This is a genomic window from Salinicola lusitanus (assembly GCF_003206045.1).
GTDB classification, from domain to species: Bacteria; Pseudomonadota; Gammaproteobacteria; order Pseudomonadales; family Halomonadaceae; genus Salinicola; species Salinicola lusitanus.
Map to the genome: position 1 here is coordinate 57,672 of NZ_PZJM01000004.1, position 55,822 is coordinate 113,493.

Below are 55,822 nucleotides of genomic sequence, written 5' to 3' on the forward strand. Positions count from 1 at the left end.
ATCAGCTTGTTGACGTGCTCGAAGCCCAGCATCTCGTAGAGGGCGTCGTAGAGCGGGCGCAGATAGGGATCGATCTTCTGGGCCAGGTCGCCGGGCAGGAAGCCGAGCTTCTCGCCGGCCTCGACGGCCGGGCGTACCAGCAGGATGCGCCTCACTTCCTGGCGGTTCAGCGCTTCGACCGCCGCCGCGACCGCGAGATAGGTCTTGCCAGTGCCTGCCGGGCCGATGCCGAAATTGATGTCGTGGCGGCGAATGCTGGCGACATAACCCTGCTGGTTGAAGCCGCGCGGCTTGATCAGCGTCCGCGGCGTGCGAATCAGCAGGCCGCCGGCTTCGATATCGCCGGTCTCCTCCTCCATCGCCTCGATGCCCGATTCCTGCAGGTAGAGGTGGACCGTGTCCGGCGTCAGCTCGTCGGCTTCGGTCTCGCGATAGAGATGCTCGAGCACGTTCGCCGCCGCCTTGACGCCGGCATCCGGGCCGGCGAGCTGAAAGACGTTGCCGCGATTGCGCAGGGTCACGCCCATGCGCGCTTCGACGAGCTTCAGGTGCTCATCGCGCTGGCCACAGAGATTGGCCAGACGCATGGGGTCGTTGGGTTCGAGTGTCAGGGACACGATGCGGTTGTCGGACTGCTGGTCTTGGGTCAACGCAAAGAGATCCGTTGGAGTGGGAAAGTGTCGTCAGCTTACTGCGCCGCTTCCGGTCGGGGCAATGATCGTGATCAAGTCGGTTCGATATCGCTCGGCCGGGATGATCCGGAGCGACGAGCGATGCGAGAACGGCGGCCGGGTCGAGGAAAGGCGGGGCAGCCGCGCCTTCCCTCCCGTCGGGTCAATGTCGCTGAGGGGAAGCCAGCTCGCCGCGCAGCGAGTTGGGCAGTGCTTCGGTAATGGTGACATCGACGAAGTAGCCGATCAGCGAGGTCGGATCCTCGGCCCGGAAATTGACGACGCGGTTGTTCTCGGTCCGTCCCGACAGTTGCCCGGGGTCCTTGGGCGAGAAGCCGGTCACCAGAATCCGCTCGCGGTTGCCGACCATGCGCCGGCTGATCTGCTGGGTCTGCTGGTTGAGCCGGTCTTGCAGGATCGCCAGGCGCTGCTTCTTGGTCTCCTGCGTCGTCTCGTCCGGCAGGCTGGAGGCGGGCGTACCGGGACGTTTCGAGTAGATGAAGCTGAACGACGCATCGAAGCCGATCCGATGGATCAGGTCCATGGTGTCCTCGAAGTCGGCGTCGGTCTCGCCGGGGAAGCCGATGATGAAGTCCGAGGAGAAGCTGATGTCCGGGCGCAGGGCGCGAATGCGCTCGAGCTTGTCGATGTACATGTCTCGGCCGTGCCCGCGCTTCATCGCGGCCAGGATACGATCCGAGCCCGACTGCACCGGCAGATGGAGGTGGCTGACCAGCTCCGGGATCTCGCCGTAGGCCTCGATCAGGCTGTCGGAGAATTCGACCGGGTGCGAGGTGGTGAAGCGGATGCGGTCGATACCGTCCACCGCCGCCACGCAGGCGATCAGTTCCGCCAGATCGATCTCGTCGCCACTCGCGTCGAGTCCGCGGTAGGCATTGACGTTCTGGCCCAGCAGGTTGATTTCGCGAACGCCCTGGTCGGCGAGATGCACGACCTCTTCCATCACCGACTCGAAGGGGCGCGAGACCTCTTCGCCCCGGGTGTAGGGGACGACGCAGAAGGTGCAGTACTTGGAGCAGCCTTCCATGATCGAGACGAAGGCGGTGGCGCCGTCGGATTTCGGCTTGGGCAGGTGGTCGAACTTCTCGATCTCGGGGAAGGTGACGTCCACCGTCTGGATCGGCGTCGCGCTCTTGCTGCGCGCGTCGAGCATCGTCGGCAGCCGGTGCAGGGTCTGGGGGCCGAACACCATGTCGACATGCGGTGCGCGCTTGCGGATGTTCTCGCCTTCCTGGCTGGCCACGCAGCCACCCACGCCGATGACCAGGTCCGGATTCGCGGCCTTCAGCTTTTTCCAGCGCCCGAGCTGGTGAAACACCTTCTCCTGGGCCTTTTCGCGAATCGAACAGGTGTTGAGCAGGATGACGTCGGCCTCGCCCTCCTTGTCGGTGAGTTCCAGACGATGAGATTCGCCGAGCAGGTCCGCGATCCGGGCGGAGTCGTACTCGTTCATCTGACAGCCGTGGGTCTTGATGAACAGCTTCTTCGTCATAGGTTGCGTTGCTGCGGCCATGCGCGCGTCACCGATGCCCCGTGGAGGATGAGAAAAATAAGTCGCCGGAACCGGCTGCCGGCGTGGAGTCGCTGCCGGGCCGTGCTTCCTCGAGAACGCGGCATTATACGGGCGATGGAGCGATACAGCCAACCCGTGTCGCTCGCATGGTGTAGCGGCTGTGGTACCCTTGCGCCTATTTGCGACGCCATGGTCCGGGAACGAATGCTCGTGAGCGTGGCCGATGTTATCGAGAGAGCCGTTCGTCTATGCCCAGCAAGCCGATCTATCGGGTAGTGTTTCACAATCAGGGTGAGGTGTGGGAACTCTACGCCAGGGAGATCTTCCAAAGCGATCTGTGGGGATTCATCGAGGTCGAGTCTTTCGTGTTCGAGGATCAGTCCAAGGTAGTGGTCGATCCCGGCGCGGAAAAACTGCGCCGAACCTTCGATGGCGTCAATCGCAGCTACATACCCTACAGTGCGATCGTGCGTATCGACGAGGTGGAGCGAGGAGGCGTGGCCAAGGCGGTCAAGGCCGAAGGCAACGTGACCGAGTTTCCCCGGCCCATGGCCTGGCCGCCCAGGGACGATGGTTGAGACGGCAACTCGAAACCTCATGAATTGGTTAGTTTTTCATCAGTTTGTCGCGAATGCCGGGGTAGCCGGCGAATGGCGCCACTGTTACGCAAGTTGTCCAAATGGTTATCCACAGAAAGTGTGGATGACTGAATCACCGCCCTCGCAGGACGCGAGGTGTGGTCTCATCGTCGCCCGATTCATCGTTGCGTGAAGAGATGCCCAACCGTTATCGATTAGCCACTTAAGATCACGACGATATGTTGAAAATCCGAAATCTAGTCATGGGCTGTGCCTTGAGCGCCGCCCTGTTCTCCGCTTCCGCCATGGCGCAGGATGGCCATTGGGTCAGCGATTCCCTGACCACTTTCGTGCGCAGCGGCCCGACCGACGGCTATCGTATCGTCGGGACGCTCACCAGTGGCGATCCCGTGACGGTGCTGCAGACCCAGGGGGACTACACCCAGGTCCGCGGGCCGGATGGCGACGAGGTGTGGGTACAGTCCCAGTTCATCCAGGATCAGCCCAGCGCCCAGCAGCAACTGCCGGCGCTGCAGAAGAAGGTCGATCAGTTGACCACGCGTCTCGACGGCATCGACGACGAGTGGAACCAGCGGGTCGCCGATATGCGCAACGACCTGAAGGACCGCCAGGCGCAGGTCGATGAGCTTCAGGCTACCAACAACCAGCTCAACCAGGCCTACTCCCAGGCGGAAAGCAAGATGCGCGAGATGCAGGCGCGTCTGGATACCCAGGAGGAGGATCTGCTGATGCGCTACTTCATGTACGGTGGCGGTGTCGCCGGGGCGGGCCTGATTCTGGGGTTGATCGTCCCGCATCTGCCGCGCCGCCGTCGCAAGCGCGACCGCTGGTTCTGAGTTTCCGAAGGGGAACGGCATGAGCGGGGCGGACTGGCTGGAGCGCTGGCGCCAGGGACGCATCGGATTCCATCTCCAGGCGCCGCACCCGGCACTGGAGGGGTTCTGGGGTCGGCTCGAGTTGCGTGCCGGCGCCAAGGTGCTGGTGCCGCTGTGCGGCAAGAGTCAGGACATGCGCTGGCTGGTCGAGCGCGGCTATCCGGTGCTGGGAATCGAGCTGTCGCCGCTGGCCATCGAACAGTTCGTGGCGGAAGAGCCGTGCAGCGCGGGGAAGAGGCGGACGGCGCTACGCTATCGCCAATCCGGCTTCGAGTGTACCCGCCTGGGGCGTATCGAGCTGTGGTGTGGCGATTTCTTCCATTTCCAGGTGGAGCAGGCCGCCGAGCTCGCCGGTTTCTACGACCGGGCCGCGCTGATCGCGCTGCCACCCGCCACGCGTCAACGCTACGCGCACCATCTGGCGCAGCTGTTGCTGCCAGGCACGCGCGGGCTGCTGATCACCCTGACCCATGACGATCCCGACCGCGGCCCGCCATTCAGCGTGACCCACGCCGAGGTCGAGGCGTTGATGGCGCCGAACTTCGAGTTGGTGCTCTGCGATGTCGCCACCGCCGCCGATGGTCTGGTCGAGAGCGTCTGGCAACTGACCCGACGCGGCCCTGTCCGTCAGGCGCATTCCAACCGCTCCCGCGACGAACACCCGTAAACGACGAACCGCCTGCCACGTTACCGTGACAGGCGGTTCGTCGTTCCGGCCGCCGCTGAGGCGCTCTCCCGGGGAGGGTCAGCGGGCCAACAGGTTGGCCAGCTGCTGGTCGCGGAACGTCCGGTCCAGGGCATTGCTCAACAGCTCGCTGACCATGCGATTGTTGGTATCCCAGTCCGGCTTGAGCGCGTAGCTCTGTGAGCGCTTGGCGGTGTAGCGACCGGTGTAGGTGTTGCCACCGTTATCGACTTCCGCCTGGATGATCGCCTGCAACTGGGAGGCGCCCAGCAGCGGCTGCTCGGCAGTGCCGCGAGCGTAATTCAGCTCCGACAGGGTCAGTGTCAGGGCGGGGCCGCCGCTGTTCTGGCTGGTCGGATTGAATCCCATGCTGCGCAGGGCGTTCTCGGCCTGAGCGCGAATCTTGGGAATCACGTCGTGGGCTTCGACGGTGATCGTCGAGGTCGCCGAGGCCGTTCCCGAACGGGTGCCGATGACGCTACTGTCTCGTCCGTCGACCACTTCCAGGGCGACCGACTGCCCGTTGCCGGTATGCGGGAAGTCTCCGCTCACCTTGGGATTCACGGACAGGATCTGGGGACTCTGCGCGCACGCCGTCAGCAGGCCGAGCAACAGCATGGTGGCCGTGCACTTGAGTGCAAACCATTGACGCATAACGGTGAACCTCTCGAATCATGGGAACGGACAGGCCCATTATAGACACCGCTCGTCCGTTTCCGGAACGCCAGTGGACGCATCTCGGCTCGCCGGTCCGATTCAGGAAGTCGCCAGCGGTGCCAGGGTCTGCGGTCGTGGCGTATCGAAGCGATGCAGGCGGCTGGGCTGGGCGAAAAGGCGTTTGCCTCGTTTCACGTCCAGGCGCTCGAACTCGGCGTGACTAATGGTGGCCAGCCAGGGTTCGCCGAGCCAGTCGGCCTCCAGCTCAAGACGGACTTCCGCGCCGACCGGAACGACAGCCGTGACGCTGACCGGAAGGTGCGCGCAGGCATCGGGCTGCTCTCCCAGCCGGATCTCGTGAGGTCGGAGCAGCAGTTCCTGGCGGCCATTCTCGACGCCGGGTACCGCAACGCGAGCGTCGCCGCAGGTCAGGACTTCGGCTTCGACATCGCCTTCGAGCCGGTTGACGTCGCCCAGGAACTCGAACACGAACTGGTTGGCGGGGTGGCGATAGAGGGTATCCGGCGTGGCGATCTGCTCGACCCGACCGTTGCTCATCACCACCACCCGATCCGACAGCTCCAGCGCCTCTTCCTGATCGTGGGTCACGAACAGGCTGGTGAAGTGGAGTTCTTCATGGAGGTGACGCAGCCAACGGCGTAGCTCCTGGCGGACCTTGGCGTCCAGTGCGCCAAAGGGTTCGTCGAGCAGCAGCACGTCGGGTTTCAGCGCCAGGGCGCGGGCCAGCGAGACGCGCTGTTGCTGGCCGCCGGAAAGCTGCGCCGGGAAGCGCCGGGCGAAGTCCTGCAGCCGGACCATTTCCAGCAGCTGCATGACCCGGCTACGGATCTCGCCGCTGGAGGGGCGCCGGGATCGCGGCATGGCGGTGAGACCGAAGGCGACGTTGTCGAATACGGTCATGTGGCGAAACAGCGCATAGTGCTGAAAGACGAAGCCGATGCGCCGGTCGCGCACGTGAACCCGAGTCACGTCACGGTCGCCGAAGTGGATCGAGCCGCCGTCGGCCTGTTCCAGGCCGGCGACGATGCGCAGCAGCGTGGTCTTGCCGGAACCGGAGGGGCCGAGCAGCCCGATCAACTCGCCATCGTGGATGTCGAGATCGATGGGTTCCAGGGCGCGGGTTTGCCCGTAGCGCTTGTCGATCTGTGAGATGCGAATACTCATGTCGCGGTCTCCCGGCGCGCGGCGCGCCATTCGAGTGCGGCCTTGGCGGCCAGCGTCAGTAGTGCCAGCAATGCCAGCAGCGATGCGCTGGTGAAGGCACCGACGGTGTTGTAATCCTGGTAGAGCTGTTCGACCTGTAGCGGCAGGGTGTTGGTCTGGCCACGGATCGCCCCGGCGACCACCGACACCGCGCCGAACTCGCCGACGGCGCGGGCGTTGGTCAGGATCACGCCATAGAGCAGGGCGTGGCGGATGTTCGGTAGCGTGACGCGACGGAAGATCGTCCAGCCGGAAGCGCCGAGTGTGACGGCGGCTTCTTCCTCGCGCGACCCCTGCGTCTGCATCAGCGGGATCAGTTCGCGAGCGACGAACGGGCAGGTGACGAACAGCGTCACCAGCACGATGCCCGGCCAGGCGAACATGATCTGGATGTCGTGGGCGTCGAGCCAGCCGCCAAGCCAGCCGTTGCGGCCATAGAGCAGCAGGTAGACGAGACCCGCGACCACCGGCGAGACCGCGAACGGGATGTCGATCAGCGTCTGCAGCAGGCGCCGGCCGGGAAAGTCGAAGCGCGTCACCAGCCAGGCCAGAAACACCCCGAAGACCAGGTTGACCGGTACCGTGATCGCCGCGACCAGCAGCGTGAGGCCGATGGCGGAGAGGGTGTAGACACTGCTCAGATTCTGCCAGTAGACGTCGATGCCGCTCATCAGCGCCTGGGCGAAGATCGCCACCAGCGGCAGCAGCAGGAACAGCGCGGTCAACGTCAGCGCCGTGCCGATCAGCAGGCGGCGGACACGCGGTGCATCACCGATACGAATCATCAGCCGCGCCCTCCATGCAGTCGCTTGATGAAGCGGCCCTGCCACAGGTTGATCGCCAGCAGCAGCGCCAGCGAAGTGGCCAGCACGATCGACGCCACCGCCGAGGCACCGGCGTAGTCGTACTCCTGCAGCTTGACGAAGACCATCAGCGAGGTGATCTCGGTTTCGTAGGGCTTGCCGCCGGCGATGAAGATCACCGCGCCGAATTCCCCCAACGAGCGCACGAAGGCGAGCCCGGTGCCGGTGACCAGCGCCGGCCACAGGTAGGGCAGGATGACGCGCCGAAAGGCGTGCCCATCGCTGGCGCCGAGCGTCATCGCGGCCTCGTCCACCTCGGCGGGAAGATCCTCCAGTACCGGCTGCACGGTGCGTACCACGAAGGGAATGCTGGTGAACGCCATCGCCAGGGCGATGCCGATCCAGGTGTAGGAGACCGAGATCCCCCACGGTTCCAGCAGCCGCCCGATCCAGCCGTTACTGGAGTAGAGCGTTGCCAGGGTGATGCCGGCCACCGCCGTGGGCAGCGCGAACGGCAGGTCCATCAGCGCGTCGACCAGGCGTTTGCCGGGAAATTCGTAGCGCACCAGCACCCACGCCATCAGCAAGCCGAACGCCGCGTTGAACAGCGCCGCGACGCCGGCGCCGAACAGCGTGACGGCGTAGCTCGCCAGCAGCCTCGGGTCGGTGATCAGGAACCAGTACTGCGACCAGCTCAGCTGCGAAAGCTGCCCCACCAGACTGGTCAGGGGCAGCAGCAGGACCAGCGAAACGAAGGTCAGCGAGATGCCGAGGGAGAGCCCGAAGCCGGGGAGCACCCGGCGTTCGCGGCGCCGCATGAGGGCCTGGGCGATCATCGGCGTTGGAGTTGATCCAGTTCACCGCCGCTCGAGAAGTGCGTCTGCATCGCCTCGGGCCAGCTGCCGAAGACGTCTTCGACGCGCAGCAGTTCGGTTTCCGGGAACTGGTCGCTGAACTCGGCGGCGACCTTCTCGTCGTTGACGCGGTAGTTGAATCCGGCCAGCAGGCGCTGCGCCTCCTCGGTGTAGAGGTAATCGAGATAGCCCTTGGCCAGATCTTCATTGCCGTTGCGCTGGGCGTACTCGTCGACCACCGCCACCGGGAATTCGGCCAGGATGCTGACGGGGGGCACCACCACCTCGTAGTCGTCCTTGCCGTACTCGTTGCGGATGTTGTTGACCTCGGACTCGAAGGTGATCAGGACGTCGCCGATTCCGCGCTCGACGAAGGTCGTCGTGGCGCCGCGGCCGCCGGTGTCGAACACCTCGACGTTGCCGAGGAACGTCTTCATGTAATCCTCGATCTTGGCCTCGTCGCCATCGAAGGCCTGGTCGGCATAGCCCCAGGCCGCCAGGTAGGTATAGCGACCGTTGCCCGAGGTCTTGGGGTTGGGGAACACCAGCGAGACGTCATCACGGGCGAGATCGTCCCAGTTCTCGATCTGCTTGGGGTTGCCCTTGCGCACCAGGAACGCGGTGGTGGAGTAGTAGGGCGAGGCGTTGTTCGGATAGCGATCCTGCCAATCCTTGGCGACCAGGCCTGCGTCGGCGAGCACGTTGACATCGGTGACCTGGTTGAACGTCACCACATCGGCGCGCAGCCCCTGCATGATCGAACGGGCCTGGGTCGAGGAGCCGCCATGGGACTGCTTGACGCCGACGGTTTCGTCGTGCTGCTCCTGCCACCAGTCGATGAACTTCGGATTGATCGCGGCGAACAGCTCGCGGGCGATGTCATAGGAGGAGTTGAGCAGTTCGCGCGGCTGATCCTGGGCCTGGGCCGGCGACAGGGCACCCAGCGTCAAGGCCAGGCCGAGGGTGGATGCCGCGAAGAGTGAGCGAGGTCTGGAGAGCCCGAGCATAATCTGTTCCCTACGGATTATTAGCGATGCCGGCAAGGCTAGATAAATCCTAATGGAATGACAATTCGTTTACTTAGATCAATTTTTTATAACTTTGCGCGGTAACTCTATAAGCTCCCGCGGGGGCGAATCGACGACCCGTCGCTTACCACGGGTGGCGGCACCACGCTCATCCCCGGCCGGATGGCTGACCCAAGCGTCGCAAACCGATCAGCCCCAGCAGCGGACCGGGCAGCAGCCACCACGCGATCGTCGCATCCAGCGCAGGGAGCCAAGGTACCAGCAGGCCGATCGAGAGGGCGGAGATGGCGAAGCCGATGGCGTTCTGGAGCGTCAACGCGCTACCGACCAGTGCGGGCGGGCAGGCGTTGGCGGAGAGGGCGGAAAACTGCGGGGAGTCGATCACCGCGAGCAGGCTCCACGCCGCCAGGTACACGCTCAGAGCGCCGAAACCGAGATGGGGCGCCAGCCACGGATATAGCGCGCAACCCACCGCCGAGCCGGCCAGCCCCAGGGTCGCGACCCGACGGCTGCCGAGGCGCTGGCTCAACCAGCCGCCCAGCCAGCAGCCGGGGGCGCCGACGGCGATCAGGGCGAACGCCAACAGCGACAGTGCCCGCGGGGAGAGCTCGGGGTTCGCCGCCACCAGTAGCAGCGGAATCAGCGTCCAGAGCGTGTAGAGCTCCCACATGTGCCCGAAGTAGGCGCTGGCGGCGCGGCGGAAATCGGCGATGCCGAAGGCGGCCAGTCCGGCCAGGCGCGATCTCGGCGGTGGGGCACTCCGTCCGTGGGGAGCAGCATCGCCCAACTGCCAGACGATGGCCGCCGCCAGCAGCGCGAGCAGGGAGGCGAACCACAGCGTCGCCCGCCAGCTGCCTCCCCACTCGATCCCGGCCAGCAGATGGGGCATCGCGGTGCCCAGGACCAGCATGCCGACCAGCCACGCCAGCCCGAGCCCGGCTCGCCCTGGCGCCCAGCCCACCATCAGTTTCATCCCGATGGGGTAGATGCCGGCCAACGCCAGCCCGGTCACCACGCGCAACCCCACGGCTGGCCAGAGCCCGCCCGCGTAAGGCAGCAGCGCATTGGAGAGCGCGCCGATCAGGCACGACAGCGCGAACAGGCGGCTGGCGGGGGCGCGGTCGGCAAGCCCGCTCAGGCCGATCCCGAGCGTACCGGCCAGGAAACCGATCTGGACCGCGCCGGTCAGCCAGCCCAGGTCGGCCGGCGCGAGATTCCAGGCGGTCTGAAGGTCGCCGATCACGGCGTTGGGCGTGAACCACAGGGCGGTACCGAACCACTCGGCAATGGCAATCAGGACGATGGGCATCGGGAAGGCCTGTCGTAGCGGCTAGTCGCTGCCTTGAGGGTCATTGGAGGCACGGTCATCTCCGGCACTGTCATCAACCGCATCGCCACCGTCATCAGCCGTCTCCCCGTCAACCCCGTCGTCATCGGCTTTGGCCTTCTGGCCGTAGACGACGGCCCCGGGAATCACGAATTGGCGCATGCCGGTATCGATCTGGTAGTGATCGCCGATCTTTCTGGCGATGTAATCCGCGCCGGCATTACTGCCATTACCGCTGTCACCGCCATGATTGATTGCGGTCACCATGCCGGTCTCGAACAGGATATGCAGCGAGCCTTTCGAGCCCTGGCCTGGAGGCATGGCGATCCAGATGCCGGCATTGCCAGGACCGTCGCGAATCACGCCGAAAGGGCAGCGCTGGGCGGGTTGGCCCGGTTCCAGCACGCAGTCGACCGTACCCGTGGCGTCGAAGTCGTGGTCGCTGCTGTTCAGGCCTTCAAGTTCGGTGCCGCCTCTCGAGGAGCTCGACGCCGATGGCTGGCTTCCTTCGACCAGGAATCGCCCGGCGGCCCAGCCGCGGAGCCCCGAACCCGCGGCGCGAACGTGGCACCAGCGATCGGCGCCGCTCAGACGGCAGCCAAGATTCTCTAGGGTTTCGCCATTGGCCAACTGGCCGGCAATGGCGTACTGCCGGCCAGGACCCGAGCGGACGTTGAGCCGGGTCGTCGCGTCTTCCAGCTCCACCTGCCAGTATTTCGGCCCGTCCATTGCCTCGGGTCGGTGGGTTCCTGCGGGCTTGGCGCTGTCCCTGTTCGCCTCGGCCGTCGGGGCCTCGCCCGCTTCGCCGACATCGATGGTCAGCGTGTAGCTCGCCTGTTCGTCACGCCGTGCGGCCGCGCGGACCAGGAACACCTGAACGAGATAGTCGCCGGTTTCCGGCAGGGCGACATCCGCGACGTTGCCCGCCATCATCCCCGCGAACAGGAACTCGCCGCCGTCGTTCGACTTGATATTGAAGTAGACGCTGTCGCGGGAGGCATCCAGGTCCACGGACAGGATCTGGCCCTGCTTTGCGGCGACGCGATACTCGGCGGTCTGGTCGCCGCTTAGCCGAGCCTCGATCACGCGTTCGGGTTCGCTGGCGGCGAGCGTGATGCGCTCGCCGATCGTCGATTGGGCGGCGGCGCCGAGTGGCATGACGACGAGCGCCAGCAGGCAGAGGATGTGCCGAGCGGGCGCGGTCACCATGACCACCGCCCGGCGTCATCCGCTCGGTGCTGTACGGAGCCGATCCGGGACTTGGTATCTCTCATGACTCAAATGCCCATCGCCGACGAGGTCGAGCGTCGCGGGTCGGCTCCGCCGGTGAAGGTGCCGTCGTCCTCGATCAGGATCGACTGTGCCGCGCCCATCGCCTCCTGCTGGCTGACCTTGTGGCCCATGGCCTCGAGCAGCGCGATGGTATCCGGGCTGATGCCGTCCTCGATGCGGATCTCGTCCGGCAACCACTGGTCGTGGATCCGGGGTGCGCTGACCGCGCTCTGAATGTTCATGCCATGGTCGATCACGTTCATCACCACCTGCAGCGTGGTGGTGATGATGCGCGAGCCCCCCGGGCTGCCCGTCACCAGGAAGTTCTTGCCGTCCTTCTTGACGATGGTCGGCGTCATCGAGGAGAGCATTCGCTTTTCCGGTTCGATCTTGTTGGCTTCCCCACCGATCAGCCCGTAGGCGTTGGGGGTGCCGGGCTTGGCGGAGAAGTCGTCCATCTCGTTGTTGAGCAGGAAGCCGGCGCCGTCGACGACGATGCCCGAGCCGTAGCTGAAGTTGATGGTGTAGGTGTTGGAGACGGCGAGGCCGCTGTCGTCGGCGATCGAGAAGTGGGTGGTCTCGTTGGACTCGTACGGCAGCGGATCTCCCGCGGCGATCTCGCTGCTGGGCGTGGCCCGGTCGAGGTCGATCTGGTTGCGCAGTTCCTCGGCGTAGGCCTTGGATGTGATGCCTTCGAGCGGGACATCGACGAAATCGGTGTCGCCCAGGTATTCGGCGCGGTCGGCGTAGGCGCGCTTCATCGCCTCGCTCATGACGTGGATCGTGCGCGCCGAGTTGAAGCCCATGGCGTGAATGTCGTAGCCCTCGAGGATATTGAGCATCTGCACGATATGCGCGCCGCCGGAGGAGGGAGGGCTCATCGCATAGACGTCGTAGCCGCGGTAGTTGCCGTGGACGGGTTCGCGAATCGTCGGCTGGTAGTCGGCGAGATCCCGTGCCGTCATCAGGCCGCCGTGATTCTGCATCTCGGCGGTGATCAGGCGTGCCGTCTCGCCCTCGTAGAACTCCCGCGGACCGTTCTCGGCGATACGCTTGAGCGTCGCGGCAAGATCGGGCTGGCGAAACCGCTCGCCGGGACGATAGAGCGAGCCGTCCGGCTTGTAGAACACCTTGCGCGTCGACTCCCACTGTTTTAGTCGATCCTGGGACTGCTCGAGCCCCTCGGCGAAGCGTGGCGGGATGATGAACCCTTCCTCCGCCAGCTGGATCGCGGGCGCCAGCGCCTCGGCAAGCGTCATCGTGCCGTACTGGTCCAGCGCCATCGCCAGGCCGGCCACGGTGCCGGGCACGCCGGAGGCGTTGTGGGTATAGCGCGAGAGTTCGGAGACGGCCTCGCCCTGTTCGTTCTGGAACATGGTCTCGTAGGCCGCGGCGGGCGCCTTCTCGCGGTAGTCGATGGCGATGACCTTGTCGCTCTTTTCGTCGGAGATCAGCATGAATCCGCCGCCGCCGATATTGCCCGATCGGGGCTGGGTCACTGCCAGCGCGAAACCGGCGGTGACGGCGGCATCGACCGCGTTGCCGCCATCCTCGAGAACCTCGTGAGCGATCTGTGAGGCGAGGTAGTGACTGGTGGCGACCATCCCGTGCTCGCCGACCTGGGGATGGAAACGCTCGCCCTCGAGAATGGCGGCCTGACCCAGCGAGGCCACCGAGTAGGCGAAGGTCAGACAGAAGACGCAGAGTCCGGCGACCCGGCGAGGATAGTTCTTGGCGGGGGTGAGTCTCGGCATGCGGTTACCCTCGAAATGCGATTGTTGTCATGGCTGAGCTGAATCGTGAAACCTGTTGAGCGCTCGATTAACGCCTTGGGCAGTATAGAAATTTTTCGTCATGAATGTGGTTTTCGGGTATTTGATTCCCGTGCTAAGCAGTTTTAGGTGTGATAATTTGTCGCATGTCATTCAGAGGAATTAACAAATAACTGGCAGTTATGAACTGCCCGAACAGCGGCGCCTGACCGCCGTTGGTCGATAACAAGGCTCGGAGCCAACGAGCCGAACGCTGTGCTTCACCCGGACTGTGAAGGAGATAACCATGAGCTCAGAGCTCAAGAACGCGTCGCGTCGGGGGTTCATCAAGGGATCGCTGATGATGATTCCAGCGGTGACCGTCGGCAGTGGCGTATCGCTGACCGCCGCGGCCGCGGAGCCCCCCGCCAATCTCGACGCCTATCAGCCGACGTTTTTCGATGCCGACGAGTGGCGATTCATTCTGGCCGCCTGCGATCGCCTGATCCCCAGCGATGGCGAAGGTCCGGGGGCGCTCGAGACCAATGTGCCGATCTTCATCGACCAGCAGATGGAGGGCAAATTCGGCCATGCGACGGACTGGTACATGAAAGGGCCGTTTCACCCGGACGTTTCGCCGCTGTTCGGCTATCAGTCGCCACTGGCGCCGCGGGACGTCTATCGCAAGGGGATCGCGGCAACGGGGCGCCATTGCCAGGACAACCACGGCAAGGGGTTCGCAGCGCTCGACGCCGACACCCAGACCCAGATACTGACGCAGTTGGAGAAAGGGGAGATCGAGTTCGACGATGTCTCTTCCGGGCAGTTCTTCGCGTTTCTGCTGCAGAACACCAAGGAAGGCTATTTCGCCGACCCGATCCATGGGGGCAACAAGCACATGGCGTCGTGGAAGTTCATCGGCTTCCCCGGCGCGCGTGCCTCATACCTGGAGTGGGTCGAACAACACAACAAGGCTTATCCGCTCGGTCCGGTCAGCCTTACCGGAGAGAGGGGATAGATTGTGGCCAAGACCAACCCGCATGTGGATGTCGTACTGATCGGCCTCGGCTGGACCAATTCGATCATGGGCATGGAGATGACCGATGAAGGTCTCAGCGTTCTCGCGCTGGAGCGCGGCCCGGATCAGGATACCGTGCCCGATTTCGCCTATCCCAAGATGGCCGATGAGCTGACCTACGGCGTTCGCTATCAACTGATGCAGCGCCCGGCCAAGAGCACGCTCACCGTCCGCCATGGGGTCCGGGATCTGGCGGTGCCGTATCGTAGCCTGGGATCGTTTCTGCCGGGCAACGGCGTCGGCGGTGCCGGGACGCACTGGAACGGGCATACCTGGCGTCCGCAGCCGCAGGAGCTGCGGTTGAAGAGCTACGTCGAGGAGACGTTCGGCTCGGATACCATTCCCGAAGAGATGGCCATCCAGGACTTCGGGATCAGTTACGACGAGCTCGAGCCGCATTTCGACTTCTTCGAGAAAGTCGCCGGCATCGCCGGCAAGGCCGGCAATCTCAACGGCGAGATCCAGGAGGGTGGCAACCCCTTCGAAGGCTGGCGCTCCGACGAGTATCCCATGCCGCCGATGAAGCGGACCCTCAACGACACCCTGTTCCGCGACATGGCTGCCGAGCAGGGGCTGCACCCGTTCCCGATGCCCGCGGCCAACGCCTCCGAGGCGTACACCAACCCCTACGGCATGCAGCTGGCACCGTGCAACTACTGCGGGTTCTGCGAGCGCTACGGCTGCCTCAACTACTCCAAGTCGTCGCCGCAGACCTGCGTGTTGGGTGCGCTCAAGCAGCGCAAGAACTTCGCCTATCGTGCCAACTGCGAGGTGATGAAGGTCAATCTCGCCAGTGACGGCAAGACCGCCACCGGTGTCACCTACATCGACGAGAACGGCGACGAGGTGATCCAGCCGGCCGATCTGGTGATCATGGGCGCCTATTCGCTGCACAACGTGCATCTGCTGCTGCTCTCCGGCATCGGCAAGCCCTACGACCCCATCAGCGGCGAAGGGGTGGTCGGCAAGAACTACGCCTACCAGATGAACGGCGGCGCCACGCTCTACTTCAAGGACAAGGAGTTCAACCCGTTCATCGGCGCGGGGGCCAACGCCGAGGTGCTCAACGACTTCGGCGTCGAGCAGATCGATTTCGGCCAGGCGGGGTTCATCGGCGGATCCTACTTCAGCGCGGCCATGACCAACGGCCAGCCGATTCGCAACATGCCGTTGCCCAAGGGCGCTCCCAACTGGGGCGCGCAATGGAAGCAGGCGGTCCAGGAGACCTACGGTCATACCATGACCATCGGCTCCCACGGCAGCAACATGTCCTATCGCGACTGCTACCTGGATCTCGATCCGACCTACACCGACGATCACGGTCGCCCGCTGATGCGCATGACCTTCAACTGGAAGGACAATGACGTGCGCATGACCCAGTTCATGAAGCAGAAGATCGATATCCTCTCCAAGGCCCTGAAGCCGGACGACTACAAGCTGTCGTTCAAGGATTTCGACTCTCAGTACGACGTCCGGCCTTACCAGACCACCCACAACGTGGGGGGCGCGATCATGGGGACCGACCCGACATCCAGCGTGCTCAACCGCTATCTGCAGACCTGGGACGTTCACAACGTCTTCGTGATGGGTGCCAGTGCCTTCCCGCAGAACATCCAGTACAACCCGACCGGGCTGGTCGGCGGGCTGACGTACTGGGCGGCCAAGGCGATCCGCGAGCAGTACCTGCCCAATCCCGGACCACTGGTTCAAGCCTGAGGAGTGCGATCATGATTCATCGATACTGGATGCCCGCACTCATCGGTTGCGGTGTGCTGGGAACGGCGACGGTCGCCATGGCGGCACAGCAGAGCGAGGTCGAGCGTGGGGCGTATCTCGCGCGAGCGGGTGACTGCGTGGCCTGCCACACGGCGCCGGAAGGCAAGCCCTTTGCCGGCGGGCTGAAGATCGAGAGCCCGTTCGGGACGATCGTCTCGACCAATATCACCCCCGACCCGGAAGCGGGCATCGGCAACTATTCGCGGGACGAGTTTGCCGCCGCGCTGCGCGAGGGCAAGCGCGCCGATGGCGCCAACCTGTATCCGGCGATGCCGTATCCCTCCTACGCCAAGTTGACCGACGACGATATCGACGCTCTCTATGCCTACTTCATGCAGGGGGTCGAACCTGTCGCCGAGAAGGCGCCGGAGAGCGATGTCAGCTTCCCGTTCAACCAGCGCTGGGGCATCAGTCTGTGGAACTGGATGTTCGCCGACGCCGACACCTTCGAGCCCAAATCAGGTCAGAGTGAGCAGCTCGCGCGCGGCGCCTATCTGGTCCAGGGGCTGGGGCACTGCGGCAGTTGCCATACGCCTCGCGGCCTGCTGTTCCAGGAGAAGGCGCTGGATGACAGCGACGATGCCTATCTGACCGGCGAGACGCTGGAGGGGTGGTGGGCCCCCAACCTGCGTGGCGGTGGCGGTGACGAAAATGGCGGACGAGGGCTGCAGAACTGGAGCGCCGACGACATCGTCGCCTACCTCGCCACCGGGCGTAACGATCACAGCGCGGTGACCGGCGAGATGACCTCGGTCGTCGCCAACAGCACGTCGCATCTGAGCGACGAGGATCTGCATGCGATGGCGGCCTATCTCAAGTCTCTGCCGCGTGCCGCCGACGGTGAGAAGTCGACCCGCAGTGAGACGACGCCGGAACAGACCGAGAAGATGCTCACCGCCGCCGATGTCGAGGGCAAGCCGGGTGCGCGGCTCTATCTGGATAACTGCAACGCCTGTCACTTCGCCAACGGTCAGGGCGCGCCACAGGTCTTCCCCTCGCTGGTGGACAACGAACTGGTCAACGCCGACGATCCCACCGGGCTCGTTCATGTCATCCTGGCCGGGGCGCGTCTGCCATCGACGCCTGACAAACCGGAAGCGCTGGCGATGCCGGACTTCGGCTGGCGGCTCTCCGACGAGGAGGCCGCGCAGCTGGCGACCTTCGTTCGTGGCGCCTGGGGCAACCACGGCGGCGAGGTGACCGCCGATCAGGTCGCGGAGGTCCGCAAGTCGTTGCCAGAGGATCGCCAGAGCAGCAAGCCCGACTTCGTGGATTGAATCCTCGCCGACAGCTCGATCGAGCCGCCTCGCTGGTGTCGCCAGCGAGGCGGTTTTGCGTCCCGCCCGCCAAACGTCGAGATACGTGCGCTAGAATGGGCGGCAGAAGCCAGCCAGCACAAGGATCCCCCGTTCATGCGCGATTTCAAGATTGCCCCCTCGATTCTCTCCGCCAACTTCGCCTGCCTGGGGCAGGAAGTCGATGACGTGCTGGCGTCGGGGGCCGACATCATTCATTTCGATGTGATGGATAACCACTACGTGCCCAACCTGACGATGGGGCCGATGGTGTGTGAGGCGTTGCGCAAGCACGGCATCACCGCGCCAATCGACTGCCATCTGATGGTCAAGCCGGTGGACCGGCTGATCGGCGACTTCATCGACGCCGGTGCCAGCTACGTGACCTTCCACCCCGAGGCTTCCGAGCACATCGACCGCTCGCTGCAGCTCATCCGCAGCCACGGCTGCAAGGCGGGGCTGGTGTTCAATCCGGCCACGCCGCTCTCCTACCTGGACTACGTGATGGACAAGGTCGACATGATCCTCATCATGAGCGTCAACCCCGGCTTCGGCGGCCAGTCCTTCATCCCCGCCGCGCTGGACAAGCTCAGGGAGGCGCGCCGGCGTATCGACGCCAGCGGATTGCCGATCCGGCTGGAGGTCGATGGTGGCGTGGGGCCGGACAACATTGCCGAGATCGCCGGGGCAGGGGCCGACACCTTCGTTTCCGGCTCGGCGATCTTCAAGGCCCGCAGCCTCGATGATGCCCATCGCTACGACGGCGTGATCGGCAGGATGCGCTCGGCGCTGGCCGGGCACTGAGCACCAGTGTCGATGTCAGCCGACCCGGCAACGGACGCGCCGTCACGACAGTGGTATCTCTATCTCGTCGAGATGGCCAACGGCTCGCTCTATACCGGCATCACCACCGATATCGAGCGGCGTTTCGCCCAGCACGTCAACGGCAAGGGCGCACGTGCGCTGCGTGGCAAGGGGCCATTGACCCTGCGCCACGCCCAGGCGGTCGGCAGTCACGGTGACGCGCTCAGGCTCGAGGCGGCGATCAAGCGACTCAGCGCCGCCGGCAAACGGCGCTGGCTCGAGCGTCAGGTGTTGTCATCATCTTGTCATCGAAACGTCATCTCCGTGGATCCGCCCACCCCGTAGAATCCGAGACACTATCCGGCGACTCAGGGAAATGTCTCGATCATGAAAGTGGTGGCCCTGCATAATTTCAAAGGCGGCGTCGGCAAGAGCTCGGCCGCCGTCAATCTGGCCCGGGAAGCCAACCGCGACGGTCTGCCGGTTCTGTTGTGGGACCTCGATGCGCAGGGTGCCGCCACCTGGATACTCGGCGGGGAAAACGGCATGAGCCGCAAGGTCGGCAAGCTGCTGGCGGGGAAATCCCCGCTGGGCGAGCAGGTCCAGCACACGCCGTGGGAGCGGTTCGATCTGTTGCCGGCGGATATTCGGCTGCGTGATCTCGATCGCCTGCTCGATGACAACGCCGATGGCGGCAAGCACCTCAAGCGGCTGATCGCGCCGTTCAGCGAGGAGTATGCGCTGATGGTGCTGGACTGCCCGCCCGGGCTTTCCACGCTGGCTGAACAACTCATCCGTGCCGCCGATCGCATCCTGGTGCCGACCATTCCCAGCCCGCTGTCGGTTCAGGCCTTCTCGCGCATGGTCGATCATCTCGACCTCAAGAAACGCCAGCGCCAGCGGCTCACGCCGTTCTTCAACCTGGTCGACCGACGTCGGACGCTGCACCGCGAGTGGCTTGAGGCACCGCCGGCCGCCATCGGGGCGCCGATGCAAACCTGGATTCCCTACGCCAGCGACGTCGAACGCATGAGCCTGGAGTGCAGTCCGCTGGCCGACCTGGCGCCACGCAGTCGCGCCACCCACGCCTACCGTCGTCTCTGGCAGGAGCTCAAGGCGGGGCTGGGAGAGTAATAGGCTGCAAGACTTCGAACGGCAGTGACAGGTCTGTATACTTAGCCAGTGTTTTGAGTCCGACACTGGGGACGCCATGGCGCTGCCGACGCTCGAAGACCCGCTCTACTATCTCGCCAATTTCCGCCGCGTGCTCGACTGGCTGACGTCGCGTTACGCCGACGTGCTGAGTGTCGACGAAGCCGCTTTCATCGATGATTTCGAACGCCTGCCCCAGCCTTCCCAGGCGCTGCTGGTCAGGATGATCATGCGTCGGGGCGTCGATTTCCGCGCCAGCCGCCTCGACTATGCCGAGATCGGCGATACGCCGGCGGCGGCCGGGCCGCTGATCGCGGCCGGCTGGATCGAGGAGGGCGCGCCGCTGTCGCCGGAGGTGCTGTTCGCGCTGACGACCCGGCCGGAGATCGCTGCGCACCTGGGCGGCTGGCTGGCGAGCCTCGGTGTCTCCCGGAGCGCCGCCAAGGGGGCATGGCTGACGGCGCTGCAGGCGGCGTCTCCCGAGCCTCGCCCCCTGGCCGAGTGGGCCCCCGAGCTCGAGGACCGTCACTACCGGCTGGGCGTCGATGCGATGTGCGAGCGTTTCCGGTTGATGTTCTTCGGCAATCTGCGCCAGCAGTGGTCGGAGTTCGTGCTGGCGGAGCTCGGCGTCTACCGTTTCGAGACCGTCGAGCTGGAGGCAACCTCGCGGGCGTTTTCCCGACGCCAGGAACTGGAGGCCTATCATCACCTGCACCGCTGCCGGGAACGCTTCGAGGCCGATGAGGCGATGGCGTCGCTGCTCACCGATATTCCACGCGAGCCGTTTGCCAATGAGTGGCTGGAACGGCGCCGGGGGCGGTTGATCTACAAGCTGGCCTACCGCCTCGAGCGCCAGGGTGAGCTCGACCAGGCGCTGAGTCTCTACCGGGAAAGTTCGGCACCGGAGGCGCGGCTTCGCCAGGTTCGGGTGCTGGAGGCGCAGCAGGCGACGGCAGCGGCGCTGGCGCTGGCGGAACGGGCGGCAGCCGACCCCGTCAGCGCGGCGGAGCATCAGGCGCTGGAACGGGTGCTGCCCCGGCTTCGTCGCAAGCTCGGTCAGGCGCCGGGGCGCCGGCCGGAAGCGGCAGATCCGCCACGTCTGGACCTGGTGCTACCTCGCGCCGCCAGCGTCGAGCGGGCGGTGGCCCGGCATCTCTGCCGTGACGAGGCGCCGGTCTGCTACGTCGAGAACGCGCTCGTCAATGGCCTGTTCGGACTGCTCTGCTGGGAAGCGATCTTCGCGCCACTGCCAGGGGCCTTCTTCCATCCGTTTCACTCGGGGCCGGTGGATCTGTTCGAGGCGGATTTCCAGGCGCGCCGGCGCGACCGGTTCGACGACTGCCTGGCAGCGCTCGAGACGGGCGACCACGCCGCGATCATCCGTCGACGCTACCGCGAGAAGTGGGGGACCCAGTCGCCCTTCGTGTTCTGGGAGGCGCTCGACGAGCACCTGCTGGAGCTGGCCCTCCAGTGCATCCCGGCGCGCCACCTGCGGCTCTGGTTCGAGCGGCTGCTCGGCGACGTCCGTGCCAACCGCGCCGGGATGCCGGACCTGATCCAGTTCTGGCCGCAGGGCGGGGATCCCTCCCAGGCGACGCAGGACGCCACCGCGCCGGCTTATCGCATGATCGAAGTGAAGGGGCCCGGCGATCGCCTGCAGGACAACCAGAAGCGCTGGCTGGAGTTCTGCGCCCGACACGACATGCCGGTCAGTGTCTGCTACGTCAGTTGGGACCCCGAGGGCGATATCGAGGCACCCGGCCTGCCCGGTTCCGATACGGCCGTCGCCGGGGGCGACTCTTGAGCTATCGGATCGCCGTTCGGGCGCTGTGCGAGTTCGCGGCCAAGCGAGGCGACCTCGATCTGCGCTTCACGCCGTCGCCTTCGGCACAGGAGGGGATCGCCGGCCATCAGCTCGTCGCGGAGCGCCGCGGGGAGCGTTACGAGCGCGAGATTGCCTTGGCCGGCAGCTATCATCACCTCGAGGTGCGCGGGCGTGCCGATGGCTACGATCCCGACGCCAACCGGCTGGAGGAGATCAAGACCCATCGCGGTGACCTCGCCCGTCAGCCGGCCAATCAGCGCGCGCTGCACTGGGCCCAGGCCAAGACCTATGGACACCTGCTGTGTGCCGAGCGCGGGCTGGATCAACTCACGGTGACGCTGGTCTATTTCGACATCGTCAGCCAGCGCGAGACGGCCCTGAGCGAACCATGCTCCGCCGGGGCCCTGCGGGCCGAGTTCGAGACCCACTGCCAGGCTTTCCTGGCCTGGGCGCAGCAGGAGCTGGCGCACCGCCGCCGCCGGGACGACGCCCTGAGGTCGCTCCGCTTTCCTCATGCCGGTTTCCGCCAGGGCCAGCGGCCGTTGGCCGAATCCGTCTACAAGGCCATTCATACCGGCCGCTGGCTGATGCTGCAGGCGCCCACCGGCATCGGCAAGACCCTGGGGACACTGTTCCCGCTGCTCAAGGCGATGCCCGGCGAGCCGTTGGACAAGGTCTTCTTCCTGACGGCGCGCAATACCGGGCAGCGACTCGCCCTCGAGGCATTGCAAACGCTGGGCGCGGACCACCGTCGCCACGGCGCAGCCGGGCCGAGTGTCGCCGCGGCCGCCGAGAGCGGGGCGCTGCACCTGCGGGTGCTGACGCTGACGTCTCGTGACAAGAGTTGTGAGCATCCCGACAAGGCCTGTCACGGCGACGCCTGCCCGCTGGCCGCCGGTTTCTACGATCGCCTGCCCGCGGCCCGCGCAGCGGCGGTCGAGCGCGGCTGGCTCGATCGTGCCGGGCTGCGGGATACCGCGCTCGCCCACGACATCTGCCCCTATTACCTCGGTCAGGAGATGGCGCGCTGGGCCGATGTCGTGGTCGGCGACGTCAACTACTGGTTCGATTTCCACGCCATGCTCTATGCCCTGAGCCAGCAGCAGCAGTGGCGGGTGGGCGTGCTCGTCGACGAGGCCCACAATCTGGTCGCGCGCGGGCGCGGCATGTACAGCGCGACGCTGGATCACGGCGCCTTCAGGCGCCTGAAGCCGACGTTGCCGGCGCCGCTCAAGCGGCCGTTCTCGCGGGTGGCCACCATCTGGCAGGCGCTGGCGGACGAGAGCGACGCCGACTACCGGGTGATCGAGACGCTACCCGGCAAGCTGATCGGGGCGCTGCAGCAAGCGGTGTCGCAGGTCGTCGAGTATCAGAGCGAGCAGCCGATCGCGCTCGACAGCGAGCTGCAGCGATTCGCCTTCGATGCCCAGCATTTCTGCCGGGTCGCCGATGTCTTCGGCGCGCATTCGATCTGCGACGTGACCCGTCAGGCGCCCCGTGGGCGCCAGCGACGCGCAAGGGCGGAGGTGACGTTACGCAATGTGGTGCCGGCACCGTTTTTGGCGCCGCGATTCGCCGCGGCCCATGGCGGTACCCTGTTCTCCGCCACGCTGGCGCCGGAAGCCTACTATCGCGATCTGCTCGGCGTGGCACCGGATGCTCCGTGGCTATCGCTGGGTTCGCCGTTTCACGACTCCCAGCTCGAGGTGCAGATCGCCGCCCGCCTATCGACCCGTTACGCTGACCGGGAGTCATCCCTGACCCCGCTGGCGGACCGTATCGCCGCCCAGTTCCGTCAACGACGCGGCAACTACCTGGCATTCTTCTCGAGCTTCGCCTATCTCGAGCGGGTCGCCGATCGCGTGGCGGAGCGCCATCCCGACTTGCCGCTGTGGCGGCAGGCCGCGCGGATGGATGACGCCGATCGCGAGGCGTTTCTGGCACGTTTCGAGAGCGGCGGAGTGGGGGTGGGGTTCGCGGTGCTCGGCGGGATCTTCGGCGAGGGCATCGATCTACCCGGCGATCGCCTGATCGGCGCCTTCGTCGCGACCCTGGGACTGCCCCAGGTCAACCCGGTCAACGAGCAGATGAGAGCGCGCCTGCAGGCACTCTACGGTCGTGGCTACGACTACGCCTACTTCTTCCCCGGCATGCAGAAGGTGGTGCAGGCCGCCGGACGCGTGATTCGCTCGCCCCAGGACGAGGGCGTGATCCACCTCCTGGACGACCGCTTCGCCCGGCGCGAGGCCCGAGCCCTGCTGCCGGACTGGTGGCCGCCGGCCAGCCTCGGCTAGTCGCCGAGTCGGGCGGACTGCACGGCGGTACACTTGATTTCGACCAGTAGCCCGGGCTGAGCGAGATCGGCGACCCCGATGACCGTCCAGGCGCAGGTGCCCCGGGGGAATGCCGCGTCTTTCACTTTTCGGAACACTTCCATGTGGCGATGCAGGTCCACGTGGTAGGTCGTCATGTCGACGATGTCGTCGAACGTACAGCCGCCGGCGGCGAGGACACTGCGTAGATTCTCCCAGCACGCCTGGAACTGGGCTTCAGGGTCCGAGATAACCTCCAGCGCCGGCGTTCGTCCGACTTGGCCGGCGCAGTAGAGGGTGCGACCGACGCGTATGGCCGGCGCGTAGCCCGCCCGCTCTGCCAATCGCTCCATGCCCGGCGGGATGATGATCTCCCGGTCGGCGGTCGATTCGACTTCAGGCATCTCGGTCATGGGTCAACGCCTCGAACACTCTTGCCACGGCTTCGGCGCCGGGGTCGACGATGCCCCTGAGCGCGCTTTCCGGCACATAGGCGGAGCGACCGGCGTTGGCGCGAACGAGCTGGGCGGTAGCCTGGGCGCCATCGCGAGCGGCCTGCGCTGCCTGGGACAGCGTCTCCCCCCGCTGCAGCGATTCGATGGCGGGCACCAGGGCGTCGAGCATGGTGCGATCGCCGGGCCTGGCGCCGCCGTAGGCCTGCATCTTCTCGACACCGGCGGCCAGTGCCTCCTGCAGATCGCCGCGCTGGTCCAGCGAAGCCGCCGCTGCAGTGAACAGGATCGACAGCAGGACGCCGCTGGAACCACCCATGTCGCGGGAAAGGAGCTGGCCGATGCCGGCGAACATCAATGGCAGGGCTTCGGTGTTGAGCCGCCGGGCCGATAACGCCTTGGCGATCGACTCGGCGCCGCTCTCCATGCTGGCGCCGGCGTCGCCGTCGCCGCTCTTGGCATCCAGCGCATCGAGTTCCGCGCGTGATTGGCGCAGGGTCGCGATGACTCGCTCCAGAAGGGCGGAAGTGGCGGGATCCTGCGGGGCATCGTCGGCCAACGCCTCATGATCCTGTCGGGTATCCGGCGAAAAGCGGGCGGGAAGCCGGGCGGCGTGCAGCCCTGGCCAGGCCGGCGCCGTCGTCGGAGCCGTCAGTGCCTCCACCACCTCGTCGTCGGCCGGCAGCAGCGTGAGCGAGAAGCCGTGCATGTCCAGCGAGGTCATCAGCGGTGCCGGGCCGATCAGATGGGCTATCTGATCGACGCCCAGTTGGTTGAACAGGCTGGCAGCGAGCACCCCCATCTCCTGGGTGGAGCAGCTCCCCAGGTCGTTGAGCATCGCGATCCAGGGGCCGGACAACTGGCGCTCGGACAGTGCGTCGCGCAGCGGCTCGAGTACCAGTTGCATCGCCTCGTCGGCGCTGTGCGGGTCGACCTCCCGCGTGCCGGTCTCGTTGTGAATGCCCAGGCCCAGCTCCGGCGAGCGTTCGGCCGCCGCCTGGCCCGGCTGGGCCGCGGCGCTGAGTGCCATGCCCAGCGACCCCATGCGCTGGCACAGCGCTTCGGCCCGTTCGCGGATCACGTCCAGCGGCAGTTCCCGGCTCGCCAGATGACCGCTCAGCTTGTGCACCAGCACGGTACCGGCGATGCCTCGAGGCTGGGGGGCGTCCTCGATGGCGACATCGTCGGCGACGATGACCATGGCGACGTCCAGCCCTTCGCCCCGGGCCCGCTCGGCGGCGAGACCGAAGTTGAGGCGGTCGCCGGTGTAGTTCTTGACCACCAGCAGGCAGCCGGCCGCGCCGCAAACTTCGCGAATGGCCGCGAGTACCGCTTCGACGCTGGGCGAGGCGAACAGGCTGCCGGAGATCGCGCCGGTCAACATACCTTCGCCGATATAACCGGCGTGTGCCGGCTCGTGACCGGCACCACCGCCGGACAGTATCGCCACCTGGCGTCGGCCCTGATCCGCCTTGTCCCAATCGTGCCGAATCAGGATCCGCAGGCCGCTTTCCGGCTCGGCGACCCGCACTGGGGCGGTCGCCGCCACCGCCCTTAGAATCTCGTCGACGACGTCGCCCGGGGCGTTATAGAAACGATCCATGATCTCTCTCCGCTGACGTTTCGGGGTCGATGCCTCAGTGCAATTTCATCTTCGGCCTGATGTAGCGGTTGAGGCCATCGACGATGACCGTCATGCCCGTCTTGAAGATGCCGTGAATCGCCATCTGGTGCATCCGGTAGAGGGAAGCGTAGAACAGTTTGGCCAGCCGGCCCTCGATGAACAGGCTGCGCGCCGAGGCGCCACGCATCAGGCTGCCGACCGCCTCGAAGTGGGCCAGCGAGATCAGCGAGCCGCGATCGCGGTAGACGAACGGCTTGAGCGGCTTGCCATCCATGGCGGCACGCAGATTGTGGTAGCAGTGGGTCGCCTGCTGGTGGGCGGCCTGGGCCCGGGGTGGCACGCGCTTGTCGCCGGGCTGCGGGCAGGAGGCGCAGTCACCGAAGGCGAAGATGCGCTCGTCGTCGAGGCTCTGCAAGGTCTCGTGGACCTTGACCTGGTGGTTGCGCTCGGTGGCGAGCCCCAGCTGCGACAGGAATTCCGGCGCGCGAATGCCGGCGGCCCAGACGCTGAGGTCCGTCTCCAGCGGCTCGCCGTCGGCGGTAATGAAACCGTGGGCGTTGGCCTCGGTGACCCGGGTATCGACATGGATCTTGACCCCGAGTCGCTCGAGCTCACCGTGAACCGCACGGCTGATCCGCTCCGGCAGGGCCGGCAGGATGCGCGGTGCCGCTTCGATCAGGTGGACCTCGAGCTTGCCGCTGTCGAGCGCCGTGAACCCGTAGCTGTGCAGCATCCGGGAGGCGCCGAAGAGTTCGGCGGCCAGCTCGACGCCGGTGGCGCCCGCGCCGACCAGACCGACGGTCAGCTTGGGGTGTGTCCGGCGCTCCGGATCGCTGTAGCGCAGGAAGGTATTGAGCATGCTGCGGCGAAAACTCTCCGCCTGCTGCGGGCTGTCGATGAAGTGGCAGTGCTTGGCCACACCGGGGGTGCCGAAATCGTTGGAGACGCTGCCGACGGACAGCACCAGGTAGTCGTACTCGAGCTCGCGGGCCGGCAGCACGACGGCGTCGTCCTGGTCGTGGATCGGCTCCAGCGTGAGGGTGCGGTTGTCACGATCGATGGCGCTCAGCGTACCCCGCTGGAAGCGGTAGCCGTGACTCTTGGAGTGGCCCTGGTAGGAGACCTCGTCGAGCCCGGAGTCGAGGGTGCCGGTGGCGATCTCGTGCAGCAGCGGCTTCCAGATGTGAGTGGGGTTGCGGTCGACGAGGACGATGTCGGCGCGCTGGGACTTGCCGAGCTTGCGACCCAGGCGGGTTGCCAGCTCGAGTCCGCCCGCGCCGCCACCGACCACGACAATGCGTGGTGTGGTCATGGGAAAACTCCAATCGAGAAATCGGAAAAATGAGAAGGGTACAGCCGGGGAAACCGGGATCGTCGGGTCGGGCGTTTCGAGGGGGCTCGGAGAGGATGGCTGGTGAAAGGCAGGCACACCGAGAGCCGAGTGATGACGACATCGGATTGCGAGACTGCACGTTCACGGAAATGAGCACCCGTCGATGCGACGAAAGATGTGCCCGAGGATACGCCGATCGTCGACACTTGGCATCCGTGGGTTGCGTAAACTTACGCCATTTTGGGTAAGCTGCTACGCGATGTGTCACCTCTCCACCCGTTCACTCGAGGATTCCGTCATGCACCCATCGCTTCAGGACATCCGATTGGTCGCCTTCGATCTCGATGGCACCTTGATCGACTCCGTGCCCGATCTGGCGGCGGCGGTGGACACGATGCTGAGCGAGCAGCGCCTGGTGCCGGTGGGCGAGGCCAAGGTGCGCGACTGGGTGGGCAACGGCTCGTACAAGCTGGTCGAGCGGGCGCTGGCCAGCGTGCTGGGCGAGGAGCCGGACGCGGACCGGGTAGCGGCTAGCCATGATGGCTTCCTGCGGGCGTATCACGCCGCGCCCTGCGAGCGCACCCGGGTGTATCCCGGTGTCCGCGAGGCCCTCGAATCCCTCGAGGCGAAGGGAATCATCGTCACGCTGGTCACCAACAAGCCCGCGGCGTTCATCGACCCGATTCTCGACGCGCTTGAGCTGCGTCGCTATTTTCGCCTGACGCTGGGCGGGGATTCGCTGGCGGAGAAGAAACCCCATCCCGCGCCACTGCTCCATCTGGCGGCGCAGTTCGGCGTCGCCCCCGCGCAGTGCCTGATGGTGGGGGATTCGCGTCACGACGTGGAAGCGGGAAGGCGGGCCGGCTTCCGCACGCTGGCGGTGCCGTATGGCTACAACCATGGCGAGCCAGTGGCCTCGAGCCACCCGGATGGCGTGGTTGAATCGCTGGGGGAACTCGTTTAGGGTTTCCTGAACGGCGCCATGGCGGTTGTGGCGCCGTTCTTGCGCAGCTCCCGACCTTTCCGTTTTCCCTCGACCGAGCTTTGACATGCGACCGGATATCCAACGTCTTTCCAGCCCCAGCGTGTTGATACGCCACGTGACGCGTTGGCGATGGTGATCGTCAGTCGAACCGTTTCGTTTGCCGATTGCTGATTCTCACTGCTGGAGCCCGGTCCCATGATGACCCCCGATCGCTTTGCCGAGCTGGCGCAAGCCGGCTACAACCGTATTCCGGTCACCCGCGAGGTGCTGGCCGACCTGGATACGCCGCTGTCGACCTATCTCAAGCTGGCCGATGCGCCCTGGACCTTCCTGCTCGAATCGGTGCAGGGAGGGGAGAAGTGGGGGCGCTACTCGATCATCGGGTTGCCGAGTCGGGAGCGTATCGAGGTGCGGGGCCTGACCGTCCGGCACATCGTCGATGGCGAACAGGTCGGCGCCAGTCAGGTCGAGGACCCGCTGGCCTGGATCGAGCGGTTCCAGGCCAAGTTCAAGGTGCCTGACCTGGACGACCAGCCACGATTCGACGGCGGCTTGGTGGGTTACTTCGGCTACGACACCATTCGCTATATCGAACCGAAACTGCGTACTGCGCTCGCTGCCGAGAAGCCCGATCCCATCGGCGTGCCGGACATCCTGCTGATGGTGTGCGACGACCTGGTGGTCTTCGACAATCTCTCCGGCCGGCTCCAGTTGTGGACTCATGCCGACCCGGAGTCGCCCCACGCCTATGCCGACGCGGTCGAGCGACTCGAGACCCTGGAGTTGAAGCTGCGCAGCGCGACCTTCAACACCTTGAGTCCGGGTACCGGCCGTGCGGACGTCGCCGAGGACGACTTCCACGCCAGCTTCAGCGAGCAGGGCTACAAGGACGCGGTGGCGACCATCAAGGAGTACGTGCTGGCCGGCGACGTCATGCAGTGCGTGCCGTCCCAGCGCATGTCGATTCCCTACCAGGCGCCGCCGCTGGATCTCTATCGGGCGCTGCGCAGTCTCAATCCGTCACCCTACATGTTCTTTCTGAATCTCGATGACCATCACGTGATCGGATCATCGCCCGAGATTCTGACCCGTCTGGAGGGGGGCGAGGTGACCGTCCGCCCGATCGCCGGCACGCGCCCCCGCGGCGCCACGCCCGAGCAGGACAAGGCGCTGGAGGAAGAGCTGCTGGCCGATCCCAAGGAGATCGCCGAGCACCTGATGCTGATCGACCTGGGCCGCAACGATATCGGCCGCATCAGCGAAATCGGCACGGTCGAGCTCACCGACAAGATGGCGATCGAGCGTTATTCCCACGTCATGCACATCGTCTCCAACGTCACCGGCAAGCTGCGCGAAGGCATGTCGGCGATGGACGTGCTGCGTGCCACCTTCCCGGCCGGCACGCTCTCCGGCGCACCCAAGATCCGGGCGATGGAGATCATCGACGAACTGGAGCCGGTCAAGCGTGGCGTCTATTCCGGTGCCGTTGGCTATCTCTCCTGGCACGGCAACATGGACATGGCGATCGCGATCCGCACGGCGGTGCTGAAGGATGGCGAGCTGCACGTCCAGGCCGGCGGTGGCATCGTCGCCGATTCCAATCCCGACGACGAGTGGAACGAGACGCTCAACAAGCGCCGGGCGCTGTTCCGGGCCGTGGCGATGGCCGAGAAAGGGCTCGACAACCTCGAGTGATGCCATCGGCTGTCATCTGCGTGTCATGCTTGTCGCTTTACATCGGGAGGCATGACACATGCCGATTCCGCTTTCCCCGATGATGCCCGATCCGATGTCGCCGCCACGCGGCAGCGCTCTCTGCCGCGGCGGCAGCGCGCCATGAAACTCGCCTGGCGCTGGTGGCGGGTGGCCCTGGCGGCGGGGCTCGGCGTCGCCCTGTGCGTGCTGTTCGCGGCGTACGGCGGCGTGCCCCACGGCTGGCTCGAGGAGCTGCAGCTGCTGCCGTTCACCCTTGCCATGATCGTGCTGCCGGCACTGGGCGTGCCGATGACCCCCTTCTTCATTGTTGCCGGGCTGCGCTTTGGCGTGGCCGGCGGCCTCGCCGTGGCCGCACTGGCAACGCTGTGCAATCTGCTGCTCTGCTATGCCATCGCGCACAGTCGCCTGCGCCCGCGTCTGCGACAGCTGCTCCAGCGGCGCTTTCCCGCGTTGGGAGAGCTCGATGCGGATCGCCGTAGCGCTTGGCGGGTCACCTTCCTGATCAAGCTGGTGCCGGGCGTGCCGATGTTCATCAAGCACTACGCCCTCGGCGTGGCCGGTGTGCCGCGCTCGATCTATCTCACGGTGGCGCTGCTGACCACGGGTCCTTACGGGGTGGCCTTCGTGGTCCTGGGAGAGTCCGCCCTGAGCGGGGATCTGGGGCAGGCCCTGGGGGCGCTGGCGGCGCTCGCGCTGATTGCGGTGTCGCTACTGGCCTGGCGTCAGGCGCGCCGACGTCGCCTGGCACGGCGGGCGGTACAGGGGGAATAGACGGCGGGGAGGCGGCGAAGAAGCGTTGAATGGCCGGCTCGCTGCGGAGCCGGCATCGCCGCCAGCGTCAGGGCCGGCGGGGATGAGGGCGTGTTGGCTCAGTCGGCCCGGCTCAGTCGACCCGACCCAGCAACAGGAACTCGATCAGCGCCTTCTGGGCATGGAGGCGATTGCCGGCTTCCTGCCACACCACGGCGCGTGGGTCGTCGAGCAAGGTGGTGCTGATCTCCTCGCCGCGATGCGCCGGCAGGCAGTGCAGGAAGATCGCCTCCTCGTTGGCCTGATCCAGCAACGCTTCGGTGACCTGGTAACCGGCGAAGTCCCGCTCGCGCTTGGCCTGTTCTTCCTCCTGACCCATGGAGGCCCAGACATCGGTCGTGATCAGGTCGGCACCGCTGATGGCCTGGCGTGGGTCGCGCAGGATCGTGACTCGGTCGCCGGCGGCCGCGACGATATCCTCGCGCGGCTCGTAGCCCTCGGGACAGCAGATGCGCAGCTGGAAATCGAACTGCCGGGCGGCGTTGATCCAGGAGTGACACATATTGTTGCCGTCACCGATCCACACCGCCGTCTTGCCCTTGACCGGCCCACGGCACTCGGTCCAGGTCATGACGTCGGCCAGCAGCTGGCAGGGGTGATAGTCGTCGGTCAGGGCGTTGATCACCGGTACGGCGCTGGCGGCGGCAAACGCTTCGAGGCCGGCGTGAGAGAAAGTCCGGATCATCACCGCATCGACCATTTCCGACAGTACCCGCGCGGTATCCGCGATCGGCTCTCCGCGGCCGAGCTGGGTATCCCGCGATGACAGGAACAGCGCATGGCCGCCGAACTGTGCCATGGCGGTTTCGAACGAGACCCGGGTTCGCGTCGAGGACTTCTCGAAGATCATCGCCAGGGTGCGATTGCTGAACGGCGTGTAGACGGGGCCGTTGGTCTTCAGCCGGTTCTTGATCGTGATCCCGCGCTGGATCAGGTAATCGAGCTCTTCGGCGGAGAGATCCAGAAGGGTCAGAAAGTGGCGTGCGCTCATGGGTGGATTCCTGTCGTGTCTTGACGTTGAGACATGGGCTTCAAGGCATGCGGCATCATCCCGGCGCGCCGCACTGAAAACTCGATCGGTGGCCATGCCCGCCATGGCGACTGCCACCAGAAAAAGAAAAAAGCGCCGCGGGCGAGGCGCCCGGTGGGGCGTCTCGCTAGACGGCGCCAGGATCGATGCGATGGGAAAGCCGTGCCCTGGGCGGGCGTCGGTGGCCGGCGTCGATCCGTGCGAAAGCCAATCATCCTAACCAGACCCCGTGAGCGGCGCAACGCCGCGGAATGCCTTCACGGGTCGGCGGGGGTGTTTTCGGTCGGTGTCATCAGTAGAATGGTCTTACGGTCTTTTATATTCGCGCACACGCGAAGGGTGGGCCAGCGGCTCTCTCTTCCCGCTACAGGACGTCTCATGAGCGATACCATCGAAGCGATCAAGCAGCAGATCAGTGACAACGCCATCCTGCTCTACATGAAGGGATCGCCCCAGCTGCCCCAGTGCGGCTTCTCTGCCCAGGCGGTCCAGGCGTTGATGGCATGCGGCGAGAAGTTCGCCTTCGTCAACATCCTCGACAATCCGGATATCCGGTCAGAGCTGCCCAAGTACGCGAGCTGGCCGACGTTTCCCCAGCTGTGGATCGACGGCGAGCTGGTAGGCGGCTGCGACATCATCGTCGAGATGTATCAGAACGGTGAGCTGGAGCCCATGGTCAAGGCCGCTGCGGCCAAGGCTGCCGAGGCCTCCAGCGATAGCTGATTCGGCACGTCGACGATTGTCGTTGCCGTGAAAGGCGCCCGTCCCAGGACGGGCGCCTTTCGTTTCAGTGCTCAGACGTCGTCGAGACCCTGCTCCTTCATCGCCAGGTTCCAGCCGCCCAGATCCTTGAAGCGGTTGACGATGGCGCAGAACAGCTCCGCCGTGCGTTCGGTATCGTAGCTCGCCGAGTGGGCCGAGGAGTTGTCGAATTCGATACCGGCTGCCTGGCAGGCTCGCGCCAGGACCGTCTGGCCGTAGGCCAGGGCCGACAGCGACGCGGTGTCGAAGCTGGAGAAGGGGTGAAAGGGGTTGCGCTTGATATTGCAGCGATTGACCGCGGCGTTGAGAAACCCCTGGTCGAATGAGGCGTTGTGGCCGACGAGGATGGCCCTGGAGCAGTCGTGGGACTTGATGGTCTTGCGAATCGGCTTGAAGATTCCGTCCAGCGCTTCACGCTCGCTGACGGCGATCTGCTTGCGGAAGGCGCTGGAGAGGTCGATGCCGGTGAAATCCAGGGCGGACTGTTCGACGTTGGCCCCCTCGAAAGGCTCGACGTGGAAGGCGATGGTATCCAGTGGCAGCAGGTTGCCCTGGTCGTCCATCGTCAGCGGCACGGCGGCGATTTCCAGGATCGCATCCGTTGCCGAATTGAACCCGCCGGTTTCGACGTCTACCACGACCGGGAGATATCCGCGAAAACGCTGCGCCATCAGCTCTTTCGTGCTGGCGTCCGACATGCAATGACTCCCATTCCCTTGGTGTGGTAGTGGTAATGTGTAGAGGAAACCGTGGTCCTGAAACCGCGTAGAGTCTAGCAGTTTCGGTCATTGGCGTCCCGTCGCTCGGTGTTCGTGGCGGGCCGGGAGCGTTATAATTTCCGACCGCACCGTTCGCCGATTGCCGCACGTCAACGAACCACATACCTTGCTCATCAATTCAAACTTGCTAAGGAGCTGTCGCATGTCCGATGTCAAAAAGGTCGTCCTCGCCTATTCCGGCGGCCTTGACACTTCCGTGATCGTGAAGTGGCTGCAGGAAACCTACGCTTGCGAGGTGGTCACCTTTACCGCCGATATCGGTCAGGGCGAAGAGGTCGAGCCGGCGCGAGCCAAGGCGCAGGCGCTCGGGGTCAAGGAGATCTACATCGAGGACCTGCGGGAAGAGTTCGTTCGCGATTACGTCTATCCGATGTTCCGGGCCAACACCATCTACGAGGGCGAGTACCTGCTGGGCACCTCCATCGCGCGCCCGCTGATCGCCAAGCGTCTGATCGAGATCGCCAACGAGACCGGCGCCGACGCCATCTCTCACGGGGCGACCGGCAAGGGCAACGACCAGGTGCGCTTCGAGCTGGGCGCCTACGCGCTCAAGCCGGGGGTCAAGGTGATTGCGCCGTGGCGTGAGTGGGACCTCAACTCCCGCGAGAAGCTGATGGCGTACTGCGAGGACAATGACATCCCGGTCGATTTCTCCAAGAGCAAGAAGAAGTCACCGTACTCGATGGATGCCAATCTGCTGCACATCTCCTACGAGGGCGGCATTCTCGAGGATCCGTGGGCCGAGGCGGAAGAAGAGATGTGGCGTTGGAGCGTGGCGCCGGAAGCCGCGCCTGACCAGCCGACTTACATCGAGCTGACCTACGAGAAGGGCGATGTCGTCGCCATCGACGGCGAACCGCTGAAGCCGCACGAGGTGCTGGCCAAGCTCAACAAGCTGGGTGGCGACAATGGCATCGGCCGTCTCGACATCGTCGAGAACCGCTATGTCGGCATGAAGTCCCGCGGTTGCTACGAAACGCCGGGCGGGACCATCATGCTGCGCGCGCATCGCGCCATCGAGTCGTTGACGCTCGACCGCGAGGCGGCACATCTCAAGGACGAGCTGATGCCCAAGTACGCCAAGACCATCTACAACGGTTACTGGTGGAGTCCGGAACGGCGCATGCTCCAGGCTGCCATCGACGAGACCCAGACCTTCGTCAACGGCGTGGTGCGGATGAAGCTCTACAAGGGCAGCGCGACGGTGGTCGGGCGCAAGTCCGAGCAGTCGCTGTTCGACGAATCGATTGCCACGTTCGAGGATGATGCCGGCGCCTACGACCAGAAGGACGCCGAAGGCTTCATCAAGCTCAACGCGCTGCGTCTGCGGATCGCGGCCGGCAAGGGCCGCTCCGCGAGCTAGCGCTGTCCGACCCAACCCCCGATGCCGATATCTGCGATGTCGGCATCCGAATCGGGAGCAACGTATGTTCAAGAAACTGTTCTCCGGGCTGCTGGGCGGTGGCGATGCCAGATCCGCCACGCCCAAGCAGGAGCGCGAGCCGGTCGAGTACAAGGGGTTTCTGATCGTGCCCGAGCCGCAGGATGCCGGTGGCCAGTATCGGGTCAGCGGATGGATTCGCAAACCGGTCGAGGGCGGCGAGACCCTGGAGCGACGCTTCGAGCGTTCGGACGTGGTACCGGGCGAAGATGGTTGCGTGGAACTGACGATCACCAAGAGTCAGCGCTATATCGATGACGTCGGTGACGAGATGTTCGAGCAGCAGCACTGACGACCTTCTATCGATCTCGATGACGGCGCCTGCAGGGCGCCGTTTTCGTCAGTGGCGGCTTCAACGATAACTTCCTATGGTTAAGAGCGTTCCCGGAGGCCGCTGAGAACCCAGGCGGCCGGGAGAGTCGAAGAAACCGGCAAGGAAGCGTTGACATGATCACTGTTCACCACCTCGAAAATTCCCGGTCGCAGCGTATCCTGTGGCTGCTGGAGGAGCTGGGTGTCGAGTATGAGGTCCGAACCTACCGACGCGATCCCAAGACCATGCTGGCGCCCGCGGAGCTGAAGCGTATCCATCCGCTCGGCAAGTCGCCGGTCATCACCGATGACGCCTACACCGTCGCCGAATCCGGCGCGATCATCGAATATCTCGTCTCCCGCTATGACGGTGACGCCCTGGTACCGGAGGCCGGTACGCCGGAGCGGCTGCGTTACACCTACTGGCTACATTACGCCGAAGGCTCGGCGATGCCGCTGTTGGTGATGAAGCTGGTTTTCTCGAAGTTGGGCAAGCCCCCCGTACCCGCGGTCATTCGTCCCATCGGCAGGCTGCTGGCCAATGGGGTCCGACAGAAGTTCCTCGACCCCCAGCTCGAGATGCATCTCGATTACTGGGAGAGTGAACTGCGTCAGCACCCGTGGTTCGCGGGCGATGAGTTTAGCGCGGCGGATATTCAGATGAGTTTTCCGTTGCTGGCGGCCGAAAGTCGTGCCGACCTCTCCGGACGTCCCAATATCAAGAAAGTGCTGCAGAATATGCGCGACCGCCCGGCCTATCAGAGAGCGATCGAGAGAGGCGGCGAGTTTCGGTTGTGAGACCTTCCGGCTCCCCGTCGGGTGAGACGGGATGATCGGCTCGGTACTTCCCGCGCGAATTGGCGGTCCTGGCCGCGGTTCGTGCATTGCCATGGGGTGAGGAGTGTCTATGCGTGTTATTACCTGGAAGTTCGCCGTCGTGGCGGGGTTGAGTAGTGCTTGCCTGGCATCGTCGCTCGCTTGGGCCCAGGCGCAGCAGGGCGATTCGCCGTTCGACCAGCAACCCGAGACGCGCCTGGCCTGCGAAAGGCTCAAGGCACAGATCGATCAGACCATCCGCGATAATGGTGCTCGCCACTTCCTGCTCGAGATCGTCGACAACGCCCAGGTCGATGATGGCGTGGTGAAGGAGGGGGAGGCCTTCGCTGGCGCCGAGGTGGTCGGCAGCTGCGATGGCGGCACACGCAAGATCGTCTACAGCCGTGACGGGGCGACCGAAATGAGCGTCACGGCCCCGGAAGCGGAGACATCCTCTGCCCCGGACGATGCCGCGAACGGCGATGGCAGCAGCTTGCCGGAGGCCGCGCCCACCGCGCCCGAGTCCATGGGCGAGGAGGCGGTGCCGACACAGGAGCCGGAAAGCGTGGACAGCGGCCAGGAGCCGGAGTCGAGCCCCTGACCGCCATCATCGGTACTAGCCGATCTCGACCTTGTCGGGATACTCGCACAGGTCCTCGATCACGCAGCTACCACAGCGCGGCTTGCGCGCCAGACAGGTGTAGCGGCCGTGCAGGATCAGCCAGTGGTGGGCATCCTTGAGATAAGCCTTGGGAACATGGCGCAGCAGCTTCTGCTCCACTTCGAGCACGTTCTTGCCCTTGGCGATGCGGGTGCGGTTGGCGACGCGAAAGATGTGCGTGTCGACCGCCATCGTCAGTTCGCCGAATGCCGTGTTCAGAATCACATTGGCGGTCTTGCGTCCCACGCCGGGCAGCGCTTCCAGCTCGGCGCGGGTGCGCGGGATATCTCCTGCGTAGCGCTCGGCCAGGATGTGGCAGGTCTTCATCAGGTTCTCGGCCTTGGTGTTGTAGAGGCCGATGGTCTTGATGTGGGCCTTCAGCCCGTCGAGTCCGAGATCGATGATCGCCTGCGGCGTATTGGCCACCGGGAACAGCCTTGCCGTGGCCTTGTTCACGCCCACGTCCGTCGCCTGGGCCGACAACAGTACCGCCGCCAGCAACTCGAACGGCGTCGACCAGTTCAGCTCGGTGGTCGGTTCGGGGTTGTGCGCCTTGAGGCGAGCAAAGATCTGCTCTCGCTTGGTGGCATTCATGAGCTCGTTCCATGATGGTCGCCCGCGCCAGTGGCAGGCTGGTTGGCGGGCGATCGGCTAGCCAGGGAGATCAGCCGTTCCGCCTCGCGTATCTTGTCCTGGGCCTCCGCGATGCCCGCCTGGTCGCCCTGACGTCGGTAATGCTCCAGCTCCTGTCGCGCCTTGCGCAGCGCCTGTTCCGCCGCCGCCAGGGCGATATGACGGTGATCGCGTGCGGCGTGCCGATTCGGTGATGGCACGGTTTCGAGTTGCCGCTTCAAGGTGTCGAGCTGTTCCTCGAATCCCGCCAGGCGCTCGAGAAGCGCGGGGCGCCGTGCCTCTTCGGCGTTATCCAACTGGCGCTGCAGGCGCTTTCGACGCGCGGTCAGGGTCGCTATCTGTGCCTTCAGAGCGGTAACGTCGATATCGGCAGGTCGTTCACGTGATGTCGCGGGCGCCTCGGTCACCTGCCGTGCCGCTGCGGCGCGGCGCTGTTCGCGCCTGTGACGTTTCCGTTCGGCCTTGAGGGTCAGGCGCCGGTTGCGGGCCTCGAAGCGTTGGCGCCCGTTGCGGGCGCGCCAGTCGAGATACTGCTGCCGTTCGGGATCACTGTTCGCCTCCGCCCAGCGTGGATGTTCGACGAGGTCGATACAGTCGACGGGGCAGGGCGCCACGCACAGCTCGCAGCCGGTGCATTCCGATTCGATCACCGTATGCATCTGCTTGGCGGCGCCGAGAATCGCATCGACGGGGCATGCCTGGATGCACTTGGTGCAGCCGATGCACTCGGCTTCTCGAATCACGGCCAGCAGCGGAGCCTGTGGCGGCTCGATCAATTCGAGAGGCGGACGGCCGGTGAGCGCGGCCAGTCGATCCCGTGTCGCTTCCCCGCCGGGCGGGCAGCGATTGACGGCCTCTCCCTCCACGATCGCCTCGGCATAGGGACGACAGCCGTCATGGCCGCATTTGCCGCATTGGGTCTGGGGCAGTTCGGCGTCGATAAGCTCGACGGTGATCGTGGCGGGGTGAGACAAGCGATGACTCTCCATTGGCACACAGGGCCTGCTCGCCGCCTCGGATGGGCGGCGCGGGGCGCTCGAAGCCGGCCATTATAGACGCTCGAAGTGGCCGCTCCCAACCTCGGCCATCTCGCAGCAGCAGACGGCTCGTCCGTGATCAACGCAAAGCGCGCGACCGGGGTCGCGCGCTCGTGGGCAAGTGTCACGCTGGCCGGGGTCCGGTCTTCAGGTCACACGCTGACCCGGTTTGGCGCCGCTATCCGGCGACAGCAGGTATATGCCGTCTTCATCGCCGGCGGCCATCACCATGCCTTCGGAGACACCGAAGCGCATCTTGCGCGGCGCCAGGTTGGCGACCATCACCGTCAACCGGCCTTCGAGCGCTTCGGGGGCGTAGACCTTGCGAATGCCGGAGAAGACCGTGCGGGTCTCGCCACCGAGGTCCAGGGTCAGCTTGAGCAGCTTGCTGGAGCCTTCGACCTGCTCGGCCTTCTTGATTTCGGCGATCCGCATGTCGACCTTGATGAAGTCGTCGAAGGTGATCTCGTCGGCGATCGGTTCGATGGCGGGCGCGTCGCCCGACTCGGCATCGGCGGGGGCTTTTCCAGTCAATTTCTTCTCCTCCTCGAGCACTTCCTTGGAAGACTCGATCATCGAGTCGATCTTGTCGCTCTCGACCCGGGTCATCAGCGGCTTGAACTTGCCGATGGTGTGACTTTCGAGCACCTGCTGGCGACTCTCCCAGTTCAGGCTTTCGACCTGCAGAAAGACGCGAGCCTGCTCGGCCATCGCCGGTACCACCGGCTGCAGGTAGACCATCAGCGTGCGGAACAGGTTGATGCCCACCGAGCAGATATCGATCACCTCCTGCTCGCGGCCGCCCTCCTTGGCCAGTACCCAGGGCGCCTTGTCGGCGATATAGGTGTTGGCCTCGTCGGCGAGTTCCATCACCTTGCGCATGGCGCGGCCGAATTCACGCGCCTCGAAGTCGGCGGCGATCTCGTCACCGGCGGCGATGAACCTGGCGACGAGCTCCGGCTCCGCGCAGGTCGCCGAGAGCTGGCCGTTGCCCAGCTTGTTGATGAAGCCGGCACAGCGGCTGGCGATGTTGACCACCTTGCCGACCAGGTCCGAGTTCACCCGCGCCGCGAAATCCTCGAGGTTGAGGTCGAGATCGTCGACCCGAGAGGTCAGCTTGGCGGCGAAGTAGTAGCGCAGATACTCCGGGTTGAGATGCTCGGCGTAGGTCTGGGCCTTGATGAAGGTGCCGCGGGACTTCGACATCTTGGCCCCGTTGACGGTCACGAAACCGTGGCAGTTGACCCCCGTCGGCGTGCGCAGGCCGGCGCCCTCGAGCATCGCCGGCCAGAACAGGGCGTGGAAATAGACGATATCCTTGCCGATGAAGTGGTAGACCTCGGCATCGGAGTCCGCCTTCCAGTAGCTGTCGAAATCGAGACCTTCACGGTCGCAGAGATTCTGGAAGCTGGCCAGGTAGCCGATCGGCGCGTCCAGCCAGACGTAGAAGTACTTGCCCGGCGCGTCCGGAATCTCGAAGCCGAAGTAGGGCGCATCGCGGGAGATGTCCCACTCGTTGAGCCCGGCCTCGAACCACTCCTGCAGCTTGTTGGCGATCTGCGGCTGGACCCGGCCGGACCGCGTCCACTGCTTCAGGAATTCTTCAAAATTGGGCAGCTTGAAGAAGTAGTGGGTCGAGGTGCGTACTTCCGGCGTTGCGCCGCTGATCGCCGACACCGGGTTGATCAGCTCCGCCGGTGTGTAGGTTCCGCCGCAGACTTCGCAGTTGTCGCCGTACTGGTCCTCGCTGCCGCATTTCGGGCAGGTGCCCTTGATGAAGCGATCGGCCAGGAACAGCCCCTTGACCGGATCGTACATCTGCTCGATATCACGGGTGCTGATATGGCCGGCATCGCGCAGTGCGGTGTAGATGCGCTCGCTGTGGAGGCGGTTCTCTTCGGAATGGGTCGAGTGGTAGTTGTCGAAGGCGACGCCGAACCGGGCGAAGTCCGCCTGATGCTCCTCGCTGACCTTGGCGATCAGCTGCTCGGAGGTGATCCCTTCCTGCTCGGCACGCAGCATGATCGCGGTGCCGTGGGCGTCGTCGGCGCAGACATAGTGGCACTCATGGCCGCGGCTCTTCTGGAAGCGCACCCAGATATCGGTCTGGATGTACTCCAGCAGGTGGCCCAGGTGGATCGAGCCGTTGGCGTACGGCAGCGCGCTGGTGACGAGGATCTGGCGCGAAAGCGAGGCGTTGTTCGACATGGCGACTGGAACATTCCCGTAACGAAACCCGCGGCGAACCGATGGCATCGACGCCGCGGGATGGATAGGCTGAAAACTTGGTCGCCGATTGTAGCACCTGAAGTGGGGTACATGGGTGTGGTGCCGCGCTTGAGCGCCGCATGGGGTGGCGGCGTCTTTGATAAAAACAAGAGGAGGGCGCAATGCGGGATGTCACCTTGGGTGTCGCGGAACCAGGATCGGGGGCCGCGCTGTACGACTTGATGACCCCGGATGAAACCTGGACTCGATTCAACGGCCCCGACTTCGGTTATCAGCGCCCCTCGTTGAATGAGTTTCTGGAAGGACGCTTCAAGCGGCTGTTGGCCGGCTATGACGCCCAGATCATCTTCTTGGAGGGGCGACCGGTAGGCGAAGTCAGTTTCTGCTGGGAGTGCGAAGCAACCCGATGGTTGGAGGCCGGTATCGTGATCTACGACTCCTCCGTCTGGGGTAAAGGTATCGGTGTCCGTGCACTTTCCTTGTGGATCACGAATCTCTTCGACCGATTCGATGTCGAGCGAATTGGCTTGACGACCTGGTCCGGCAACCCAGGCATGATGGCCTGCGCCGAAAAGCTCGGCTTTAGTCTAGAAGGGCGCCTACGCAAGGTTCGCTATTATCAAGGCGACTACTACGACTCAATTCGCTACGGAGTGCTCAGGAGTGAATGGTCTCAGGTCGACACCTCTGGGCCAGCATCTTCCGAGCCATTCACCAGTGATCGTTCCGAGAGGGAGCTGCGCGAGACGGTACAGCGTATGGAGCGCCGTCTGGGCGAGGCTTTCGCGAAAAAAAGCCAGGGATTTTTCGATTGCTACCGGGAAATGGCAGGTCGCTTCGAGCGAGATCTGGGGCGCAACTCGCGAGATGTATGGCTGGCCAAGGCCAGTGCATTGATGCTGCTGCAGTCGTTACGCGGTAACGAGCAAGCGTAGTGAGCTTCAATCTGGAGCCTTTTTTTGTTCACGGTGTTGAGGTATTCAGGGAGCGATCATGATTCATAAGCCCATGTGGCGTACGGCCGGTCTTGGCCTTGTCTTCCTCTGGTTCGCCATCGGCGGCATCGGTCATTTCGTGATGCTGGACGCCTTCGCATCGATCATTCCACCGGGTTTGCCCTGGCCCGAGGCGGCGGTGCTGATCAGCGGGTTCTTCGAGCTGCTGGGCGCCGTCGGTATCTTGCTGCCACGCTTTCGTGCGTTGGCTGGCTGGGGGCTGGTGGTACTGACGATCTGCGTGACGCCGGCCAACGTCTACATGTGGCTGCACCCCGAGCTTTTTCCTCAGGTCCCGGAGTGGGTGCTGTTCTGGCGGCTGCCGTTCCAGGTGTTCCTGCTGTGCTGCATCGTGGCCTCGACGCAGAAGCGCCTGCCAGGTTTCACCACCCAGACGCATGGCCAATGACCTTGGCCCGCTCTGGTCGTCGAGCCGGCATGCGGGGTGGTCGCCAGGCGTCGTCGATCGGCTTGGTGATCCTGTTGCTGGGTGTCGCGAATCCCGTGATCGCGATGCGATGCCAGAGTGGGCTGACCGCCAACGGCGATACCCCCGAACAGGTCCTGCAAAAATGCGGCGCACCGGCGTCACGTGTGATCGAACTGCCGCAGCGGCGCGGCGGCCATCTCATCGAAGGCGCGGTAAGGGTCGAGCGCTGGGTATATGGCCCCAGGCACGGTGCTCGCTACCCTCTACGATTCTTGGCGGGAAAGCGGGTCGACGAGCGTCTCGAGCTCAGCCCCTGATGGCTGGCGTGGCCGGCGTTCGATCCCCTCGCTCCGGGCCGACCGACGATGCCTTCCAGTGTTACAGTTAGCGGCCAAATCGTTACCGCCGACTGTCGCTAAAGGAATCCCGGATGGCCGAAATCGATCTTTCCCAGTCGCTCTGGATGCTGCTCTTCTTCGTGGCGCTGGGTTGGCTGGCGGCACGACGGTTGAGGGTCGATCCGCGGCCGATAGCGACGCTGCTCGTCTACATCATTTCACCGCTGACTTTCTTCCATGGCCTGACCCAGGGGCAGCCCAGCGCCGACAAGCTGGTCCTGACGGCCAGCGTGCTGTTGCTGGCGACTTGCCTATGCGTCGTGGTCAACGGGGTGGCCAGCCGCTTTTTCGCCGAACAGGAGCGGGCGCTGCTGGCCTTTTCCGCCGGCACCGGCAACACGGGTTACTTCGGGTTCCCGATCGCGCTGGTGCTGCTGCCGCCGGAGGGGGTGACGCTCTATCTCTTCTGCATGCTGGGGGTTTCGCTCTACGAGTTCACGGTGGGTTTCTATGTCAGCGCCCGGGGACGTTTCTCGGTGAAAGAGAGCCTGGCCCGGTTGGCAAGGCTGCCGCTGATCTACGCCTTCGCGGCCGGCATGCTGGTCAGCGCGCTGGGCTGGCAGGTACCGGATGTCGTTGCCGATGGGCTCGACTACTTCAAGTACTGTTTCACGGTGCTGGGAATGATGATCATCGGCATGACCCTGGGACGCGTGACGTGGCGGGAGTTCGACCTGCGATTCGTTGCCGGCTGCGTGGTGGTGCGCTTTGTCGTCTGGCCGCTGGCGACGCTATTGATGGTGCTGCTGCTGCGAATGAGCGTGGGAATCTCGGACTCGCTGGCGCTGGCCTTTCTGCTCATCGGCGCCGTCCCCATGGCCGCCAATGTCGTGGTCATCGCCATGGAACTGGAGATTCGCCCCGAGAAGGGCGCCATCGCTGTACTGATCACCACACTGGCCGCACCCTTGCTGATACCGGTCTACCTCGGGTTCGCGCTGCCGTGGGTGCTCTCCTTCTGAGGGCTCTTCGAACGGAATGGAATGGATGTCGACCGACGTGCAATCGAATAGCGTGACGCAACGGGGCTTCATCCTGACCCGGCATTGGCAGGATACGCCGGCCGGCACCGAGGTGTCGCTTTGGCTGGCCACCGACGATGGGCCGAAATGGGTGCGCCTGCCGCCACAGACATCGGTGGCTTTCCTCCCGGCCGATCAGCGCGAAAGGGCCGAACGCTCGATTCGCCACGAGCGCGATGTGGAACTGCGTGAACTCGATCTCAAGGACTTCGAGTCCCGGCCGGTGCTCGGCCTCTACTGTCGGCAGCATCGTCAGTTGATGAACCTGGAGCGACGTCTCGCCGACGCCGGTGTCGAGCTGTTCGAGGCCGATATCCGGCCACCGGACCGCTATCTGATGGAGCGCTTCATCACCGCACCGGTCGAGGTGATGGCGACCCAGGCGGCCGACGGTTCGCTGATCGATGCACAATTGAAGCCGGCGCCGGCCTATCGGCCGCAGTTGAGGCTCTGCTCGCTGGACATCGAGACCAGCGAGCGCGGCGAGCTCTACTCGATCGGCCTGCACGGCTGCGGCCAGCGCATCGTCTACATGCTCGGCCCGCCGGCGGGGGCGGGCAGCGAGGCGGATCGCGAGCGCGACTTCGAGCTGATCTACTGCGACTCCCGCGCCGACTTGCTGCACGCGCTGAATGCCTGGTTTGCGCGCTTCGACCCGGATGCGATCATCGGCTGGAGCGTGATTCAGTTCGACCTGCGCCAGTTGCAGCGTCACGCCGACCGCCTGAATGTCGCCCTGCGGCTGGGGAGAGGCGGAGCGCCGGTCGAGTGGCGGGCCCATGGCCACCAGCCCAATCACTATTTCGTCACCATTCCGGGGCGACTGGCGATCGACGGTATCGAAGCGCTACGCTCGGCGACCTGGAGCTTTCCCTCCTTCAGCCTCGAGAACGTTGCCCAGACCCTGCTGGGCGAGGGCAAGGCGATCGACAATCCCTACCAGCGCATGGCCGATATCAACCGCATGTTCGCGGAGGACAAGCCGGCGCTGGCGCGCTACAACCTCAAGGATTGCGAGCTGGTGACGCGGATCTTCGCGCATACCCGGATCATCGACTTCCTGCTCGAGCGGGCCAGCGTCACCGGGCTCTCCGCCGATCGCAGCGGAGGTTCCGTCGCGGCATTTTCGCACCTCTATCTGCCGCGCATGCATCGGTTCGGCTTCGTTGCCCCGACCCTGGGCAGTCGCGACGGCGACGACAGCCCGGGTGGTTATGTGATGGATTCGCGCCCGGGACTCTACGACTCGGTACTGGTGCTCGATTTCAAGAGTCTCTATCCCTCGATCATCCGCTCGTTTCTGATCGACCCGGTGGGGCTGGTCGAGGGGCTCGCCGACCCCTCGCCCGAGCATGCCGTGCCCGGTTTCCTGGGAGCCCATTTCTCGCGCACCCGGCATGCGCTGCCGGCGATCGTGGCGCAAGTGTGGGAGGGGCGCGAGGCGGCCAAGCGCGAGGGCAACGCGCCGCTGGCCCAGGCGTTGAAGATCATCATGAACGCCTTCTACGGCGTGCTCGGCTCGCGGGGCTGCCGCTTCTTCGACCCGCGGCTGGCTTCATCGATCACCATGCGCGGCCACCAGATCATGCGCCGTACCCGGGAGTTGATCGAAGCCGAGGGTTATACCGTTATCTATGGCGATACCGACTCGACGTTCGTGTGGTTGGGCGGGGTGCACGAGGCCGATGCCGCGAATACGATCGGCACTCGACTGGTAGCCAGGGTCAACGCCTGGTGGCAGCGCCATCTGCAGGAGGCGTTCCAGCTCGACAGCGCTCTGGAACTCCAGTTCGAGACGCACTTCACACGCTTCCTGATGCCGACCATTCGTGGCACCGAAGAGGGCAGCAAGAAGCGTTATGCCGGCCTGGTCCGCGAGGCGGACGGCAGCGAGCGACTGGTGTTCAAGGGGCTGGAGTCGGTGCGCGCCGACTGGTCGCCGCTGGCGAGGACATTTCAGCGGGAGCTCTACCGGCGGATTTTCGCCGACGAACCCTACCGCGATTACGTGCGCGAGACCGTGCAGCGGACGCTGGCCGGGGAGAACGACGATCAACTGGTGTATCGCAAGCGACTCAGGCGCAAGCTGGACGACTACCAGCGCAATGTTCCGCCCCACGTGCGCGCGGCACGCCTGGCAGACGAGTTCAACCGCCAGATGGCGCGTCCGCTTCAATACCAGAATGGCGGCTGGATACGCTACGTGATCACGGTCGCCGGCCCGGAGCCGCTGGAGAATCGGCGTTCGACGATCGACTATGAACACTACGTCAGTCGTCAGTTGCAACCGGTCGCCGACGGCATCCTGCCGTTCGTGGGCGAGGATTTCGAAAAGCTCACCGGTCGTCAGTTGGGGCTTTTCTGAACGTTCTCGATGCTCCATCCCCGCTTTGGGCCGTTGACGCCAGATGCCGATTGACAGCCCTGGGAGACGGTGCTAAATACGCGCTGCCGGCAATCGTGCCGGTGCTGCGCCAGGCAACCGGGCACGTGGATGCACGGTGCCGGGCGCCCCTCGAGGATTCATTCACGATGGCATTTCGCCGTATCTTGATGGCGTATGGCTTGGTCATGGCGATGGCCGGTTGCGCCTCCAACACCTTTGCGCCCAATTACCAGTCGAACAATACCGATGTTTTGCGGATCGGTGGCGAGCGCCCCGACGCCGCCGCCCCAGCCGTCGAGGATCTCGGCTCGTTCTGTGTCCAGACCACCCAACAATGGAACGATCAGGGCAAGACGCCGGACGGTCAGCGTCTGTGGGTGAAGAGCACGCTGCGCCAGGCGGTGGCGTGTCGCTGAGCCACTGAGTCCTCGGCCTTCGGCCGGCTGCCCGCGGGTCGTCGCCAGTGGGACGGTACAAGAGGCTCGAACCCTAACGGGTTCGAGCTTTTTTTGGCCTATGCTGAGGGGCGTGCTCGATCGGTGGATCACGCTCGCCTGGGGTTGTCTGCCGACGATCGCGTCGCCATGTACCCAACAGCCGGCACGCACGCGAACGGTGCCGAAAAGGGGAGGTAAACGGATGACCTACGAGCTCTACTACTGGCCGGGCATTCCCGGCCGTGGCGAATTCGTTCGCCTGGCGCTGGAGGATGCTGGCGCGGATTATATCGATGTCGGCAAGCGGTCCTCCGACAAGGGGGGCGGCGCGGGTGCCGTCAGCGAATTCATCCACGGTAGCGACCTGGGACAGCCGCATTTCGCGCCGCCGGTGTTGAAGGCCGAAGGGCTCGTCATTTCCCACGTCGCCAACATCCTGCAGTTTCTCGGCCCCCGGCTGGGGTTGGTGCCGGAGGATGAGTCCGCCCGTGTCTGGGCCAACGGACTGCAGTTGACGCTGACGGATTTCGTCGCCGAGATCCACGACACCCACCACCCGGTCGGCAGTTCGCTCTACTACGAGGATCAGCAGGACGAGGCGAAGCGGCGTGCCCGGGTCTTCGTGCAGGAGCGTCTGCCCAAGTTTCTCCACTATTTCGAACGTGTGCTGGCGACCAATGCCGGTGACGAGCCCTATCTGGTGGGAACGGCGCACAGCTATGTCGATCTGTCGCTGTTCCAGGTGGTGACGGGGCTGCGTTATGCGTTTCCGCGGGCGATGGAGAGATTGGAGCCGGAAATACCGGAAGTGACCGCACTGGTCGATCGTGTCGGTCAACGACCGACGCTCTCCGCCTATCTCACCTCTGATCGGCGGCTCGATTTCAACCAGGGCGGCATATTCCGTCATTATCCCGAACTGGACGGGTGAGCGCGGGGCGTCGGCGCATGACAGCGCCGGTTAGCGTGCTAAAGTAGATACCTGTCCGGACACGTCAACAAGGAGGCAAGGCATGCCATTACTCGACAGCTTCATGGTCGACCACACCAAGATGAATGCACCGGCGGTGCGTGTCGCCAAACAGATGAAGACGCCGGGCGGTGACGACATCACCGTCTACGACCTGCGCTTCTGCATTCCCAACGAAGAGATTCTATCCGAGCGGGGCATTCACACCCTCGAGCATCTCTTCGCGGGTTTCATGCGCCAGCATCTCAATGGCGACGGCGTCGAGATCATCGACATCTCGCCGATGGGGTGCCGTACCGGGTTCTACATGAGCCTGATCGGACAGGTCGACGAGGCGACCGTGGGCGCGGCCTGGAACGCCGCGATGGAAGACGTGCTGGCGCTGACGGACCAGAAGTCGATTCCCGAACTCAACATCTATCAGTGTGGCACGGCGGAGATGCACTCCCTCGATGAAGCGCAGCAGATCGCCAGGAACGTGACCACTCGCGGGATCGGCGTCAACTCCAACAGCGAACTCAAGCTGACCGAGGAGTTCCTCGCAGCCCACGGGGCGTGACGAGCCCGGCATCCAGTCCGACGCGAGAGTGCTGACGACGTATCGGACCCGCAGCCCCTGGCTGCGGGTTTTTTTGTCGGCGCGGCCCGCCCGGAAGAACCTTTGGGACAATCGGTGTCAAAACGTTACCCGATTGTTCGCCGTTCACCGCAGGGGGATTGACCAATGCTCGACACCGTTCAGCAGTTCTTTCAACGCGTTCTCGCCACGCCGCAGTCCGACGGCCGAGACGTGATCACGACGCAACTGGCGGTCGCCGCGCTGTTGAGCGAGATCCTGCGCGCCGACTACGAAACCGATCCCGAGGAGCTGGCCATGTTGCGTCAGATGCTGATGACGCAGTTTTCGCTGGACGAGGTCGCCGTCGACGAACTGGTCGAGCAGGCGCAACGACAGGTCGATGAGGCGGTGGACCACTTCCAGTACGTCTCGCTGCTCAACGAGCGCTACGACTACGATCAGCGTGTCGCGCTGATTGCCGCGATGTGGCGTCTGGCCTACGCCGATCATGAGCTGGCGGCGCTGGAGGAGCACCGGATTCGCCGCCTGGCCGATCTGCTCTATGTGACTCACAGTGACTTCATTCGCACCAAGCTGGCGGTGCAGGAGGAACTGAAGCGGGGGTGACGGAAGTTCAGTCTTCCGCGAAGCCCTCGTGCGCCAGCACGCCGCTGGATTCGACCGCGCGGCCGATGGCCTGGAAGGTGCGCTCGGCCTCCCGCCGCGAGGGTGCGTCCCGCAGGCAACTGACGATGACGACCGCCCCCGGTGTCCCGGGGGCTAGGATGCCGGCATCACAGAAGCGTGAATACTGGGTTCCGGTTTTCTGGGCAAAGGGCCACTGCCGCTGGAACCCGGCGGCCAGGCGCCGATGGCCCGTGTCGGCACGCTGCATGATCGACAGCAGGGTGGCGGTGGCTGCGGCGGGCAGCGCCTCGCCCTCGTCGATCCTCTCCAGCATGTCCGCGTAGCGATCCAGCCGACCCGAATTGAGCCCGGTGGCGTAATAGCGCTGGTAGGCTGCGGCGAGATCGAGCGGTGGAAATTGCTCCCGTCGGCTATCGGTCAACTGGGCGAGCCGGATCAGGCGCGGTTCGCCGAAGTCGGCCTGTCGCAGGTCGATCAGTTGCCTGCCGGTCAGCGATTGTGCCCTGGGCGTGAAGATGCCGTAGAGATGTCGTCTCACGTCGATCAGGGTGGTAATCGGGCCGATCCCTTCGTCCGTCAACGATCTCGCCCGGCGATTGACCGCTTCCAGTCCCACTCGTCGCATCAACATGTCGGTCGCGGTGTTGTCGCTGTCGATCAGCATTCGCTCGAGCAGGGTCCGCAGGGGGATCCTGGTGTCGGGCGCGGCCCAGTTGGTGGCACCCGCGCCGTCGACATAGTCGCTGGCGTGGAGTGTCATGGTGTCATCGAGATCGGCACCGTCCCTGGAGATCCGGTCGAGCAACTCCACCGCCACCGGGACCTTGACCAGCGAGGCCCAATACCAGCGCTCCGCGTCGCGCCATCCGACTCGTTCTCCGTCATCGAGTCGACGAACGTGAACGCCGATCTCCCCGGTGCCCGTGCGGTCGTGATAGCGCTGATCGATCACCGCCAGCTGCTTCTCGAGCCGAGCCTGCCAGGCGTCGGCCAAGGTCGGCGGCGCCCAGAGCAGAACGCTGAGGCAGCCGATCAGTACCCGTCGTCGGCGATGAGGGATCATGAAGCGCCCCGTCTCGATGTCAGCCAGTGGACCAGTCGGATCCAGCCGGCCGTGGCGACGATCAGGGCCAGCGTCAGGCCGAGAGCCGTCGAGTAGTCGATGTTGTGCCAGTAGCCGAGCGCGATGCGGAACAGCAGGAAGATCACGCTGATATGGAAGATGAACGCCTGCAGGGCATCGCTGCCGATCAGGGTCACCGGCCTGAGCCATGTCGCCAGCGTCTTTCCGCCGACCACGGCGATTGCCAGTAGTGCCAGGGCCCCTCCCAGGCTGAACAGCATGAAGTCGAGCGCCGGCGGGTGCTTCCCAACGTTACGGGCCAGGGCCGCAAGGGTGTCGTCGAGGGTGGGCAGCGCGAGCCAGAAGAACAGCGCGAACAGCGTCGCGGAGGTGGCGACGAGCGAGGCGATCAGAACCCGTCGGACAGCGGGGCTGGCGAAGCCGTAGAGCATCCACTCCCCGATCAGCAGGCCCAGCAGCACCAGGGGGCCGCGTGTCAGTTGCCCCCAGACGTAGTAGTCCGGGTGCTCGACCACCAGCGCCTTGAGCTGCGGCAGTTCCCAGAAATCGAACTCGCGAGCGAGCCAGAGGCCGAACCCGGCCATCAGGATCGGGCTGGCCAGTCGGAGCCAGCCGGGAAATCGCTTCCATGCAGAGAGGAACCACGGCATCCAGAGCAGGGCGATGGCGTAGAAACCGAGTATCTCGACGAAGCTGGGAAAGCGCTGGTACCGAAGCGCGTCGAGGATATCGGCCGTCGGATAGAGATGGCTCATCTCGACGATCGTGAGGATCTTGTACCAGATCCAGACGACCACGCCCCGCTTGATCAGGCTCCAGCGTCGGCGCGGCCAGTCCGGCTCTCCCACGCGGGGCAGGAAGACCACGGCCAGGGCGATACCGAACACGATCACGAACAGTGAGGAGGAAAACTTGGTGATCAGATGGATCGGCACGATGCCCCAGTCGGGGAACTGATCGAACGGCAGCAGCCCCTTGATGCCGTGGCTCAGGATCATCAGCACGACGGCGAAACCGCGGGCCAGGTCGATGGCGTCGATCCGGCCGCCGGCCCTTGGCGCCGCGAACGGGGCTCGCCACCAGGGAGTGGCGGGCGAGGGCATCACGGCGGAAGAGGTCGCGGTGGCGTGAGCCGCGGATTGGCCGGCGAGCGTCGTGGGGCACATCCCTGTGTCTCCAGGCTGTCACGGGGCGCCCGAGCGCGGGCGGGTCTCGGGTTACTCTACCACCTGCCCGCCGGTACTGCTGGCATGGCGCGCCAGCAATTCCGACCGCGCCGCTAGGGTATCGGCCCCACGTCTCGTTATACTGGGCGCCAAATCATGGTGTGACCGTTGCAAGGAGAGATTCGTGATCGAGGGCATCAAGCATATCGTGGCCGTCGCTTCCGGCAAGGGCGGGGTCGGCAAGTCGACCGTCACCGCCAATCTGGCGCTGGCCATGGCGGCGGAGGGCTACCGCGTGGGCCTTCTCGACGCCGATATCTACGGTCCCAGCCAGGCCCGAATGCTGGGCCTGCCGGAGAACACCCGCCCCGAAGTGATCGACGAGAAGAGCATGAAGCCGGTGATGGCGCACGGCATCCAGGCGATGTCGATGGCGTTCATGGTCGATATCAATCAGCCGATGGTATGGCGGGGGCCGATGGTCTCCGGTGCCTTCCAGCAACTGCTCAACCAGACGCTGTGGGACGATCTCGACTTCCTGTTCATCGACATGCCGCCGGGTACCGGTGACATCCAGTTGACGCTGGCGCAGAAGGTGCCGGTGGATGGCGCGGTGATCGTCACCACGCCGCAGGACATCGCGCTGCTCGACGCCCGCAAGGGCATCGAGATGTTTCGCAAGGTCAATGTGCCGGTGCTGGGCGTGGTCGAGAACATGAGCCTGCACACCTGTTCGAACTGCGGCCACAGCGAGCCGATCTTCGGTGCCGGTGGGGGCGAGCGCATTGCCGAGCAGTACGACACCCAGCTGCTGGGCCAGCTTCCGCTGCAGCTGTCGATCCGAGAGCAGGCCGATGGTGGCAAGCCCAGCGTGGTGGCCGAGCCGGATGGTGAGGTCGCCGCCACGTTTCGCGCCATGGCGCGCGCGGTCGTCAGCGGTGTCGCCGGGCAGGATACCGGTGGGCCCTCGATCTCGTTCAGCGACTGATCCCGGCTCGCACGAGCCGTCGCCAGCCTCGTGCGGACGGGGTTGGCGCGTGCCGCGGAGACGCGTCTTGCCGCCATTTTTCGCCGCCGGCCAGCCTGAATGCTGTTTTCGGACGCGTCGTTTCCTTCACGGAAGCGGGCCGCTATCATGTCGCCCACCGAGAAGTTTCCCCGATGATTTCATGACGTCGTGACGACGTCTGCCCCTGTCTCAAGGACGCCTGCATGAGCATTAAATCCGACAAGTGGATTCGCCGTATGGCGGAGCAGGAGGGCATGATCGAGCCGTTCGAGGCCGATCAGGTCCGCCACGTGAACAACCAGCGAGTGATCTCCTACGGCACGTCCAGCTACGGCTACGATGTACGCTGCGCCGACGAGTTCAAGGTGTTCACCAATATCCACTCGGCGATTGTCGATCCCAAGGCGTTCGACGAGAAGAGTTTCGTCGATATCAAGGGCGATGCCTGCGTGATTCCGCCCAACTCTTTTGCCCTGGCGCGTACGGTGGAGTATTTCCGTATTCCACGCAGCGTGCTGACGATCTGTCTGGGCAAGTCGACCTACGCCCGCTGCGGCATCATCGTCAACGTGACGCCGCTGGAGCCGGAGTGGGAAGGGCATGTCACCCTGGAGTTCTCCAATACCACCAATCTGCCGGCCCGGATCTACGCCAACGAAGGCGTGGCGCAGATGCTGTTTCTGGAGTCCGACGAGATCTGCGACGTCTCCTACAAGGATCGCGGCGGCAAGTACATGGGGCAGCGCGGCGTAACGCTACCGCGCACCTGAAAGAACTACCCGCGTTGACAATACTGCGTCAAAAACGGCCTTAAAATGCTCATTTACAACCTCGTAAACTGCGCTTTTCCGGCCGTTTTCTCCTTGTCTTGCCTGCCTCGCTCACGTTCTTCGGTAGTTAGTTGATTATCATGAGGCCGAGCGGTCATCGGTGCGGTTCTTGATGGTCTCACCGAAGCCATCCAGGAACGGCTTTTCCGCCGGATCGAGGCGATCCATGCCGGAGACCACCCGATGCCAGTAGGGATAGAGCGGTGCCGGACGGGTCAGCCGTTCGAGACGCTGGTGCTCCTCCTGGCTCAGCTCGAGGTCGGCGGCGGCGAGGTTGTCGCGCAGGTGCTCCTCGCTGCGGGCGCCCACGATCAGTGAGGTAACGCCCGGGCGATCCTTGAGCCAGGCGAGGCAGACGCGCGGGATCGAGCAGTCGTGGGCCTCGCCGATGGCGGCCAGCGCCTCGATGATGTCGTAGGCGCGCTCCATGTCGTGGATGTAGGGCTCCGGCCAGCCGTTGCCCTGACGCGTATCCGGCGGCGTCTTCTGGCCGCGACGGACCTTGCCGGTCAGAAAGCCTTCGCCCAGCGGCCCCCAGATCAGCGAACCAACGTTCTGGTCCAGCGCCAGTGGCATCAGTTCGTACTCGGCTTCACGAGATTCCGGCGTGTAGTAGATCTGCTGGCTGATCGGCTTGTTGAAGCCGTGAAGTTCGGCCTTGCCGAGGGTCTTCATCATCTGCCAGCCGGTGTAGTTGGACGTGCCCCAGTAGCGGACCTTGCCGCTGGAGACCAGATGGTGCATCGCCTCCAGAGTTTCCTCGATGGGGGTGACGCCATCCCAGTTGTGCAGTTGATAGAGATCGATATGGTCGGTGCCGAGCCGTTGGAGGCTGGCCTCGACGGCGCGAATCAGGTGGTAGCGCGAGGCGCCGCTGGCGTTGGGATCGTCGCCCAGCGGGCTCCTCCCCTTGGTGGCGAGGATGATGTCATTGCGCTTGCTGCCGAGCGCCTTCCCGGTGATCTCCTCGGCCAGGCCCAGCGAATAGAGATCGGCGGTATCGATCAGGTTGACGCCGGCATCGAAGGCGATGTCGAGCAGTTTCTTGGCGCCCTTGACGTCGACGCTCGCTGCCTTTTCGAAACCGTTGGCACCGCCGAAAGGCACCGTGCCCAGGGTCAACGTCGATACCATCAGACCTGAATTGCCCAGCGGACGATAATCCATATCGCTTCTCCTCCTTGGTTGCTGAAAGCTGCGCTGACGGAAATGAGAGTCGCCCGGCAGTGTGCCGGGCGCTGCACGGTATCAGTCTGGCAAAGATTGGCGTCAGGGCAAGCCAGGGGGAGAGGCCGGTGGCAACAGCATGACTCGCACGCGCCGGCATCCGGCGCGCGCGGGCTCAGTCGTCGAGGTCTTCGTCGAGCTCTTCGGCGGCATCGGCATGGGACATGCGCAGACCGGTGGGCGGCAATGGCATGTTGTCCAGCGTCACCTTGCCGTCGGCCGACAGCTTGATTCGGCCTTCCAGGAACCAGCGTACCGCGATGGGATAGATCAGGTGCTCGCGGGCATGGATCTTCTCGATCAGCGCGTCGATGTCCTGATCCGGCGCGACGTCGACCACGGCCTGGATCACCACCGGTCCGCCATCGAGTTCCTCGGTGACGAAGTGCACGCTGACGCCATGCTCCGAAACGCCGTCCGCCAGCGCGCGCCGGTGCGTGTCCAGGCCCTGGTAGGCCGGCAGCAGCGAGGGGTGGATGTTGAGCATGCGCCCACGGTAGTGATCGACGAAAGCCGGCGTGAGAATACGCATGAAACCCGCCAGTACCACCAGGTGCGGTTCGTGACGGTCGATCACCTTGATCAGCGCGGCGTCGAAGGCTTCGCGGGAGTCATACTCACGGTGGGGCAGGGCAACCGCGTCGACCCCGGCATCCTTGGCTCGCTTAAGCCCGTAGGCATCGGCCTTGTTGGCGATCACGGCGACGATTTCGCCGCCACCGAGCTCCTCGTGCTGCTGGGCGTCCAGCAGCGCCTGCAGGTTGCTGCCATTGCCGGAGATCAGCACCACCACCCGCGGCTTCTCGGCCGCGGCGGCCTCGAAGTCGTTCAACGTGTCGTGCTGTTGTGAAGGATAGTCACCGCTCATGCCGGCAGGTTCTCCAACTGGACGGCCTCGGCGCCGTCACCGCGGGCGACGATATCGCCCAGCCGATAGACCGTTTCCCCGCTGGCTTCGAGATGGGCGATGGCCTGGTCGACCTGGTCGCGGTCGACTGCGATGACCATGCCGATGCCGCAATTGAGTACCCGGTACATCTCACGCTCTTCCACATTGCCCTGCTGCTGCAACCAGTCGAAGATGGCCGGACGCTGCCAGCGGGTGACGTCGATCCGGGCCGCCAGATCGTCCGGCAGCACGCGTGGCACGTTCTCGAGCAGGCCGCCGCCGGTGATGTGGGAGAGGGCGTGCACGTCGACGCCGCCGGAACGGATCAGCGACAGCAGCGACTTGACGTAGATACGGGTCGGCGCCATCAGCAGGTCGGCCAGCGGCTTGCCGTCGAGGGTCTCGTCGAGCTTGCCGCCACCGACCTCGAGGATCTTGCGGATCAGCGAGTAGCCGTTGGAGTGCGGTCCCGACGAGGCCAGCCCCAGCAGCACGTCGCCTTCGCTGACCTTGCTGCCGTCGAGGATCTCGGACTTCTCGACCACGCCCACGCAGAAGCCGGCCAGGTCGTAGTCGCTGCCTTCGTACATGCCCGGCATCTCGGCGGTCTCGCCGCCGACGAGCGCGCAGCCGGCCTGGCTGCAGCCCTCGCCGATACCGGTGACGACATCGGCGGCGATATCGACGTCCAGCTTGCCGGTGGCGTAGTAGTCGAGGAACTGAAGGGGTTCGGCGCCGGCGACGATCAGGTCGTTGACGCACATGGCGACGAGATCGATACCGATGGTGTCGTGTCGGCCCAGATCCATGGCGAGACGCAGCTTGGTGCCGACGCCGTCGGTTCCGGAGACCAGTACCGGCTGGCGGTAGCCGCTGGGAATTTCACACAGTGCGCCGAAGCCGCCGAGCCCACCCATGACTTCCGGACGCGAGGTGCGCTTGGCGACGCCCTTGATTCTCTCGACCAGCGCATTGCCGGCATCGATGTCGACGCCGGCGTCACGATAGGTCAAGGAATGCCGGCCAGACGAACCGGGCGCGTTCGGAGTGTCGGAAGAGGAGCGCGTCATGGGAGGACCTTTCTGAATGGGGATGATGTTCGGCGGGGCGCATTGTAGCATTGCTTCATTGAGGGAACAGCCGAAGGGCGACGAGAGCGCGATGACAACACTGCAAATCTGGAGCGTGATCGGGGGCGCACCGGCGATCTGGCTGTCTGCCCTGCCGGAGCCGGTCTCCCCGCCGGCGTGCGATGGTGCGATCGGTGGAATCGTCGCTGCCGCCATGGGCGGCCCGTTGCCGCTTCGTGGCCGGGCGAGAAACGTCCACGTCGCCCGGGGCCCAAGCTGGGGGAGTGGATCCGCATGAGCGTCGGGCCGTCACAACTCCCGCTGGGGGTCGGTCTTCGCGATGATGCGACGCTCGCCAACTACCTGCCTGGCGACAATGCGTCGCTGGTGTCGCACCTGACCGGGCAGCTGCAGGAGGGTGGGGAGTCTTTTCTCTACCTGTGGGGTGGCGAGGGCGTGGGTTGCAGCCACCTGCTGCAGGCGGCCTGCCACCAGGCGGATGCCCAGGGCAAGCGCGCGCTCTACCTTCCGCTGGATACGCTGGGACACTTCCCGCCCGA

The 55,822-nt window shown here is 64.8% G+C and carries 55 protein-coding genes (2 of these 55 only partly in view); 32 read left to right on the top strand and 23 right to left on the bottom strand.

What is annotated here, in order from left to right; all coding sequences use genetic code 11:
* Positions 1 to 587: the 5' portion of a PhoH family protein gene (locus DOM45_RS07485; RefSeq protein WP_110600374.1), read on the bottom strand. 418 nt of this gene lie to the left of the window's left edge; only the first 587 of its 1,005 coding nucleotides appear in the window; the start codon lies at positions 585 to 587; its stop codon lies beyond the left edge, outside the window.
* 247 nt (positions 588 to 834) lie between these two features.
* A complete protein-coding gene (gene miaB / locus DOM45_RS07490; protein WP_110599123.1) occupies positions 835 to 2,184 on the bottom strand; it encodes a tRNA (N6-isopentenyl adenosine(37)-C2)-methylthiotransferase MiaB in 1,350 nt (449 codons plus the stop codon).
* Between the two features lie 269 nt (positions 2,185 to 2,453).
* On the opposite strand from miaB, the gene DOM45_RS07495 reads away from it, so the two are divergent.
* The 3 genes from DOM45_RS07495 (at position 2,454) to DOM45_RS07505 (ending at position 4,346) form a co-directional block, all read left to right on the top strand.
* Entirely contained in the window at positions 2,454 to 2,783 is a 330-nt protein-coding gene (locus DOM45_RS07495) for a DUF1820 family protein (RefSeq protein WP_110599125.1), read from the top strand.
* Between the two features lie 263 nt (positions 2,784 to 3,046).
* Entirely contained in the window at positions 3,047 to 3,640 is a 594-nt protein-coding gene (locus tag DOM45_RS07500) for a TIGR04211 family SH3 domain-containing protein (RefSeq protein WP_240612321.1), read from the top strand.
* A gap of 19 nt (positions 3,641 to 3,659) precedes the next feature.
* A complete protein-coding gene (locus DOM45_RS07505) occupies positions 3,660 to 4,346 on the top strand; it encodes a class I SAM-dependent methyltransferase (protein WP_110599129.1) in 687 nt (228 codons plus the stop codon).
* A gap of 78 nt (positions 4,347 to 4,424) precedes the next feature.
* Here the strand turns inward: DOM45_RS07505 and DOM45_RS07510 are convergent, their stop codons facing one another.
* The 8 genes from DOM45_RS07510 to ggt all read right to left on the bottom strand — a co-directional run bounded on the left by DOM45_RS07510 (position 4,425) and on the right by ggt (position 13,283).
* Positions 4,425 to 5,018, bottom strand: a complete 594-nt coding sequence (locus DOM45_RS07510; protein ID WP_110599131.1) for a YajG family lipoprotein — start codon at positions 5,016 to 5,018, stop codon at positions 4,425 to 4,427.
* Between the two features lie 102 nt (positions 5,019 to 5,120).
* Positions 5,121 to 6,206, bottom strand: coding sequence for a sulfate/molybdate ABC transporter ATP-binding protein (locus DOM45_RS07515; protein ID WP_110599134.1), 1,086 nt, complete (start codon positions 6,204 to 6,206; stop codon positions 5,121 to 5,123).
* The gene (gene cysW / locus DOM45_RS07520) at positions 6,203 to 7,030 is read right to left on the bottom strand and encodes a sulfate ABC transporter permease subunit CysW (protein WP_110599136.1); all 828 of its coding nucleotides are present in this window, start codon (positions 7,028 to 7,030) and stop codon (positions 6,203 to 6,205) included. Before cysW ends, DOM45_RS07515 begins: the two co-directional genes overlap by 4 nt.
* The gene (gene cysT, locus DOM45_RS07525) at positions 7,030 to 7,884 is read right to left on the bottom strand and encodes a sulfate/thiosulfate ABC transporter permease CysT (RefSeq protein ID WP_110599138.1); all 855 of its coding nucleotides are present in this window, start codon (positions 7,882 to 7,884) and stop codon (positions 7,030 to 7,032) included. The genes cysW and cysT overlap by 1 nt, the downstream gene beginning before the upstream one ends.
* Positions 7,881 to 8,909 carry a thiosulfate ABC transporter substrate-binding protein CysP gene (cysP, locus tag DOM45_RS07530; protein WP_110599140.1) on the bottom strand — a complete coding sequence of 343 codons (1,029 nt, stop codon included), beginning with the start codon at positions 8,907 to 8,909 and terminating at the stop codon, positions 7,881 to 7,883. The genes cysT and cysP overlap by 4 nt, the downstream gene beginning before the upstream one ends.
* Positions 8,910 to 9,078: 169 nt before the next feature.
* Positions 9,079 to 10,239 carry an MFS transporter gene (locus DOM45_RS07535; protein ID WP_110599142.1) on the bottom strand — a complete coding sequence of 387 codons (1,161 nt, stop codon included), beginning with the start codon at positions 10,237 to 10,239 and terminating at the stop codon, positions 9,079 to 9,081.
* Between the two features lie 21 nt (positions 10,240 to 10,260).
* A complete protein-coding gene (locus DOM45_RS07540; RefSeq protein ID WP_110599144.1) occupies positions 10,261 to 11,466 on the bottom strand; it encodes an SH3 domain-containing protein in 1,206 nt (401 codons plus the stop codon).
* Positions 11,467 to 11,534: 68 nt separating this feature from the next.
* Positions 11,535 to 13,283, bottom strand: coding sequence for a gamma-glutamyltransferase (ggt, locus tag DOM45_RS07545; protein ID WP_110599146.1), 1,749 nt, complete (start codon positions 13,281 to 13,283; stop codon positions 11,535 to 11,537).
* 304 nt (positions 13,284 to 13,587) lie between these two features.
* On the opposite strand from ggt, the gene DOM45_RS07550 reads away from it, so the two are divergent.
* From DOM45_RS07550 to DOM45_RS07585, 8 genes are all read left to right on the top strand, one after another.
* Entirely contained in the window at positions 13,588 to 14,298 is a 711-nt protein-coding gene (locus DOM45_RS07550) for a gluconate 2-dehydrogenase subunit 3 family protein (RefSeq protein ID WP_110599148.1), read from the top strand.
* Between the two features lie 3 nt (positions 14,299 to 14,301).
* The gene (locus tag DOM45_RS07555) at positions 14,302 to 16,074 is read left to right on the top strand and encodes a GMC family oxidoreductase (protein WP_162302607.1); all 1,773 of its coding nucleotides are present in this window, start codon (positions 14,302 to 14,304) and stop codon (positions 16,072 to 16,074) included.
* Between the two features lie 11 nt (positions 16,075 to 16,085).
* Positions 16,086 to 17,411: a cytochrome c gene (locus DOM45_RS07560; protein WP_110599150.1), complete on the top strand. Its 1,326-nt coding sequence runs from the start codon at positions 16,086 to 16,088 to the stop codon at positions 17,409 to 17,411.
* A gap of 135 nt (positions 17,412 to 17,546) precedes the next feature.
* The gene (gene rpe, locus DOM45_RS07565) at positions 17,547 to 18,233 is read left to right on the top strand and encodes a ribulose-phosphate 3-epimerase (protein WP_110599152.1); all 687 of its coding nucleotides are present in this window, start codon (positions 17,547 to 17,549) and stop codon (positions 18,231 to 18,233) included.
* Positions 18,234 to 18,245: 12 nt separating this feature from the next.
* On the top strand, positions 18,246 to 18,578 hold the full coding sequence (locus DOM45_RS07570) for a GIY-YIG nuclease family protein (RefSeq protein WP_110599154.1): 333 nt from the start codon (positions 18,246 to 18,248) through the stop codon (positions 18,576 to 18,578).
* Positions 18,579 to 18,620: 42 nt separating this feature from the next.
* Positions 18,621 to 19,367, top strand: a complete 747-nt coding sequence (locus tag DOM45_RS07575; protein WP_110599157.1) for a ParA family protein — start codon at positions 18,621 to 18,623, stop codon at positions 19,365 to 19,367.
* A gap of 76 nt (positions 19,368 to 19,443) precedes the next feature.
* Entirely contained in the window at positions 19,444 to 21,189 is a 1,746-nt protein-coding gene (locus DOM45_RS07580; RefSeq protein ID WP_110599159.1) for a VRR-NUC domain-containing protein, read from the top strand.
* A complete protein-coding gene (locus DOM45_RS07585) occupies positions 21,186 to 23,504 on the top strand; it encodes an ATP-dependent DNA helicase (protein ID WP_110599161.1) in 2,319 nt (772 codons plus the stop codon). Before DOM45_RS07580 ends, DOM45_RS07585 begins: the two co-directional genes overlap by 4 nt.
* On the opposite strand, the gene DOM45_RS07590 is transcribed toward DOM45_RS07585, so the two are convergent.
* From DOM45_RS07590 to DOM45_RS07600, 3 genes are read right to left on the bottom strand one after another with little or no spacing between them, the layout of a single operon-like run.
* The gene (locus DOM45_RS07590; RefSeq protein WP_205909419.1) at positions 23,501 to 23,935 is read right to left on the bottom strand and encodes a RidA family protein; all 435 of its coding nucleotides are present in this window, start codon (positions 23,933 to 23,935) and stop codon (positions 23,501 to 23,503) included. The two genes, DOM45_RS07585 and DOM45_RS07590, sit on opposite strands and share 4 nt — an antisense overlap.
* Positions 23,919 to 25,577, bottom strand: coding sequence for a dihydroxyacetone kinase subunit DhaK (locus tag DOM45_RS07595; RefSeq protein ID WP_110599164.1), 1,659 nt, complete (start codon positions 25,575 to 25,577; stop codon positions 23,919 to 23,921). The genes DOM45_RS07590 and DOM45_RS07595 overlap by 17 nt, the downstream gene beginning before the upstream one ends.
* A 34-nt stretch (positions 25,578 to 25,611) precedes the next feature.
* Positions 25,612 to 26,910, bottom strand: coding sequence for an NAD(P)/FAD-dependent oxidoreductase (locus DOM45_RS07600; protein WP_110599166.1), 1,299 nt, complete (start codon positions 26,908 to 26,910; stop codon positions 25,612 to 25,614).
* 319 nt (positions 26,911 to 27,229) lie between these two features.
* On the opposite strand from DOM45_RS07600, the gene DOM45_RS07605 reads away from it, so the two are divergent.
* The 3 genes from DOM45_RS07605 (at position 27,230) to DOM45_RS07615 (ending at position 30,403) form a co-directional block, all read left to right on the top strand.
* Complete coding sequence (locus DOM45_RS07605) at positions 27,230 to 27,895, top strand: phosphoglycolate phosphatase (RefSeq protein WP_110599168.1); 666 nt, start codon at positions 27,230 to 27,232, stop codon at positions 27,893 to 27,895.
* 219 nt (positions 27,896 to 28,114) lie between these two features.
* Entirely contained in the window at positions 28,115 to 29,611 is a 1,497-nt protein-coding gene (gene trpE / locus DOM45_RS07610) for an anthranilate synthase component I (RefSeq protein ID WP_110600380.1), read from the top strand.
* Positions 29,612 to 29,662: 51 nt separating this feature from the next.
* Positions 29,663 to 30,403, top strand: coding sequence for a VTT domain-containing protein (locus DOM45_RS07615; RefSeq protein WP_110599171.1), 741 nt, complete (start codon positions 29,663 to 29,665; stop codon positions 30,401 to 30,403).
* A gap of 112 nt (positions 30,404 to 30,515) precedes the next feature.
* On the opposite strand, the gene argF is transcribed toward DOM45_RS07615, so the two are convergent.
* A complete protein-coding gene (gene argF, locus DOM45_RS07620) occupies positions 30,516 to 31,433 on the bottom strand; it encodes an ornithine carbamoyltransferase (protein WP_110599173.1) in 918 nt (305 codons plus the stop codon).
* Between the two features lie 417 nt (positions 31,434 to 31,850).
* On the opposite strand from argF, the gene grxD reads away from it, so the two are divergent.
* Positions 31,851 to 32,195 carry a Grx4 family monothiol glutaredoxin gene (grxD, locus tag DOM45_RS07625; protein WP_110599175.1) on the top strand — a complete coding sequence of 115 codons (345 nt, stop codon included), beginning with the start codon at positions 31,851 to 31,853 and terminating at the stop codon, positions 32,193 to 32,195.
* 71 nt (positions 32,196 to 32,266) lie between these two features.
* Here the strand turns inward: grxD and rnt are convergent, their stop codons facing one another.
* On the bottom strand, positions 32,267 to 32,932 hold the full coding sequence (gene rnt, locus DOM45_RS07630) for a ribonuclease T (RefSeq protein ID WP_110599177.1): 666 nt from the start codon (positions 32,930 to 32,932) through the stop codon (positions 32,267 to 32,269).
* A gap of 223 nt (positions 32,933 to 33,155) precedes the next feature.
* On the opposite strand from rnt, the gene DOM45_RS07635 reads away from it, so the two are divergent.
* The 4 genes from DOM45_RS07635 to DOM45_RS07650 all read left to right on the top strand — a co-directional run bounded on the left by DOM45_RS07635 (position 33,156) and on the right by DOM45_RS07650 (position 36,183).
* A complete protein-coding gene (locus tag DOM45_RS07635; RefSeq protein ID WP_110599179.1) occupies positions 33,156 to 34,376 on the top strand; it encodes an argininosuccinate synthase in 1,221 nt (406 codons plus the stop codon).
* Between the two features lie 64 nt (positions 34,377 to 34,440).
* Positions 34,441 to 34,746, top strand: a complete 306-nt coding sequence (locus DOM45_RS07640; protein ID WP_110599181.1) for an HlyU family transcriptional regulator — start codon at positions 34,441 to 34,443, stop codon at positions 34,744 to 34,746.
* A gap of 155 nt (positions 34,747 to 34,901) precedes the next feature.
* Positions 34,902 to 35,564 (top strand): glutathione S-transferase family protein, encoded by a 663-nt coding sequence (locus DOM45_RS07645; RefSeq protein ID WP_110599183.1) that lies wholly within the window; start codon positions 34,902 to 34,904, stop codon positions 35,562 to 35,564.
* A 109-nt stretch (positions 35,565 to 35,673) separates the two neighbouring features.
* On the top strand, positions 35,674 to 36,183 hold the full coding sequence (locus DOM45_RS07650; protein WP_110599185.1) for a DUF1161 domain-containing protein: 510 nt from the start codon (positions 35,674 to 35,676) through the stop codon (positions 36,181 to 36,183).
* Between the two features lie 15 nt (positions 36,184 to 36,198).
* Here DOM45_RS07650 and nth read toward each other — a convergent pair whose 3' ends face one another.
* From nth to metG, 3 genes are all read right to left on the bottom strand, one after another.
* Positions 36,199 to 36,837: an endonuclease III gene (nth, locus tag DOM45_RS07655; protein WP_110599186.1), complete on the bottom strand. Its 639-nt coding sequence runs from the start codon at positions 36,835 to 36,837 to the stop codon at positions 36,199 to 36,201.
* The gene (locus DOM45_RS07660; protein WP_240612322.1) at positions 36,834 to 37,850 is read right to left on the bottom strand and encodes an RnfABCDGE type electron transport complex subunit B; all 1,017 of its coding nucleotides are present in this window, start codon (positions 37,848 to 37,850) and stop codon (positions 36,834 to 36,836) included. The genes nth and DOM45_RS07660 overlap by 4 nt, the downstream gene beginning before the upstream one ends.
* Before the next feature lie 210 nt (positions 37,851 to 38,060).
* The gene (metG, locus tag DOM45_RS07665) at positions 38,061 to 40,121 is read right to left on the bottom strand and encodes a methionine--tRNA ligase (RefSeq protein ID WP_110599190.1); all 2,061 of its coding nucleotides are present in this window, start codon (positions 40,119 to 40,121) and stop codon (positions 38,061 to 38,063) included.
* Between the two features lie 182 nt (positions 40,122 to 40,303).
* Here metG and DOM45_RS07670 point away from each other — a divergent pair, with 182 nt between their 5' ends.
* The 9 genes from DOM45_RS07670 (at position 40,304) to DOM45_RS07710 (ending at position 47,966) form a co-directional block, all read left to right on the top strand.
* A complete protein-coding gene (locus DOM45_RS07670; protein ID WP_110599192.1) occupies positions 40,304 to 41,077 on the top strand; it encodes a GNAT family N-acetyltransferase in 774 nt (257 codons plus the stop codon).
* A 58-nt stretch (positions 41,078 to 41,135) separates the two neighbouring features.
* Positions 41,136 to 41,546 carry a DoxX family protein gene (locus tag DOM45_RS07675; protein WP_205909420.1) on the top strand — a complete coding sequence of 137 codons (411 nt, stop codon included), beginning with the start codon at positions 41,136 to 41,138 and terminating at the stop codon, positions 41,544 to 41,546.
* Between the two features lie 29 nt (positions 41,547 to 41,575).
* A complete protein-coding gene (locus DOM45_RS07680) occupies positions 41,576 to 41,884 on the top strand; it encodes a DUF2845 domain-containing protein (RefSeq protein ID WP_110599194.1) in 309 nt (102 codons plus the stop codon).
* 113 nt (positions 41,885 to 41,997) lie between these two features.
* Positions 41,998 to 42,927, top strand: coding sequence for an AEC family transporter (locus DOM45_RS07685; protein WP_110599197.1), 930 nt, complete (start codon positions 41,998 to 42,000; stop codon positions 42,925 to 42,927).
* Between the two features lie 25 nt (positions 42,928 to 42,952).
* Entirely contained in the window at positions 42,953 to 45,352 is a 2,400-nt protein-coding gene (locus tag DOM45_RS07690; protein ID WP_110599199.1) for a DNA polymerase II, read from the top strand.
* A 167-nt stretch (positions 45,353 to 45,519) separates the two neighbouring features.
* Positions 45,520 to 45,789 (top strand): hypothetical protein, encoded by a 270-nt coding sequence (locus DOM45_RS07695; protein WP_110599201.1) that lies wholly within the window; start codon positions 45,520 to 45,522, stop codon positions 45,787 to 45,789.
* A 223-nt stretch (positions 45,790 to 46,012) separates the two neighbouring features.
* The gene (locus tag DOM45_RS07700; protein WP_110599203.1) at positions 46,013 to 46,741 is read left to right on the top strand and encodes a glutathione S-transferase; all 729 of its coding nucleotides are present in this window, start codon (positions 46,013 to 46,015) and stop codon (positions 46,739 to 46,741) included.
* Positions 46,742 to 46,823: 82 nt separating this feature from the next.
* Positions 46,824 to 47,339, top strand: coding sequence for an S-ribosylhomocysteine lyase (gene luxS, locus DOM45_RS07705; RefSeq protein ID WP_110599205.1), 516 nt, complete (start codon positions 46,824 to 46,826; stop codon positions 47,337 to 47,339).
* 165 nt (positions 47,340 to 47,504) lie between these two features.
* Entirely contained in the window at positions 47,505 to 47,966 is a 462-nt protein-coding gene (locus DOM45_RS07710; RefSeq protein WP_110599207.1) for a tellurite resistance TerB family protein, read from the top strand.
* Positions 47,967 to 47,973: 7 nt separating this feature from the next.
* Here the strand turns inward: DOM45_RS07710 and DOM45_RS07715 are convergent, their stop codons facing one another.
* Positions 47,974 to 49,050: a serine hydrolase gene (locus tag DOM45_RS07715; RefSeq protein ID WP_110599209.1), complete on the bottom strand. Its 1,077-nt coding sequence runs from the start codon at positions 49,048 to 49,050 to the stop codon at positions 47,974 to 47,976.
* Positions 49,047 to 50,237: a heparan-alpha-glucosaminide N-acetyltransferase domain-containing protein gene (locus DOM45_RS07720; RefSeq protein ID WP_240612323.1), complete on the bottom strand. Its 1,191-nt coding sequence runs from the start codon at positions 50,235 to 50,237 to the stop codon at positions 49,047 to 49,049. The genes DOM45_RS07715 and DOM45_RS07720 overlap by 4 nt, the downstream gene beginning before the upstream one ends.
* Positions 50,238 to 50,421: 184 nt before the next feature.
* Between DOM45_RS07720 and apbC the strand changes: the two genes are divergently transcribed.
* Positions 50,422 to 51,225 carry an iron-sulfur cluster carrier protein ApbC gene (apbC, locus tag DOM45_RS07725; protein ID WP_232822251.1) on the top strand — a complete coding sequence of 268 codons (804 nt, stop codon included), beginning with the start codon at positions 50,422 to 50,424 and terminating at the stop codon, positions 51,223 to 51,225.
* A 224-nt stretch (positions 51,226 to 51,449) separates the two neighbouring features.
* Positions 51,450 to 52,016: a dCTP deaminase gene (gene dcd, locus DOM45_RS07730; protein ID WP_110599211.1), complete on the top strand. Its 567-nt coding sequence runs from the start codon at positions 51,450 to 51,452 to the stop codon at positions 52,014 to 52,016.
* 138 nt (positions 52,017 to 52,154) lie between these two features.
* Here dcd and DOM45_RS07735 read toward each other — a convergent pair whose 3' ends face one another.
* The 3 genes from DOM45_RS07735 to purM all read right to left on the bottom strand — a co-directional run bounded on the left by DOM45_RS07735 (position 52,155) and on the right by purM (position 55,262).
* Positions 52,155 to 53,243: an aldo/keto reductase gene (locus DOM45_RS07735; protein ID WP_110599213.1), complete on the bottom strand. Its 1,089-nt coding sequence runs from the start codon at positions 53,241 to 53,243 to the stop codon at positions 52,155 to 52,157.
* 175 nt (positions 53,244 to 53,418) lie between these two features.
* A complete protein-coding gene (gene purN, locus DOM45_RS07740; RefSeq protein ID WP_110599215.1) occupies positions 53,419 to 54,171 on the bottom strand; it encodes a phosphoribosylglycinamide formyltransferase in 753 nt (250 codons plus the stop codon).
* Positions 54,168 to 55,262, bottom strand: a complete 1,095-nt coding sequence (purM, locus tag DOM45_RS07745; RefSeq protein WP_110600389.1) for a phosphoribosylformylglycinamidine cyclo-ligase — start codon at positions 55,260 to 55,262, stop codon at positions 54,168 to 54,170. The genes purN and purM overlap by 4 nt, the downstream gene beginning before the upstream one ends.
* Positions 55,263 to 55,353: 91 nt before the next feature.
* Here purM and DOM45_RS19990 point away from each other — a divergent pair, with 91 nt between their 5' ends.
* Positions 55,354 to 55,560, top strand: a complete 207-nt coding sequence (locus tag DOM45_RS19990; RefSeq protein WP_157958369.1) for a hypothetical protein — start codon at positions 55,354 to 55,356, stop codon at positions 55,558 to 55,560.
* Positions 55,557 to 55,822: the 5' portion of a DnaA regulatory inactivator Hda gene (hda, locus tag DOM45_RS07750; RefSeq protein ID WP_110599217.1), read on the top strand. 436 nt of this gene lie beyond the right edge of the window; the window shows 266 of its 702 coding nt (coding positions 1-266); it begins with the start codon at positions 55,557 to 55,559; its stop codon lies beyond the right edge, outside the window. The genes DOM45_RS19990 and hda overlap by 4 nt, the downstream gene beginning before the upstream one ends.

Bases quoted from the DNA above. Each gene is read 5' to 3' on its own strand.
- cysT (WP_110599138.1), bottom strand. From the start codon at position 7,884: ATGATCGCCCAGGCCCTCATGCGGCGCCGCGAACGCCGGGTGCTCCCC.
- DOM45_RS07715 (WP_110599209.1), bottom strand. From the start codon at position 49,050: ATGATCCCTCATCGCCGACGACGGGTACTGATCGGCTGCCTCAGCGTT.
- DOM45_RS07500 (WP_240612321.1), top strand. From the start codon at position 3,047: ATGGGCTGTGCCTTGAGCGCCGCCCTGTTCTCCGCTTCCGCCATGGCG.
- DOM45_RS07535 (WP_110599142.1), bottom strand. From the start codon at position 10,239: ATGCCCATCGTCCTGATTGCCATTGCCGAGTGGTTCGGTACCGCCCTG.
- metG (WP_110599190.1), bottom strand. From the start codon at position 40,121: ATGTCGAACAACGCCTCGCTTTCGCGCCAGATCCTCGTCACCAGCGCG.
- DOM45_RS07645 (WP_110599183.1), top strand. From the start codon at position 34,902: ATGATCACTGTTCACCACCTCGAAAATTCCCGGTCGCAGCGTATCCTG.
- DOM45_RS07580 (WP_110599159.1), top strand. From the start codon at position 19,444: ATGGCGCTGCCGACGCTCGAAGACCCGCTCTACTATCTCGCCAATTTC.
- DOM45_RS19990 (WP_157958369.1), top strand. From the start codon at position 55,354: ATGACAACACTGCAAATCTGGAGCGTGATCGGGGGCGCACCGGCGATC.
- cysP (WP_110599140.1), bottom strand. From the start codon at position 8,909: ATGCTCGGGCTCTCCAGACCTCGCTCACTCTTCGCGGCATCCACCCTC.
- DOM45_RS07675 (WP_205909420.1), top strand. From the start codon at position 41,136: ATGATTCATAAGCCCATGTGGCGTACGGCCGGTCTTGGCCTTGTCTTC.
- DOM45_RS07710 (WP_110599207.1), top strand. From the start codon at position 47,505: ATGCTCGACACCGTTCAGCAGTTCTTTCAACGCGTTCTCGCCACGCCG.
- DOM45_RS07695 (WP_110599201.1), top strand. From the start codon at position 45,520: ATGGCATTTCGCCGTATCTTGATGGCGTATGGCTTGGTCATGGCGATG.
- rnt (WP_110599177.1), bottom strand. From the start codon at position 32,932: ATGTCGGACGCCAGCACGAAAGAGCTGATGGCGCAGCGTTTTCGCGGA.
- DOM45_RS07720 (WP_240612323.1), bottom strand. From the start codon at position 50,237: ATGTGCCCCACGACGCTCGCCGGCCAATCCGCGGCTCACGCCACCGCG.
- DOM45_RS07690 (WP_110599199.1), top strand. From the start codon at position 42,953: ATGTCGACCGACGTGCAATCGAATAGCGTGACGCAACGGGGCTTCATC.
- DOM45_RS07560 (WP_110599150.1), top strand. From the start codon at position 16,086: ATGATTCATCGATACTGGATGCCCGCACTCATCGGTTGCGGTGTGCTG.
- purN (WP_110599215.1), bottom strand. From the start codon at position 54,171: ATGAGCGGTGACTATCCTTCACAACAGCACGACACGTTGAACGACTTC.
- DOM45_RS07635 (WP_110599179.1), top strand. From the start codon at position 33,156: ATGTCCGATGTCAAAAAGGTCGTCCTCGCCTATTCCGGCGGCCTTGAC.
- DOM45_RS07735 (WP_110599213.1), bottom strand. From the start codon at position 53,243: ATGGATTATCGTCCGCTGGGCAATTCAGGTCTGATGGTATCGACGTTG.
- grxD (WP_110599175.1), top strand. From the start codon at position 31,851: ATGAGCGATACCATCGAAGCGATCAAGCAGCAGATCAGTGACAACGCC.
- DOM45_RS07540 (WP_110599144.1), bottom strand. From the start codon at position 11,466: ATGGTGACCGCGCCCGCTCGGCACATCCTCTGCCTGCTGGCGCTCGTC.
- nth (WP_110599186.1), bottom strand. From the start codon at position 36,837: ATGAATGCCACCAAGCGAGAGCAGATCTTTGCTCGCCTCAAGGCGCAC.
- DOM45_RS07670 (WP_110599192.1), top strand. From the start codon at position 40,304: ATGCGGGATGTCACCTTGGGTGTCGCGGAACCAGGATCGGGGGCCGCG.
- argF (WP_110599173.1), bottom strand. From the start codon at position 31,433: ATGAGCGCACGCCACTTTCTGACCCTTCTGGATCTCTCCGCCGAAGAG.
- DOM45_RS07595 (WP_110599164.1), bottom strand. From the start codon at position 25,577: ATGGATCGTTTCTATAACGCCCCGGGCGACGTCGTCGACGAGATTCTA.
- cysW (WP_110599136.1), bottom strand. From the start codon at position 7,030: ATGATTCGTATCGGTGATGCACCGCGTGTCCGCCGCCTGCTGATCGGC.
- DOM45_RS07515 (WP_110599134.1), bottom strand. From the start codon at position 6,206: ATGAGTATTCGCATCTCACAGATCGACAAGCGCTACGGGCAAACCCGC.
- DOM45_RS07505 (WP_110599129.1), top strand. From the start codon at position 3,660: ATGAGCGGGGCGGACTGGCTGGAGCGCTGGCGCCAGGGACGCATCGGA.
- DOM45_RS07575 (WP_110599157.1), top strand. From the start codon at position 18,621: ATGAAAGTGGTGGCCCTGCATAATTTCAAAGGCGGCGTCGGCAAGAGC.
- DOM45_RS07570 (WP_110599154.1), top strand. From the start codon at position 18,246: ATGTCAGCCGACCCGGCAACGGACGCGCCGTCACGACAGTGGTATCTC.
- DOM45_RS07510 (WP_110599131.1), bottom strand. From the start codon at position 5,018: ATGCGTCAATGGTTTGCACTCAAGTGCACGGCCACCATGCTGTTGCTC.
- DOM45_RS07605 (WP_110599168.1), top strand. From the start codon at position 27,230: ATGCACCCATCGCTTCAGGACATCCGATTGGTCGCCTTCGATCTCGAT.
- dcd (WP_110599211.1), top strand. From the start codon at position 51,450: ATGAGCATTAAATCCGACAAGTGGATTCGCCGTATGGCGGAGCAGGAG.
- miaB (WP_110599123.1), bottom strand. From the start codon at position 2,184: ATGACGAAGAAGCTGTTCATCAAGACCCACGGCTGTCAGATGAACGAG.
- DOM45_RS07600 (WP_110599166.1), bottom strand. From the start codon at position 26,910: ATGACCACACCACGCATTGTCGTGGTCGGTGGCGGCGCGGGCGGACTC.
- DOM45_RS07640 (WP_110599181.1), top strand. From the start codon at position 34,441: ATGTTCAAGAAACTGTTCTCCGGGCTGCTGGGCGGTGGCGATGCCAGA.
- luxS (WP_110599205.1), top strand. From the start codon at position 46,824: ATGCCATTACTCGACAGCTTCATGGTCGACCACACCAAGATGAATGCA.
- DOM45_RS07550 (WP_110599148.1), top strand. From the start codon at position 13,588: ATGAGCTCAGAGCTCAAGAACGCGTCGCGTCGGGGGTTCATCAAGGGA.
- DOM45_RS07700 (WP_110599203.1), top strand. From the start codon at position 46,013: ATGACCTACGAGCTCTACTACTGGCCGGGCATTCCCGGCCGTGGCGAA.
- purM (WP_110600389.1), bottom strand. From the start codon at position 55,262: ATGACGCGCTCCTCTTCCGACACTCCGAACGCGCCCGGTTCGTCTGGC.
- trpE (WP_110600380.1), top strand. From the start codon at position 28,115: ATGACCCCCGATCGCTTTGCCGAGCTGGCGCAAGCCGGCTACAACCGT.
- DOM45_RS07615 (WP_110599171.1), top strand. From the start codon at position 29,663: ATGACACATGCCGATTCCGCTTTCCCCGATGATGCCCGATCCGATGTC.
- rpe (WP_110599152.1), top strand. From the start codon at position 17,547: ATGCGCGATTTCAAGATTGCCCCCTCGATTCTCTCCGCCAACTTCGCC.
- DOM45_RS07680 (WP_110599194.1), top strand. From the start codon at position 41,576: ATGCGGGGTGGTCGCCAGGCGTCGTCGATCGGCTTGGTGATCCTGTTG.
- DOM45_RS07495 (WP_110599125.1), top strand. From the start codon at position 2,454: ATGCCCAGCAAGCCGATCTATCGGGTAGTGTTTCACAATCAGGGTGAG.
- ggt (WP_110599146.1), bottom strand. From the start codon at position 13,283: ATGCCGAGACTCACCCCCGCCAAGAACTATCCTCGCCGGGTCGCCGGA.
- DOM45_RS07685 (WP_110599197.1), top strand. From the start codon at position 41,998: ATGGCCGAAATCGATCTTTCCCAGTCGCTCTGGATGCTGCTCTTCTTC.
- DOM45_RS07590 (WP_205909419.1), bottom strand. From the start codon at position 23,935: ATGACCGAGATGCCTGAAGTCGAATCGACCGCCGACCGGGAGATCATC.
- DOM45_RS07650 (WP_110599185.1), top strand. From the start codon at position 35,674: ATGCGTGTTATTACCTGGAAGTTCGCCGTCGTGGCGGGGTTGAGTAGT.